The sequence below is a fragment of the Exiguobacterium sp. s57 genome (assembly GCF_018617685.1).
Classification (GTDB): domain Bacteria; phylum Bacillota; class Bacilli; order Exiguobacteriales; family Exiguobacteriaceae; genus Exiguobacterium; species Exiguobacterium marinum.
Window position 1 is genome coordinate 288,358 of the sequence record NZ_JACSKR010000002.1, and the last position, 54,905, is coordinate 343,262.

The following is a 54,905-nucleotide window of genomic DNA, read 5'->3' on the forward strand; positions in this document are numbered from 1 at the left end:
TTCGTCCCCTTTTTTACGGAACACGTTTTTGGCAGCTGTCCCCAAACCGACGTCACTTGCCGAGACGGTGTTCGCATCAGCATTGTCCGCAACGCGTTTGCTTCGGTCATCGTCATGTGTAATGACGTAGATGTTGGATTCATCCACCCCATTTGATTTCATCGATTGAATGGCGGTAACGACTTCTTCATCGTTTGTAAATTCTTTGTACAAAACTGACATGTCCATTCTCCTCCTTCAATTCTACTACATTACTAGTGATTGCCTTCCTTACCGTTCTTCACACATTAAAAAACGATGACGTTTGTCATCGTTTTGTTAAACGGCAGGTTCCTGCCCTTTTCGCTTTTTCAATTCTTCTAATAAAATATCTGATTCGTTGAAAGGAATCGACTGGCGACCGATTCGTTCGATGTGATCATGCCCTTTACCGACGACAACGACGCGCTTCCCTTCTAACGCTTGCATCACTGCGTGACGAAGTGCATCTTTCCTCGCTTCAAACGTCACATAGTTCGCATTCGGCTGAATCCCTTTGACTAAATCGCGAATGATGTGTTTTGGATTTTCCATACGAACATCATGCACGGTGACAATCACTTCGTTTGAATACTGACTTGCGATGCGTCCCATATCTTGGCGCTTCGTCGGGTCCCGATCTCCTGCTGCACTTAAGACGACGACGAGATCACGGTTGTCTAGTTGCAATGTAGACAAACATTTCTCTAGACCGTCTGGTGTATGGGCATAGTCAATATAAATCTCAGCATCCTCTGTAGCTAAACGTTCCAAACGCCCTTTTGGCAAGGTAAGTCCTGGGACATTTGAAACAATGGTCCGCAGCGCCATATCAGAAGTCGAAACGAGTCCAATGGCCGCTGCTAAGTTCGCTGCATTGAACGCCCCCATGAATCGAACGGGCACTTCGAGTTTGAAATCCTTCATACTGACGAGTACCGTCTCTTCACGCCAAATGACTTGAATGTCGGCATCTATCTCCTCTTTTGTACTATACATAATGGCTTGACGTGTCGGCGCAAACTCAGCCATGACATGACTAGCCGAGTCTTCTGCGTTTAACACGATTGCCTCACCGTTCGTCACTTCTACCTGTTCAAACAACCGCGCTTTCGCCCGGGCATACTCATCCATCGAACGATGATAATCTAAATGATCATGCGTCAAATTCGTAAACGCGGCCGCATGAAAATGAATTCCAGCCACGCGACCTTCCATCAATGCATGCGATGATACTTCGAGTACACAATCCGTGACGCCCGCATCAACCATATCCGCTAAAATGCGATGCAAGACGACAGCTTCTGGGGTCGTATTGGCCGTTTCAATCGTCTGGTGATGAAAGTGCGCACCTATCGTACTAACGATTCCGGCACGTTGTCCTGAGAGACGCAATAAATCATATGTCAACGTCGCTGTTGTTGTTTTTCCATTCGTTCCCGTCACACCATATATGCGCATTCGATGAGAGGGGTGGTCATAAAAAGCACTCGCAACCGCTCCTGCCGTCTGCTTCGTATCAGCAACAACCACATTCGGTACGTCGAGATCGAGTGGATATTCTGAGATGACCGCACTCGCACCATTGACCACGGCGTCTTCTGCAAACTTGTGTCCGTCAACCGTGTAGCCGCGAATGCAAATAAAGACGTTCCCTGAACTGACCTTTCTGGAATCCGTTTCGACTCCGGTCACCCATGGATCAAAAATGTCATCCATCTCATTTATTAAAATGGCGGATAAACGTTTCGTTCTCATGCTGTGTACGTCCTTTCTCATGGGTGTCGCTAGGTTGATTAACCTTATCGTCATGGTACTAGATTTAAACGGCAATTGAGATGACAAATATATTACTTCCCTTTTTCAATGAAAAACAATCACTTCACGAAAAAAACCTAGACACTTCATTCAAGTGCTAGGCTCTTCCTTTTTATGTTCACAAGCTGTTCGTTCGAGCAAGTTTCTATTATGATAAAAGAAATGAAACAAGAGAGGAACAAAGACAATGAGCTATGTATTGTTACTGATTTTAGCGGTCTTTTTATTCGGTGCAATGATTTTTGCCGCACTCGCACTACCGAACCTTCGCAACATCCTATTCAATCGTGGCAGTTTATTCAATCAACAGAGCGAGAGGGTCACTTGCCCAAAATGTAAAACGTCATTTAAACGTGCTCCAGGTGATGCGCAGACTTGCCCGCATTGTTATCACACGTTTTAAGTCATTGCATATTCAACTGCTATTTTCCCTGTTCTTTTGTTTGAATGACCTCAAATTAGTGAAAGAAGAGAAAGGGTACTTTATCAAAGTAAAGTCCTTTTATCGTTTACAGTTGAGACACTCATTCTATATGAAAGGAATTGCATATGCTTCCTACACTTGATGAACGCCTAGTCAATCAAATTCGTCTAAAAAATCGACTAGCCTTAGAACATTTGTATTCACGCTATGAAAACCTACTCTATCGCTATGCGCTTCATCTTAGCAACCATCCGGCAACGGCGGAAGAAACTTTGACTGAGTTATTTTGCCACATCTGGCAACAACGCCTCGATTTCAATACACGTGCGGAAGCGATTCGTTCAACTCTCACTCGTTCCTTAGAACAAATCATTCATCAAATGAAAGATGAAACATTGGATTCTAACACTTCTAAAATGCCATCAGCATAAGTTTTTTTTGTCACTTTAGAATAAGCTTGTTTTGCTTGTGCTGTTGCATTTTTCAACAAATATCCATTCCCTACATGTGCTAACATGCCAAGGTCATTTCCACTGTCACCGAAAGCATAAGCATCTTCTCGTACGAAGGAAGAAGTTGTGCATACATATTCAATACTCGATTCTTTCCCGGCATATATCGGATAAAAATCAATATCAAACGCATCCGCCGGGTCACCTGCATTCGGATTGCATTGACTGATATTGACGGCAATTTCCTCTTCATCGGCTAGCATACGAAGCGACTCTCTCCAGGATCCGATTTGGTCACGGACGTAATAACTACGAATCCAAGGACTCGTTCCATTACCCGGTTGCTCTTCTAATTCAATTCGCATCTGTACAATTTTTGACACGATGCGCTCGACACGAGAAGCAAAATCATTCGGGAATGAGTTTTGATATGTCTGCTCTATTGAAAACGTTCCGTCCGCATCAATCCGATACAATTCCGTCCCGAGACTCGAGGCGATGCGATGTGGCCAAAAACGAAGGTTCGCCTGCTTCGTTTTTTCCTGTATCGATTCGAGAGAACTTCCCGTTACCCACATCGTCGACAGTTGGGTCGAATACCGTTCCAAAAAGTCTTCGAGCTGACGAACAGATGTCAATTGAGCAGATGAACACGCGTGCGGGAAATAGGTCTCGTCAAAATCAAAGCAAACGAGAATATGTCCTTCATTCGTAAATCGTTTCATTCTATCGTCTCCTTATCGTTTCCTCTTTCCTGTATAGTACAATGAAACAGAGGAGGTATCTTATGATTCAACGCATTTTACAATTATATTGCCAAGTGAGTAGCATGATTACAGGATTGATTATCGTCTTCGCTTTCCTCTTCGGTATTCGATCTTATTTTTTTTGGACAACCATAACCTCTCCCCCAGTTGCCATCGGATTGATGCTGATGACAGCAATCTTGTTGAGTATCATCACCTATATCATCTCAGAGAAATTACGTTTGTTCATTTATAAAAAACTTCCGACCCAATCATCTACATGTTCAATAAATAGTCACATAAAATAGGCATCTATTTTTTCGTTTTATACGTTAGATCAATACAAGGGACATCCCTTCTGCGCAAAGGAGTATGTTATGACTGACTTAGAATTATATGAGCGTGTCAGGCAAAAGGACAAAGAAGCGCTCGAAATATTGTACGATCGATATGAACGAATTTTATACGCTTTTGTCTTACAGCTGACAAAGGACCGTGATTTGGCCGAAGAAGCCATGCAGGAAGTGTTTATCAAACTTTGGCGTGGCGGCGGAGTCTATGATGAATCAAAAGGAAAGTTTCGTTCTTGGCTCTTCACGATGAGTCGTCACGTGGCAATTGATTTGATTCGTAAGCGTAAACCCGATTTACAGCTCGACGAATCATATGCTGAGGCCATCCCTTCTGAGTCACCATCCGTTGAGAAAGAAGCAGAGTGGCAAGAAGAACGTGCCCAAATCGAGACGGCCATGGCGACATTACCGACCGAACAGCAGCAAGTCGTTCGACTCATGTACTTCCAAGGGCTAAGTCAGCAAAAAATCGCTGATGCGTGCGGCATCCCGCTTGGTACAGTGAAAGGAAGGGTTCGACTGGCACTGAAGCAACTGAGGAAACAGTTATCCCATGAATTCATCGGAAAGGAGGTAGAACAATGAACGCATGCGACCAATTGATTGACTATTTCAACCAACATCTATCGGAAGATGAACGAGCAAAATTTGAACAACACCTTGCATCTTGTAAAGACTGTCAAGAAGAGCTCGAACAACTCGAAGCACTTGTCGGTGGTGTCGCGTTCTTGTCTACTCCGATTGAACCACCGCGAGGTATGAAAGCGCGCGTCCTCGATCGTGTATTCGAAGAAGACAATGAACCTATAACATCAACCGTGTCAACTGCTGCTGTTCCACCTGTGACATCTTTTAAACAGAGACGTGAACGGAAAAAAGCGCCTGTTTGGGGAATGGTCGCTTTGGCAGCGGCACTGATTCTCTCTTTGATCGGAAACGGATATCTGCTCACCAATCAACTCGATTCACCTGGCATCGCATTGACCGAAACGATTCCACTTGAAGGTGAATCCGAAGGGACTGCTTATCTTGCAGAGCAAGATGGTACAACTCAATTGATTGTCCAAACGAACGGCTTATCCTCACTCGACGACAATGAGGTATATCAGGTATGGCTGTTAAAAGATAATGCCCCGATTCCAACAGGCGCTTTCGTCACAGACGACAAGGGCAATGGAACCGTCATCTATACGCTCGACTCAAGCGAAGTCGACGTCGATTGGGACACCGTCGCCGTCACGAAAGAACCGAACCGTGGCAACGAGACCCCGCAAGGTGAAATCGTCTTAATCGCCAGCCTATAATTCATCAACCGGGCACATGAGTTGTCCGGTTTTTGTTATGATGTACCAAAGGAGTGATCGTGATGCGAAAACCTAAAGTCGGCATTGTCGGACTCGGAAACATCGCTCAAAAAGCGTATTTACCGATCCTTGCGAACCATCCACTGATTGACCTAGTTGGAGCCTTTTCTCCAAACACATCCAAGCGGGAAAGAATTTGCCAAACATTTCGGATGGCTCCGTTCGAGACGTTGAGTGACCTCGCCTCGTCCATCGATGCGGCATTCGTACATAGTTCGACTGAAACCCATTATGAAGTCGTGTCGTTTTTACTAAATCACGGCGTTGATGTATACGTCGATAAACCGCTCGCGTCAACCTTAGAAGAGGGGGAACGTCTCGTCGAACAAGCCGAACGTCTCGAGCGCAAGTTGATGGTCGGGTTCAATCGACGCTTTGCCCCGATGTATATACGCCTACAACAGGAATGTCAGCCCCACATGATTGATGTAGTGAAACATCGGGAGAGTGGAATCGGACCTCAAGATGTGACCTTCACCTTGCTTGACGATTATTTACACGTCGTAGATACGTTACGTTTCCTTGCCGGCAACGAATTACGACTCGTCTCGGGTCAAATCGAAGTAAACGACAAGCTTGAGCTCCATTTCGCGCGCCACGTCTGGCAAGATGAGCACGGGGTGCATACGACGTCCATGCATCGCTCTGCAGGTGCGAATCACGAGCATGTCTCCATCATTCGCGATGGAGAACGATTGTCCGTTGATGCGATGGTCACACTGCACCGCTTCAAGGAAGGACGGCATGAAATCGAGACGTCTGGCTCATGGGATTCAACGCTCACCCAGCGAGGTTTTCAAGGCGCGATTGATCATTTCGTTTCTGCACTTATCGATGATACAGAGATTTTAACAGACGGTCGTGTCGCCCTTGAGACGCAACGTCTTGTCACGAACTTATTCACGTAAAAAGGAGGATTACACATGGATTTCTTTTTTTATATTATGGTCATGGTGATTGTCGTTTCGTCGGTCGGTGCCAATACGATCATTAAAACGAAAGAAGCACGTGTCGAAGAACGTCGCCTGAAGCTTGAAGAAGAAAAACTTGCCATCCAGCGTCTCGAACTCGAAATGAAGCGCGAACAAGACAAGCTCGACCATCATGGATTTTAATCAAAAGCGGTCACCCTTTAAAATGAGGGCGACCGCTTTATCGTTACAGATGACGTTCTGAAATCTTCAGTTGTTGCCGTCGTTCCGTAAGCGGCGACCACGTCACAGCGGCTAGAACGAGTACGAAAATGTCCCTTTCCCTTCCCAACCGACGATAATGAGAACACCTACCGTTGCCAATCCGAGCGCTCCAATTTTGACAGGAGTCAGTCGTTCCTTCAACAGGATTCGGGCAAATAAGACCACGAAATCGGGAGTCGCTGCGGTTACAAACGACCCGGTATGTGCATTCGATAGCTTCGTTCCGATAAATTGAAATGAAATCGAAGCAACGTATCCAATGACATCGACGAGTCCGTTCCATTTCCAATCCGTCCGTCGAACCGAATCCCGCCCCATATACTCACCGCAAGGGTCAAACTGAGTGCTCCTAGCCATTCTTTCCTCATTTCCTCGCATCCTCAATGACGCCTATATGAGACGTCATCGTTTCAATTTCTTCCACTTACATTGTCAGCCATATGAAAAACGCTTACAATCAAGGTATAGATTGAATGGAAAGGAGGGAGAAAGGTGAAATTTGTCGGCCGTACGTATTGGACAACTGAACATTTGTACATTTTGCGTGCGATTTTTCACGATGTCGCTTAATCAAGGGACCCGTCTGTCCTTTTTAGACATTGCTGAATATACGACAATGCGCCTCTCTCTCTAAATCGAGCGCTTCTTTGCGCTCGGTTTTTTTGATAGGCCCTAACCTTAGGAGGAACCTATTATGTTAATCGATCTTCAACACATTCAAAAACAATACGGTGGGCACCCCGTTCTCACAGATACGAATTTATTTATGAATGAAAACGAACGAGTCGGACTCATCGGTCGAAACGGAAGCGGCAAAACGACACTGTTACGCATCATTGTAGGCTCTGAAGAACATGACGCCGGGACGATTTACCGTCGGCAACGACTCTCCATCGGCTATTTGGTCCAGCTTCCTGACTATCCCGAACGCAGTGGCCGTGACGTCCTGTACACTGCTTTTGAGGAAGTGATTCGCTTAAGCGAAAAGATGGCTCGTCTCGAGCAAGAGATGGCAACGTCCGAACAGCTCGAACGCCTTCTCGAATCATACGGTGCCACCCAAGCACAATTCGAGCATGCGGGTGGATATGTCTACGAGTCAAAAATCAGCGCAATGATTGATGGACTAAAATTGACCTCATTTGTGGATCAACCGTTCGATACGCTTAGCGGTGGTGAACGAACAAAAATCGGACTCGCCTTAGCTCTCCTACAAGAACCAGAGTTACTCATCTTAGATGAACCGACGAACCATTTGGATTTAGAGGCGATGACGTGGCTCGAGTCCTATTTACAGGATTACGCCTCAGCGCTCCTCATCGTTTCCCATGATCGGGTTTTCTTGGATGCGATTGCCACGCGCATCGTCGAGTGTGAAGACGGTGAATTGACGAGTTATCCCGGAAACTATACCGATTTTGTCGCACAAAAAGAAAAACAGCTGCTCGATCAGTTCCATGCCTATACCGAGCAGCAAAAGAAGATTAAAAAGATGAAAGAAACGATTCGGCAGTTACGGCAATGGGCCAACGAAGGCAATCCACCGAATGAAAAGTTTTATCGTCGCGCCAAATCGATGGAAAAGGCATTCGAACGAATTGAACGAATCAAGAAACCACAACTCGAAGCCGATCAACCGAACATCCATTTCACGACGAACGGACGAACCGGACGCGACGTCTTTGAGGTGACGGATGCGACACTCCGTTACGACCGACCGCTTTTCGAAGGTGTGAATTTTTACACAGGCCACGGGGAGCGTGTCGCCATCGTCGGACCGAACGGAAGCGGAAAGTCTTCTCTTTTAAAGCTGTTGCTCGGTCAAGTCGCACCGCAAATCGGTACCGTCCGTCGAGCCGACCAAGCGAAAATCGGTTATCTATCACAACACATCACGTTCGATGAATCCCATCGATTAATGGAGGCGTTCCGGGATCGGATCGCTGTCGATGAAGGAAAAGCGCGTCACCTTCTCGCCCAATTCTTATTTTACGGGGCGAGTGTGTTTAAACCCGTGTCGAACTTGAGCGGCGGTGAGAAGATGCGACTCATGCTCGCCATCCTCGTCCATGAAGAAATCAATGTCCTCGTCTTAGATGAACCGACGAACCATTTGGATATCGAATCGAGAGAAGCACTTGAAGAGGCGTTAGAACGTTTTCCTGGAACGGTCGTCACCGTATCACACGATCGCTACTTTCTGAATAAATTATTTCCGGTGACGTATTGGCTTGACGGGACGATGACACGTTTTGAAGGCAGCGTCGCCTATGCCCTCGAAAAACGCGAACACGACTCAAGCGAGCAGCCTAAAACGGAGCACGCAAAACCATCGAAATCGATAAAGCAGACAAAAACCGCTTCGTCTACGATGGATGAGGAAGCCCATTTGACACAATTAGAAGCAGAACATCAAGCATTGCTTCAACAGATGAATGAATTGGATGACCTCGATGAGTTAATGGCACTCCAACGTCAAGTCGATGCGTTGCAGCAAGAAATCGATGACGTGATGACACGTTTACTCGAATCCTTTTAAAAAGAAGCGGCACCCGATCAAGGGCGCCGCTTCTTTTGCTCGAATCGAGTCTGTATGAAATAGCCGATGACCGCGATAGCCATCAATCCAATCGGTAACAGACGGTAAAGACCTTCCATCGTTCCCGTGGTCAAAAGAATCATGCCACTAAAGAACGTCCCGAACCAATATAACTTTGGCATGAGATCCCTCCATCACTGCATTCACTCAATAGAATACCACAAGAAAAGCGCCCATACTCGGCGCTTTTCTCGATTCTCTAGTCCCCGGACTTTCATCCAACCAAGTTTCTACTCGATTGACCGTCCCATCTATGATTTGGTTCGACTAGAGATGTCCAAGTCAGCGTGACGCATCATTCGAATCGATGCATTGTCCATTGGTTCACCAGTTGTTTTCACATCCTAAAGAATGAAATCGAACAAGTGACTCGTAGACGCTTTGATTGAATGGGCACAACAGGACTTGGGACCTATGTTGTCCACCTATGACGCGGATCTTGTGGGATTCCTTATACAAACAGTATGTCTGGTATGTTTGCTTCGATAGCAAACAGAGGCCGACGCATCATCGTTTGGAATACACGATTCACGTTTACATGGACTTTCCCACCCTCTTTCTGCCATCAGCTACAGGTGACAAATATGCCCCCTGTTCCCCGACTCATTTCAGAAAGTGAATGGTTACATGTATACAATATCCGTTTTTAGCATCCTTCAATCCTCGTTCACGATTTCTCCATAATCATTTTATACATAATGTGTCAGCGCGTAGGCGACCCCATCTTCTTCCACGTCCTTTGTGATATGCGTACTCAAATCTTTTAACGGGTCTACCGCATTTCCCATCGCAATTCTTGTTTCGGCTACTTCAAACATCGATACATCGTTCAAATTATCTCCGATAGCGACGACATCACGCATCGAAACCTGATAATGATCAGCTAATTGTTTTAGCGCCTCACCCTTACTCGCATGAGGATGACCAATCTCAATCTTCGTCCATCCTGCTGTCGTAATCAAAATATCATCCCGTGGCTCATAGATTTTACGCAAGCGATGTAACTTTTGGCGATCGAACGAATAGACAAACACCTTATACACTTCATCTTGCGCAAAGTCGATGTCTTCCATCGAATCCATATACGTCAGACCGAATTGCTCATTTTGGATTTCAATCTCACGCTCCGCCCATTCGCGCGTGAACGATTGATCGTGAGGTAATACATCATCAAGTTCTCGTTTTAACAAGTCACTGCCTGACTGAAGGACTTTCACACCCGCATTCGTATAAAATTCGACGTACGCGTCATGCTCCTTGGCAATCTCCCACAGTCCGTTAACGACGAATTGGTCCATGGCGTGATAATAAATTCGCTTGTCCTCATAAAAGCCGATTGCTCCGTTTCCAGACAGAATTGGACAGACGAGATCACTACGCTTCAATAACTCTTCGATATCATGAATCGAGCGCCCTGAACAAATCGCTACGATGTCACCGTCCTCTTGTCGACGACGAATCGTGTCCCGGTTTGCATTTGTTATCACACCCGTACGCGATAGCAACGTTCCATCTAAGTCAATCGCAATCAATTTCATCATATTCCCTCCTCTTTATTTCTTTTCCCGAATCAAGTATTCAAAACACGATGGATTATATATCCTGTTTGCAATGTAGATAATAGGGAATCGATTACTAGTCCTAAATAATAATTATACCGAAAGGAGACAACATGAAGGATTCTACACAAAAACCACGTTTGAACCGGGTGTTTTATATTTCAGCAAGTTTAATCGCCTTACTCGTTTTATTCGGAGCCATTGCGCCAACCGTATTTTCCTCGATTGCAGGATCTATTTTCAACTTTACGACTCGCTCGTTCGGTTGGTTCTACTTACTTGCTGTTTTCTTGTTTGTGCTCTTTTTAATCTTTTTGGCCTTTAGTAAATACGGAAAAATCCGTCTCGGTAAAGATGACGACCGCCCTCAATATCCTTTCTTCACCTGGATTGGCATGCTATTTTCTGCCGGATTTGGAGTTGGTCTCGTCTTTTGGGGTGTTGCCGAACCGATGAGTCACTTTTTCACGCCGCCGTACGCGGATACAGAGGCATTGACTGTTGAAGGCGCCCGCCTCGCGATGGCGTATTCGTTTTTCCATTGGGGTGTCAGCCAATGGTCTGTGTTCGCAATTGTCGGGCTAATTATCGCTTATTTCCAGTTCCGACGAAATGCAGATGGACTCATCTCCACCAGCCTCTCTCCCCTTATTAAAGAGCGTCCGTATAAACAACCTTTAAATCAGACAATCGATATTTTAGCGGTCATCGCTACCGTCATGGGAGTCGCAACATCACTTGGTTTAGGTGTTCTTCAAATCAATGGTGGACTGAACAGTGTGTTCGGACTCCCAAATACCGCTTGGATGCAAGTCACAATCATCGTCGTCTTGACCGCCCTCTTTTTAACCTCGACGACGACCGGTCTCGATCGCGGCATCAAATGGCTGAGTAACATTAACTTAGGTACAGCGCTTGTGTTGATGGTCTTCGTCTTTTTTGCCGGTCCGACCATCTTCATTCTAGAGACACTTACGCTCGGTCTAGGTGATTACTTACAAAACTTCATTCGCTATAGCCTTCGTCTGCAACCGTATCAGCAAGGAACGTGGGTCCGAGATTGGACCATCTTTTACTGGGCATGGGCCATCGCTTGGTCACCATTTGTCGGGGCGTTCGTGGCACGTGTTTCTCGGGGACGAACGATTCGCGAATTCGTGGTCGGTGTCCTAATCGTTCCGCCTTTCATCGCGCTCCTTTGGATTGCCGTGTTTGGGGGTACCGCTTTACATCTAGATTTGTTTGAAGGTACTTCAATCGCACAAGCCGTCGATGCGGATGTGACGAGCGCATTGTTTGTGACGTTTGCCGAGCTCCCGTTCAGCCTCATCCTGTCGGTGTTATCCATCCTGCTAATTTTGACTTTTTTAATCACATCGGCAGACTCTGCCACATATATCATTAGCAGTATGACGACGAACGGAAGTTTGAACCCTCCCCTTCCGGTCCGAATCGCCTGGGGTGTTTTGTTAGGAGGAATCGCGGCGGTCCTATTGATTGCGAGCGGCCTTGAAGGACTGCAAACCGCTTCCTTAATTTCCGCCTTACCCTTCACCATCATCCTTTTATTGATGGTCTTCACACTATTCAAGCTACTCCGACAAGAGAATATACGAAAAATAAAATAAGTTACACTCCTAAACGCTCAAGATCACGCTTGAGCGTTTTTTAGTTTGACTCGCCGACACCTCGTTGTTTGTTGACTTCCTCATGACCGATTGCTACGATTTTGACAACGTACAAGCTTTAAAGGGGGAATATGGGGAGATGAACGATTTCACACGTACTTACGCACAACAACTAGACAAACAAGACCCGCTCGCATCGTACCGGGAAGAGTTTTATTTACCGGAAGACGGGATTTATATGGATGGGAATTCACTCGGTCTCTTATCAAAACGAGCCGAGCGAACACTTCTTGAGTCGCTTGCGGATTGGAAAGAGCTCGGGATTGACGGTTGGATGTCTGGTCGTCATCCTTGGTTCAACTTGTCCGAAGAGTTGGCCGCACTGAACGCGCCGCTCATCGGTGGAAAGTCGGAAGAAGTGATGGTGACCGGTTCGACGACGGTGAACTTGCATCAACTCGTCGCTTCTTTCTTCAAACCAGAAGGCAAACGAACGAAGATTTTAGCAGACGCCCTCACGTTCCCGTCTGATATTTACGCTCTGAAGAGTCAGCTCGAATTGCGTGGACTCGATCCTGTGGAGCACCTCGTTCAAGTCGACAGTCCGGATGGGCGATTCTTAGTCGAAGACGATTTGATTGCCGCGATGACCGACGAAATCGCCCTCATCGTATTGCCGACTGTCCTCTACCGGAGTGGTCAAATTTTAGATATGCCTCGTCTAACGAAGGCGGCACACGAGCGTGGGATTTTAATCGGCTTCGATGCCTGTCACTCCGTCGGTGCCATCCCTCATGACTTCCATGAATGGGGTGTCGATTTCGCTTACTGGTGCAACTATAAGCATTTGAACGGAGGTCCGGGAACGGTCGGTGGCTTGTTCGTTCATGAACGTCACTTCGGCACGACACCGGGACTGGCTGGATGGTTCGGTTCGCGCAAAGATAAGCAATTCGATATGAATCACACGATGACACCAGCCGAACATGCCGGTGCATTCCAAATCGGAACACCACACGTTATGAGTCTCGCTCCGCAGCTTGGTGCGCTCGAGATGTTTAACGAAGTCGGGATGGAAGCGATTCGCCAAAAATCACTCGCGCTCACGACGTATATGATGAATTTGATCGAAGAGATGCTCGCACCACACGGATTCTTCATCGGTAGCCCGACGGACACACGACAGCGCGGCGCCCATTTGAGCCTCGAACACCCGGAGGCGGCACGCATCTGTAAAGCGTTGAAAGAGCATCGCATCATCCCAGATTTCCGGGCACCGAACATCATTCGTCTCGCACCGGTCGCGCTGTACAACACGTTCACCGATGTGTATGACGTGATTGTGACGTTGAAAAAAATCATGGATGACAAAGAATATGAGGCGTTTGAGAACGTCCGTGAAGTGGTCGCATAAGGGGGAACTGTCATGAGTGAACGCACGGAACATAAAGTGGAAAAATCGATTCAAACCGACTTTTCGAAAGACATGTCGTACGGAGACTATTTGCAGCTCGACCCGATTTTATCGAGTCAGCACCGCCTTTCCGATCATCACGATGAAATGCTATTCATCATCATCCATCAAACGAGCGAATTGTGGATGAAACTCATCTTGCATGAATTGACGGCGGCCACGACAGCCATCACGAACGGCGAGCTCGAACGCTCATTCAAGATGCTTGCCCGTGTTTCGAAGATTCAGCAGCAACTCATCCAGTCATGGGGTGTCCTCGCGACGTTGACGCCGGCTGAGTATTTAGAGTTCCGGGACGAGCTCGGCTCCTCATCCGGTTTTCAATCTTACCAAAACCGACAAATCGAATTCGCGCTCGGCTTTAAAAATGCACGGACACTAAGCGTCTATGCGCATGATGAAACACTGTATCCACTGCTCGAAGGGGCGCTTCAAGCACCAAGCATTTATGACGTGACTGTCCGTGAGATGCATCGTAGGGGGCTTCCGATTGATGCGAGTGTGCTCGAACGAGATGTCACACAGGACTGGGAATGGAATGAAAGTGTTGAGAAGGCATGGGTCGAAATTTACCGGGACGTCGACACGTATTGGGACTTATACGAACTTGGTGAAAAGTTACTCGATATCGGCAGTCAGCAACAGATGTGGCGCTTCAACCATATGAGTACTGTGGAACGAATTATCGGGCAGAAGATGGGAACGGGTGGCTCGTCTGGCGTGAACTATTTACGACGTGTGCTCGACCACCGTTTCTTCCCTGAGCTTTGGACGGTCCGGACATCATTATAAGAGGAGCTGAACGAAATGACATGGATTGATGTATCACAGCCGCTTCACGCCGGTGTGACGACATGGCCGGGAGATACGAAGTTTTCGTACGAGATTGCTTGGCCAATGACACAGAGCGGTTCGGTCAATGTCGGGAAAGTGACGATGAGTTTACACGTCGGGACCCACATCGATGCGCCGTTTCATTTTGATGATCACGGACAGCGCGTCATCGACCTCGATCCTTCTATTTATATTGGCCCTGCCCGTGTCATTCATATGCCGCATAAGTCTAAAATTGAAGCGTCTGACTTGGACGGTCATGACTTGACCGGGGTCGAACGTCTCATTTTGAAGACAGATGGTTGGCCAGATAAACGCGTCTTTCCCGAGACGATTCCTGAACTGACGCCGTCTCTTGCCGATCGCCTCGGGGAACTCGGAATCTTCTTGATTGGACTCGATTTGCCATCCGTTGATGCGATTGACAGCAAAGAGATGAGCGCCCATCATGCGTTAGCACGAAATGGTGTGCACATCTTAGAAGGACTCGTCCTAGACAATATCTTGCCGGGGGATTATGACTTGAACGCTGTCCCCCTCCCGATTGTTGAAGGGGATGGAAGTCCAGTTCGCGCACTGCTTCGTCCTATATTATAAAGAGATAGCCGGAATCGGCTGTCTCTTTTTTGATTAGACAGGGATAGTTCAACGTTTGGCGAAATAGATGACATACGTTATGAAAGGAGGCAGATCGGGTTTGCAACGCATCTTATCCACTCTACGAAACGGTCTGCATACGTACCGTTACGACCTCATCGCCTTGACGATTATGCTGTCATGCATCTTCGTCTATGCGTACCCGCTCTTCTCCCCAGGAATGTTCGTCTTTAGCGATATCGCTTTTGGACTATCGTCCGACCGTTATATCGAGGAAATCTTCGGTGCCTGGAATGAACGATGGAGCACGACGACGTTGTTGAATATTCCTCGACTCGTCTTCATCGCACCACTTTATGGACTGAGTCTGTTGTTTGACGCGTCCGGACCATTCCTTATCAAATCATTCATCTTAACGTTGCTCATCGTTTCGGCGCTCAGTATGTACGCACTCGTCAAACGACTTCATTCGATTTATATCACGAAACAATTCCACCTGATGACACTCATGACGTTCACGCTCGCCGGGTTGTTTTATGCGTTAAACCCATGGATCATCACGCGCATTCAACACATTTATCTCCTGTGCGGCTATGCGTTGTTCCCGTTCGCACTCCTACTCTTCTTCAACTTGTTCGACCCGAAATTCCGATGTCAGCTAGACCCGGACTTTGCGTTCGATAAACGACTCTCACCGAGAATGTGGATGGATGCCATCGGGTTGTCTGTCACGTTCATGTTCATGTCGGCCGGGATTCATTACTTTTTCTTCTCGGCGATTTATATGGGAATCATGCTCAGTCTGATCGTTGCCAAAACCCTTTGGACCGAACGAAAGACGTTGCCGTTCAAATCGTTTTTCTTCTACTACGTCCGGCTTATCACTGCAGTCGGATTCGTATTCATCTTGTTCAATGGCTACTGGTTCTTTATGTATGTCGGTTCCATCTTGTTCGGGGCTCAGGCGTCCCAACACAACATCAACGTCACCGAGACGTTGATGTTGTTCAGTCGCAACTCTTCCATTGAGAACGTGTTGTATACCATCAGTTACTGGTGGCCAATGTTCGACTTGCATACACTTCCGCTGACGTTTTGGGTGGCAGGAGGCGTCTTGCTCTTCTTCATCGGAATTGGCTTTCTCGGTAGCTACAAACGACCGATTCACTTGTTCTTTGGTTTACTCGGCATCGGTTTGATCATTTTCGCGACCGGGACATACGAATGGGTCGCGACCGCGTTCGTCGCGCTCGTCACGTATACACCTTTAATTGGTCCGATGTTCCGCGACCCGAACAAGCTCGTCGGTCTATTGATTGTCAGCTACAGTCTACTGCTCTCGCTCGGAATTGGAATTGTCGATGCCAGACAGTCCAAGGCAATTCCCCGGCCGCTCTATCGCGGCATCCTTTTCATCGGTAGTTTTGTCGCCTTGATTCTTTTTATAAATCCGTATCGCACCGTCTATATGGAAGGGTTTTATAAGCCAGTCGATGTACCTGAAGAATACGTGACCATACAGGAAGAAATTGACGGGAAGTGGCTTCAGTTCCCGATTGCCGATGAGATGACCCAACCCATAACCGGGGTTGCGACACCGAGATGGAACCAAAATCCGATGCTCGGCGAGACGGTCAAACCGACAGGGGACTTCCATGTGTACAGTTCGCTTGAAAATACGGTGTTTCATCACGAAGGATCAACTCCTGCGATTCGTTATTTGTTCTCGCTCCTACAGTACCTGCTCGATACAGGACGGTCAGACGAAGCGAGTAACTTGATCAAAGTGTTCGGTGTCGACCAGTTCGCGTATCGGGATGAATATTTAGGGATGGAAGAACGACAGCAGTTCAACTTGGAGGTCCTCGCCTCGCAACGTGACTTACTCCGGACGAAACAAGTCGGGCTATTCACATTGTTTGATGTCATCGCCCCGCTCACCGACCGGACCGTCCCACAGCTCATCGTGACGCCTTACGGAATTGACCGTTCCATCACATATGGGACGCTTCCTGGGTATGAACAAGGGAAACAGTCGATTTTATTCACGACACAGCGACATAGCGACGACTTTGATTGGATTCGTCCGGGTGACGCAATCGAGATGATCGAACAAAAAGATATGCTCCTCAGTCAGGTACCAGACAACTATTACTGGAAGCCGTTTGAGGCGATCGATTCCGCCAATCCATTTCTCACGTGGGGCAAGACCCTTTTTGCGAACAGTGACTGGCGTTGGTATCAACAGACACAAGGCGTGAAAGATCCTGCGTTCGACTTTGATTTCGGAGACGGTGTCGGACTTTCGTTCGCCTCTGCCCGAATCGATGCCCCACCTTACGAGCTCGACGACTTACCGACAAAGCGCGTCGCTTCGTTCAACTCGATGCTCGAAGATGAAACGTTCTTCAAATCGGACAACCCAGACGTTGTCGACCTGTCACCTAACCCATTGTCTTCGACGAACGACGTACCGCTTCTTCAAGCCGAGGTCGCTAAAGGAGACCCGAACTATATTTGGCAAGTTGCGAAGTCTGGATTGTTGCCGGCGCTTCCGAATAACGCGTATCGATTCGATATCGTTGCATCAGGTCGAGGCGTCGACCGCTTGCATGTCAAAGTCCGTTTCTTCGATGCATCCGGGAAAGAAATTGATCAGACCTACGTCGTCGCCCCAAGAGATTCCGGGAATTTAGACGGGATTCACCTTCGCGGGGAATACGTGACACCACGGGCGGCTGAGACGATGCGCATCGATTTATTGAGTTATCAAAAACCAGAACGAAAAACGTACTGGTGGATTCATGATGTTCAAATCGAGAGCTTCGAGTCACACATGGTGCCGAACACATTCTCGATTACGAAAGAGACACCACCGGGGCGCTACATCGGATTTTCTCGTGTCTTATTAAATCAGAGTGGCGGACAGCTTGACGTCACCATCAACGATGACAAACAAATCCTCGAAACGACCCGACAAACGGGGGCACGGCTTGAGTGGGTACCACTCGGAATACATGATGTCGGGACAAAAGAGACGACCATCACCGTTGAGAATACAGTCGGTTTTAACGCGATTCAAAATATCGTCTTCTTGCCGGAAGATGAATGGACGTCCTTACAGCAATCACTTGAACAAGTGCTCAAGCCGACGAATACGTTCATGGTTCTCGAAGGTGAACAAGACTTTGATTACAGCGGGACGATTCAGTCCGAGCGTAACTACCCGTCGCTCAGTTTCGGGAAAGGCGTCTCGCTCACGTCCGGCGCGTTGTCACGGACGATTGACGTAGCAGAACCTGGCGATTACCGTTTCCATATCAATCTGACACCGCCTGTTTCAACAGACGGCACGATACGATTGCGTATCCTACAGGACGAAGAAGTCGTCCAAGAAGAAACGATTGATGTCACAGCGATGCGACAACTGCCTGATGTGAAAACAAATATCGGAACGCAGACGGTCACATATGATTCCCTACGTCGTGACTTCCCATACAAACTTCAGTCACTCAATGATATCCATCCGACTTTAAAACGTTGGACTCCGAATACATTTGAGATGGAACCGGGATCGTACACGCTCGAATTGGCTGTGGAAAGTCGCGTACCGTCACGAATCGAACTGGAAGATTTACGAAAGTTTGACCCGAACGAGATCGTCGTGACCGAACCACTCGCGACACCTGAAGCCGCCGCCACGTGTGCGACCTGTGTGTCCATTACAGATGATATGTTCGAATCAACAATCGAAGACGACACGTTTATCGCTTCTTATGAACCGACCTGTTCTTGTGACTGGTACATCTTCGCATCAGAACAAATCAAGGCACTCCCTGACCGAGAATATTTGGTCGCCTTCGATGCGCGGAGCGAACAGATTCGAAATCGACATGTGAAGATGTATTATCTCGATGAGGAACGTCGTGTAATCGGGACCGACTTCATCAGTGAAGTGGAAGAAGACCGTAAACCGACATGGAATCACTATGAACAGATTTTGATTCCACCAGAAGATACCGCCTCGATGCAGCTCCACATTTGGGCACGAGGAAATGTTGAAAATGAAGGACGACTGGAGATGAAAAACTTGAACGTCGTCCGCTACGATCACCTTCTGCTGACCGATCAAGTGACAGTCGAGGAAGTGACCGAACGTCCGTTGCTCGCTACAACAGAAGCCGAATCACTCGACGTGACGCGAAGTGTCATGAAACGGACGGTCTCTCACGAAGATTCACTCGGTCGCTTCACGTTGAACGACTCTCCGTCCCCATTATTCGAACTCTCGACAAATGAGGGCGAGCAGCGCGGTGAAGTCGCCTTGAATGGCGTGACACAACTGTACATGTCTTCTGAGAGCGATGTACAGGTGAATGCGATCTTACGTCTCGTCTACTTCGCGGGCATGATCCTTCTTCTATTCGCAACACCAATCTCGTTCTTCTTTTATTGGAACGCACGGCAGGATGGACCGTTCCTTCGCCGGATCCGTCATCGATTCAACAAAGCGTAGACCACATTTCAATGAGCGCCCATACGAAAGCCCACGTTCAATAAGAGACGTGGGCTTTGTGCGTGATGCAATTTTATCGTCTTGCCCGACTGACGGCCCGCTGTCGTCGTAGAAGAAGGACCATCGTCTTTAGGAATGCAATGGAATCTTTCACGAGGTCGACGTGAGACCCTTCACGTTCGATACAAGTCACCGGTTGTTGATAGACACGCAGACGCTCTTTTTTAGCGGCATACATCATCTCCAAATCGATGGCGAACCCGCTCGTTGCACTCAAATATGGGAGCAACCGCGGGATTGCCCGACGATTGATGATTTTCAGACCTGTCTGTGAATCCGAGACGCCTTCTGGTAAGAACGGTTTTGTGACAGTTCGTTTCGCGAAACTGACGAATTTCCGAACGAGACTCCGGTCTTCAATCGTCAAATCTTTCGTACCGATGACGATATCATAGTAATCATTTTCCGCAATGCTCAGTAGTTGAGCGATGTCATCAACTTTAAAGGAATTGTCTGCATCGACGAACACATAGTATTCGCTTGAGATATGCGTCATCCCCTCGATGAAGAGACCTGCTTTTTTCGTATTCTGTTTCAACTCATACATCTTTAAATAATCAATTTTGAACAACGTATCCGTCGCGTTCATGACGATGTCTCGATACTCCTGTAAGAGATGCTTCGATTGATCGGAAGAGGCATCATCTACAAAATAGATTGAACTGTGTAAATAGTTTCGTTCAATCATCTTGGTAAGAGATGTCAAAAAAGCATGAATGTGTGAAAACCGTTTCTCTTCGTTAAAAATTGGTAATATAAAGGCTACAGTCCCTTTTTTCACAGCGTATTCTGGATGATGGAGTCGCACCGGTGAAGTATTTGAGCAATGGTTGAACCAAAAGCTTGGAATCTTGATTCAGGAAGGGAGAACATCACGATTGGAATCGCGATGTCTACGTATTTTAACGAGACAATCATTCGAGACACGATTCAGTCCATCCAACAACAAACAGCCGAGTTTGTCTGTGTGATTGCGGATGACGGATCGACGGATCAAACGGTCGAGGTCATGCGAGAGCTGACCGCAGATGATGAACGATTCATCATCCTGTCACTTCCACACGGTGAGCGCGGGGTCGCCCGTAAAGAAGCGATCGGCCGTCTCCAAGAGCTCAATGTGGACATGCTGTACATCATTGACTCGGACATGGTATTGACCGAGGGACTGTTGACGAGTTGTTCACTTTACCTGAAACATCACGAAGATGTCGGCGCGCTCGTCATTCCAGAAGAGGCCTATAGCACGTACACGAACTTTTTCTCCAAAGTGAAGGTGTTTGAGCGTAACCTATTCCAAATTCCTGAAGAACGGATCGATGACCGCTCCATCGAGGCGGCACGCTTTTGGCGAATGGAGGCGTACGAAGCATCAGGTGGCATCACCCCCGCTCAAATCAGTTTTGAAGAAACGCAACCGACGATTCGTTACATCCAACAAGGCGGCATCATCCGACGCGCCACGTTCACTTCAGTGAAACATAACGAGAAGAAAGTGACACTTCAGAACTTGCTCGAGAAGAAGCGCTATTACTTCCAAGTGATGCCACAGACGCTCGAGACAGAGGAAGGTGGCTTTCGAAAGGCGCTGGCGCGTTGGTATTTCTTCAGACCGGTGCTATATCACCCATCAAACCTCAAAAAATATAGACGGCACCCGGTGTTAACACTAGGAATCGCCTACATGTACCTTCGCTTGACGATAATCGGGGTATCGCAACTCGTTACCCATAAGTTTGGGAAGAGCGATCCCGTGGCTGATACAAAATAAAATCTCCGTATTGGGTCGGGATGACGAAACGTTTCAATTCGTCCGTTTCCCCGGACCCGAACGGTACAACGAGATTTTCCGAGCTGACCAAATCACCGTTCTCATAAAACAGACAATACGTATGCCCAAGATCATCTAAAAACTCTGTCAGCACATCTGCGACTCGATACTTGTTCGTTTTCATATTGATGGCTTGTTGACCGACATCCTTTATGATGCGGATCACATACTCATCGATTTTCATTGGCTTCGTCATGATGCGCTTGATGTTTCCGTAATTGACGGCCGCAATCAACGTATGGGTATGCGTATAGTCGGTCAATACGATTTGATGAATGAGCGGAAAGTTTTTCTTCACGTAGGATAACAGTTCGACTCCATCTGTATGCGGAAGCCGTAATTCCGTGATGACGACGTCGATATCACTTGATTCTAGAATCTCAATCGCATCCGTCGCTTCTGTCGCTTCAAAAATGATCTCTCCTTCTTTCGTCAACAGACGAGCCAACGTTTTGCGCGTATGCTCGTGCGGTTCGACGAGTAAGTAATTTGCCATATTGTCTACCTCCATTTTCATTCAGAAAGGGTGTCACAAAGTGAAACTACTCCTGTTATCAGGTGGGTCTGGAAAGCGTCTATGGCCACTTTCAAACGATATTAATTCTAAACAGTTCATTCGATTGCTCGATGACGGAAAAGGTTCTAAACAATCCATGATTGAACGTGTCTTTTCCCAGTTAAGTGATATGCAATTAGATCGGGATGCCTTTATTTTAACAAATGCGCTCCAACGTGATGCCATTGTCTATCAAATCGGAACCGATGCCAATATCATTACCGAACCGAGCCGTCGCGATACGTTCCCCGCCATCATGCTCGGTGCCAGTTATTTGAACGAACAACGTGTCGACCCGGATGAGACGGTACTCGTGATGCCGGTCGATGCTTATGTCGACCTTCGCTTTTTTGAATATTTCCCTCAAGTTGAGCAAGTTGTACAAGCCAGTGATGATGCTTTGCATTTGATTGGTGTCACGCCTCTTCATCCAACATCGAAGTATGGATATATCGTGCCAAATGAGACGGCTCAAGTTTCTTCCGTCCGCTTATTCCAGGAAAAACCGTCCGTGAATGTAGCAGAGCAATTAATTGAGCAAGACGCGCTTTGGAACTGCGGAATTTTCGCTTGTAAACTTCATCTGTTACTCGATGAACTGACGGAACGAAACTTACCGACATTCTATTCAGACCTCACATCACGCTATGATGAGTTAGCAAAAACTTCGTTTGACTACGCTGTCGTTGAACATGCAAAATCCGTATTCGTTCATCGCTACGATGGAGATTGGAAAGACTTAGGGACATGGAATACGCTAACTGAAGAGATGACAGCGACATCGCACGGTCAAGTCGACTTGTTTCAGTCAACAAACACGCATATAATCAACGAATTGAACCTTCCGTTAATTGGAATTGGACTCGAAGACCTCGTGGTCGCCGTCAACGCGGATGGTATTCTCGTATCAGCAAAAGAGGCGACCCCACAGTTGAAAGATTATCTCGCATCTTCTGACGACTATCCGAAATTCAAATGGAAGCGCTGGGGACAATCGGAAGTGATCCATCACGAGACGCTTGCGGATGGGAATCATAGTGTGACGCGACGAATGCTCGTTCAAGCAGGGAAAGAACTCAGTTACCATTACCATGAAGAAACCGATACGATTTGGACGATGTTACAAGGTACAGCGACCGTGACGATTGATGGGCAATCCTTTGAGTCGAAGCCGACCGACGTCATCTCGATTCAACGCGGCGTGGCCCACACGCTCAAAGCACACGAAGAGGTTGTGTTGATCGAAGTTCAGTATTCAAACGACTGGACACTTGACGATGCATGTCCTGTACCGTCTCCACTTGATAAACAATATTGACGTGATGCTTCGTTGAAACAGCAACTTCACTTGTAACGATTCCCATCTTTCCTGTGAATAAGTGAGGTTTATTCCCATCTAAATATACCCTTAAAAAGGGATTTCATATCCAATTTATGAAGAGTGATGTGTGAACTCAAAAAACCTCACGATGCCTTACCCGAAATCGAGGCACCATGAGGTTTTAACACATTATTTGATTAATTCGAGCTCTACTGGGATGTTCTCTTCCACCGTTTCTCCGCTCAAGTGGTTGATTGCAGCTTCTACGCCCAACTTTCCAATCTCAGTCGGTTTTTGTGCGACGGTCGCTGCCATTGTTCCCTCTTCGACTGCATTGACTGCATCGTCTGTCGCATCGAATCCGATGACTTTGACATCACTCATACCAGCCGCATCAAGCGCTTGTACGGCACCGAGTGCCATCTCGTCGTTATGTGCGAATACAGCGACGATATCTTTGTTGTCTTGTAAAATATTCTCCATGACCGTCAATCCTTCTGCACGGTCAAAGTTCGCAGATTGTTTCGCGACTACCTCGAGTTTCCCATCGATTGCTTCGTTGAACCCTTGACCACGGTCACGTGTCGCAGATGCCCCAGGAATCCCTTCGAGCTCGACGACTTTTTGACCTTCACCTACGAGTTCAACCATGTAGTCTCCTGCCAATTGGCCGCCTGCAACGTTATCTGATGCCACGTGTGCGACGACGTCACCTGTTTCAGCGTTACGGTCTACCGTGATGACGGGAATGCCTGCATCGTTCGCTGCCTGTACTGCCGCACCGACCGCTTCTGAATCCGTCGGGTTGATGAGGATCAAGTCCATTCCCTTTTGAATCATGTCTTCAACGTCATTCACTTGCTTCGCAGCATCGTTTTGTGCGTCCGCTACAGTCAAAGTCGCATCCATCTCTTTTGCCTGCTCTTCTGCCCCTTCTTTCAATGCGACGAAGAACGGGTTGTTCAATGTCGAGATGGATAAGCCGATTTCATAATCCCCATCTTTCGTTTCCGTCTCAGAGTTTGATCCTGGTTGTTCAGTCGAGCAAGCTGCCATTAGTACCATTGTCAGTGCGAGTAGCCAAGCTGTCCATTTTTTCATGTTCCGTTTCCCCTTTCGCGTGTTACGCGTTTTGTCGACGATCAAGTAATACTGCAAACAATATAACTGCACCTTTTACGACGAGTTGGAAGAAAGATGACACGCCGAGAAGGTTCAATCCGTTGTTTAACGTTCCGATGATGAGTGCCCCAATCAACGTTCCGACAATCCAGCCTCGCCCACCCGCAAGACTCGTTCCCCCGAGAACGACAGCCGCGATGGCATCGAGTTCATACGACGTCCCAGCCGTCGGTTGTGCGGAGTTGAGGCGCGATGTCAAAATGATACCGGCGAGTGCTGCAAGCATCCCGGATAGCGAGTAAATCATGATTTTGACTTTATTGACGCCAATTCCCATCAATTTAGCTGCTTCTTCATTTCCACCAATCGCATACGTATGACGACCGAATGTCGTTTTTTTCAAGATAAAATAAAGGACACCAAATGCGAGGAGCATCGTCAATGCCGGCACTGGAATAATCCAGAAATAGCCGCGCCCGAGCATCTCGAACCAACCGGAATCTCCGAGACCCGTGATTGGTCGACCGTCCGTATAGACGAGCGTCAATCCACGGTAAATCGTCATCGTGGCTAATGTCGCGATAAACGGCGCCACTTTCCCGTACGTGATGACCGTACCGTTAAAGGCACCGAGAAGAGCACCTGCAATCAAACCGAGCGCAACGGCCATAACGGCATGTTGACCATCCACCATCATACCCGCTACCAATGCAGACGAGAGAGCTAAAATCGATCCGACCGATAAGTCAATTCCACCTGTCAAGATGACAAACGTCATCCCGAAGGCAATCAAGGCATTGATGGACACTTGTCGAAGTACGTTAAAGATGTTATTTAATGATAAAAATCCTGGTTCGAGCGCCGTCACGACGACGACGATGACGAGTAGACCAAACAATGGGCCTAACTTTTGTCCCCATCCGAGTCGACCCGGGCGCTTCAGTGCGGTCGTTGCTTTCAATTCCATGTCATTGCCCTCCTGTCGCATACGTCATAACTTTTTCTTGCGTCGCCTCTTGTTTCGTGAGCGTACCAGTGATGACACCTTCCCTCATGACGACGATGCGGTCACTCATCCCGAGCACTTCCGGTAAATCAGAAGAGACCATGATGATGGCAACACCTGATTCCGCGAGATCGCTCATGATGTTATAAATTTCTTTCTTGGCGCCGACATCGACGCCACGGGTTGGTTCATCCAAAATCAAGACGTCCGGCTCGACACCTAACCATTTACCGAGCACAATCTTCTGTTGGTTCCCACCGGACAGCGATTTCACTTTTTGTTCCATCGAATGGTGCTTGACCCGCAGTTTTTGCAAGTACGTCTCCGCGAACGTCGCTTCTTGATGTTTCGAGATGACGGACCCTTTCGTCCGCTTGTCGAGTGTCGGGAGTGACAGATTTTCTCGGAGCGAGAAGTCGAGTAGCAACCCCTCTCCTTTTCGGTCCTCTGTCAAAAATGCGATGCCGTGCTTGATGGCGTCTGCTGGAGTTTTGATGCGAATCGGTTTCCCGTTCAGTTTAATGACTCCTCCTTTATGAGTGTCCGCCCCGAACAGGGCACGCATCACCTCGGTCCGTCCCGCTCCCATCAACCCTGAGAATCCGATGATTTCTCCTGCGCGAACGTTAAACGATACATTGTGGAACCGGTTACCTATTAAATCATTTACTTCGAGCACGATGTCCCCGAGCGTCGCAGTGCGTGTCGGATACCGTTCACCGATTTCACGTCCGACCATGTCGCGTACGGTTTCCTCAAAGGAAGTGTCTTGAATCATACGTGTTGAGATGGACTGTCCGTCCCGAAGTACGGTAATACGGTCACACAAGTCAAAAATTTCTTCCATCCGGTGGGAGATGTAGATGATAGATACTCCCTGGTCCCGTAATGCCCGTGATACGGCGAAGAGTGCCTGAATTTCGCGGTCCGTCAAGGCAGCTGTCGGTTCATCCATGACGATGACTTTCGCGTCCGTCATGAGCGCCTTCGCAATCTCAATCATCTGTTGCTGACCGACAGATAAATTGCGTGCCACTTCATTGACGTCCATGAAGACATTCAATTCTGCTAAATACTCCCGAGCCCGCCTCGCCATCTCTTGCTGTTTGATTGTCCCAAACGACCCCGTCAGTTCTCGACCGAGAAACAGGTTCTCCGTCACCGTCATCTCAGGTAAGATATTGAGTTCTTGATGAATGAAGGCGATGCCTTCTTGCTCCGCTTCTTTTGGGTGCTTGAATTGCCGTCTCTTCTCATCGATCAGGATCTCTCCTTCATCTTGAGCGTGAAGACCGGTCATCACTTTCATCAACGTCGATTTCCCGGCACCGTTCTCACCCATGAGCGCATGAATCTCTCCAGGTAACAGTTCAAAATTGACTCCTTTTAAGACGGAGACTGGCCCGAACGACTTATGGATGCCTTTCAACTGAATATGCATCGAATCCCCCCTTAAAAAATGACCCCGGCGTGTAAGATAACGTTGGCGTAAGGTGTCGCTTCCCCAGTTCGAATGACCACTTTTGCTTTTGCGACTTCTCGTTTAAAGTCTTCATGCGAACACATGTCGATGCTCGTGTACCGTTCTTTCAGTGAATCCGCAATCGTCGGGTTGTGTGTGAGAATTTCCTCGGCAATTGTAATGCGCTCCACGACCATATCAGAGTCAACGGCATCTAGTACGTCTAAAAAAGAAGGTTCCCCGATGCGAAGACTGAGATCGACACGCTTCACACCGTCCGGAATCGGCAACCCGCAATCCGCGATGACGACTCGATCCGTATGTCCGAGGTCAGCAAAGATTTTAGCTAAATGACTATTCAAAATTCCTTGTTTTTTCATCACACGCGCTCCAATCGTTGTTGTACATCTTGCCGTGTCGGCATACCACCTTGTGCACCAAAACCTTCGACACTCATTCCTGACGCGACCACAGCAAATCGAACAGCTGCCTCTAGGTCACCCTGTTCACCAAGTGCGACAGCAAGTGCCCCGTTGAACGTATCCCCGGCTCCTGTCGTATCGACGACGTTCGCTCGAATGGCGGGTACGTGTCGCACCTGTTTCCCATCGTGGAATCGAACGCCATGGACGCCTTCCGTGACAAGTAGCTTGTTCGGATAGCGTTCGAGAACGTCATCTACGGACATTCCGTTAAATAAGTCACGGCACTCATGTTCGTTCGGTGTCAGATAGGTGACTTGTTCAACCACTTCTGGCGGAAGCGGTTGAGACGGTGCCGGATTGAGTAACACTGGTATCCCTTTTGACTGACAATAAGACGTCACTTGTTTGACCGTTTCAATCGGAATCTCGAGCTGTAAAAGTACGAACGACTGCTCATCGAGAAGTTGATTCAGTTCATCCTCCGTGAAGACGACCTTCTTGTTCGCCGATTGGACGACGACAATCGAATTATCCTCTTCTGCCAATACGATGTGAGCTGTACCGGTCACTTCATCTGGTATAATGCGAACGTGCGTGACATCGACGTTGTGCTGTTTGAAGTTTTCGACAACCTGTTGTCCGAACGGATCACTTCCGACACAGCCGACCATCTTTACAGCGCCGCCTAGCTTGGAGGCAGCGACTGCCTGGTTCGCACCTTTCCCCCCTGGAACGGTACGGAACGACTCACCGATGACCGTTTCCCCTGCTCTTGGACGTTTGTCGGACGTGACGACGAGGTCCATCGATATACTGCCAATGACAACAATGCGTTTCATTCTTTATCTCTCCTTCCGCTTTGTCGTTTGTCTTTCAAGTAACGTGACCGGTAATAGCATCTCTTTCGGTCGCGTGTCTTTCTTCTCAATCAAGTCCAGTAATCGTTCGGTCGCGACTCGTCCCATCTCATAGATGGGTTGCACGATGGTCGTCAGTGGTGGAGACGTCATCTCACCTAGCTCGATTCCGTCATACCCGATGACCTGCAGTTCTTCCGGGACACGAATGTTCCGACGGACGGCTTCCTGCAACACAGCGGCCGCAATCACATCGTTCGCTGCGAAGATCCCATCGAACGGCCAGGAATGGTCGAATAGTTGTTGGGATGCTTTCAAAGCATCTTTAAACGTGAAAGTCGATTCGGTCATTCCGACAAGCTTGTCTCCTGCCGCTTCGACGAATCCTTCCGTCCGACGTTTGACTGTCTTTAAATGATCCGGACCCGCAATATGTGCCAGTCTTGTCGCACCACGTTCTAGCAACGTGTCGGCCGCCAACTTCCCACCCTCATATCCGTCAGATATAACCGCATCGATGCCCGCTTTCACGATTCGGTCAAGTGCGACCATGGGTAAATCTAACGTCTCGTAATTCGGATTGTGTGAATGGTTCGTCGTGATAATCAAGCCATCGACGTGCATCGTCTGCAGGGCAATCAAATACGTCTGTTCTTTTTCAAGTTGTTCGTCCGTGTTACATAAGACGACTTGATACCCGTGCTGATTTGCAACGTCCTCAATCGCCCGAGCCAACTGTGGAAAGAACGGGTTCGTGATGTCTGGCATGATGAGCCCAATCAAATTAGACGATTTTTTATAGAGTGAACGCGCGACTCGATTTGGTGCGTAGTTCAATTCCGCAATCGCCTTTTCAACCGCTTCTTTCGCCTCTTCGCTCACATATCCGCTTTTGTTCATGACGCGTGACACTGTCGCCACCGAGACGTTTGCGTGTTTTGCCACTTGCTTGATGGTCGCCATTTGACATCCTCCGTTCTGGAAACGCTTACAAAACCATCTTAATGTGTAACCGGTTACATATCAAGGGTTTTTTTGTGATTTCATGAAAAAACACACTGAACTCATTCTCAGTGTGTGATTGAAACAGGGTTTAGTTGTACATAGACGAGGCAATCTACCGTTCGCCCATCGAGTCGGGTCAGTTCCTGTGTCTTCGTGAAGGCATAGGTAAAGCCTGACTTTTCCACGACGCGTCGCGATTGATCATTGAAGCTGAAATAGCCGCACCAAATCCGCTCTAGCTTTAACTCTTCGAATCCGAATCGAATCATCGCCTGAACGGCTTCCGGCACGTAACTATTCCCCCAATGATCTGGACTGAGCACATAGCCGATCTCACGTTGTGCATCATGTTGAATCGACGGATCCGGTCTTCGATCATGTAGTCCGATGCTGCCGATCACTTGCCCGGTCTCTTTCAAGACGATGGCCCATACATCGGCTTCCTCGATAAACAGTTGAATGACGTCCCTCGTTTCGTCAATCGATTCATGGGGTGCCCAACCCGCCATCGGTCCGACACGCTCATCTTTTGCGTAATGATACATATCTTCTGTGTCTTCTAACGTAAATGCTCGTAACATCAATCGTTCTGTCTCTAGAGTGATCATATCAACCCGTCCTTTTACTTTGAGTTGTTTCCTCCACCGACCTAATGGGAAACGTTAGGCGAGGAGGAATGAACATGCCATTTGATTATGATTTAAACTTCGATGAAATCGACTTCCGACAACAACCCGAACTGTACCGGGTCGGCCGTGGCGAACAAGGTGTGCTACTCATCGAACCGTATAAAAGTGAAATTTTGCCGCATTGGCGATTCAAGACACCTGAAATTGCCCAGCAATCCGCTGAAGAAATCATGGAGCTGTTTGAAACATATCGCGCGAACGATGATTTCGTCGGGATGGATATGGCCCGAAAGTTCATCCAAATGGGCTATACACGGGCCCGGCGCTATGCCAATTATAAAGGCGGTCGTAAATATAAAGAAGACGGTGACATTCATGAGCGTCAAATCGATGAGGAGAAGGCAGAGTCCGCTCGTATCTTCAAAACGTATTGGGATCAGCTCCGTGCCGATGACGATTATTTACGACGTAAAAAGGCACATCAAAAACAGTACGGGTGAACTACTCGCCACAAGCGGAACAAATTTGTGTTGATGCGTACCATTGATTTGCCTTGATGAGTGTCCGTCCATAATCGCCTGATACGTCATCAACTCGGTGATTCCCTCTTCAGAATGCGGTTGATTATAAAAGTCATAAGGAGCTCCGTAGGTCCATTCTTGAATTTGACCTGCCCATTCACGCGTCATCGGTCGGTGATGCATTCGTCTTCCCCCCATGCTCTTTTTCGCCATTTCTATGTAAAAAAGATGAGGTTTCCCCCATCTTTATTTTCGAACCCATTCTGCCGTCATCGCGACATCCGCCGTATGCATGAGATTGTGGATTGGACATCGTGCTTCGACGCCTTTCCGTAATTCCGCAATCCGCTCATCCGATTCGGTCGTGTCGAGTACGATTTTCATATGAACCGACTCGAAGTAAGTGCGCACACCTTCCATCCCTTGGAACCCTCGTGGATCGAGTGTCCCTTCCGTCACGAACTCGACCCCTTCATACTCAAAGCTCATGTCCTGGGCGACATAAGCAATCATGACGGTCGTACAAGACGATAATGCTCCGAGAAGATATTCGAGTGGGTTCGGCCCCATATTCGTTCCACCGAGTCGCTCCGGCTCATCTACGATAAAAGGGGTGTGTTCTCCTACACGCACAGTCGTCTTGACGCCTCCAGCCTCTCCTTCGGCGCGCATCGTCACTAACGGTCTTTCTGACATGTTCCATCCTCCTCTCAATGATTAACCATTTCTATGTTCCCGTTATGTTGGACCATGTAACGCCTCATCATAAACCGCATAATCATTTTTGCCGTCTTGTTTGATTTGGTACATCGCCTGGTCTGCTTTATGAATCAATGTATCTAAATCAGTTCCTTGATCCGGGGCATGACTGACTCCGATACTCGCCCGGATTGGAATCGTCACATCCGACGTTTGGTACGGGTTCTGATTTAACGTCAGCTGAAGTTCGTGAATGAATGCAAGCACTTCAGAATCTGTTAAATCGACTAAATAAATATAGAACTCATCTCCTCCGACACGGGATGCCAAGCCGACGTCTCGTGCCGAAGCTTCCAACAGTCCACCTAAATGTGTTAAGAAATGATCACCGATTTGATGGCCATACGTATCGTTGACCGCTTTGAAACCGTCCAAATCGATGACCAGCAAAGATAGTCGCGAGGCACTCAGGAGCGCATGGTCTGCTTGTTCATAAAACGCACGGCGATTAGCCAATTTCGTAAGTGGATCATGGTAGGCGAAAAAGCGGATCGTCTGCTCGGCCTCTTTGAACGAATGGACGTCCCGAATGATGATCATCCCATGAATCGTTCGATCGATATCGACAAAGTCCCCATCGATAACGACGTACCGTTCTTGTCCAGACTTCGTCATAATTTTCGTTTCGAACTCTATAAACTTTTTACGTGTCCGAAAGTGTTTGGTGTAGTGTTCCATCCACTCTGCTTTTTTCTTTTCTGGCAACAAATCGACAAACCGTTCATTCACAACGCGGACCGTATGAAACAATGTTCGCGCAGCCGGATTCGCACTTTCCACCCTACCATCCGGGTCAATCAACAAGATAGCGGATGGATTTAAATTATAGAGTGTCCCATATCGTTTAACATAAGAGGTTAAGAAGTCTAAACGATTCATCGCGATGACGAGCGCCACCGCCCAAACGAGCCCTCCATACATATAAGAGTACGGTGGAATAAATCCACGGAATTGAAAATAACCGAACACGATGTCCCACACCAATATGACTAATGCTGTCCAAAATAACATCCGTAATACCCGCTGATGTTCCCTACGTTCTGTTCGTCGTAACGCATAAAAAATAAGAAAGATAATCAGGGTGTGAAAAATATTCCCGACAGTTAAGGTAACCAAATAGGATGAATTGAACTCAGGATAAATCCAAATTCCGACCTGTTCGAACCGTTGACTGTTCGTAATGTTTTCTCTTCGAACGTACGTCAACAAGATTGGAATCAACGGCAAGTAGACAACCCATGGATACAGCCAACGTGGCGCCTTCGCACCGACACCCGTAATGTTCAATATGAAATGAATGGAGAAGATAAAAATCAAGATGCCGGCATTCCCAAACCAATATGTAATGAGTGCGGGACTATATTCAATCGGTGAAAGATGCCGGACAAACTCTGCCAAGAAAAGCATCGAATAGCCGAACACAAACAGGCTCAGCAAACGATGCTCGACTTTATTCGGATTTCGTTGAAAGACATCGAGCGCTAAAAAACCGAGTAAAAATGACGGCAACAAATAGACCGCCAGATAAATAAACATCTCGGTCATGCCGAACCTCCTCACCTGTTCATATTCTTCATTTCGCTATTCTGCTGACTTTCCCCTCTTTAACGTGACAAAAAACGGGATGGTTTACATCCCGTTCTTGTTTCGACCTACTTATAGCGTTTCTTCGATTGGGGTATCTCCTTTAATCAAATCAATCGCTTTGTTCTGAGCGTTCGAATGGTTATGAAGGACATGCACCAAGAACGATGCCACGTCTTCACGTGGAATCTCACCACTACCTTCGAAATTCGTGTTCACTTTGCCCGTTCCCGCGTCATCTGTCAACGCACCCGGACGCACAATCGTATACGTGAGCCCACTTTGTTCTAGTAAACGATCGGCATGATGTTTCGCCACATAGTATGGTTTCATCGAATCAGGCCAAGCTGAACGATCCTCTGCTTTTAAGGCGCTGAGCATAACGAAGTGTTTGATGTTCCCATTCGCTTGTGCCGCCTCGATACTCTTCGCCGCACCGTCTAGGTCAATCAAGAGTGTCTTGTCTGCTCCAGTACTTCCACCAGAACCAGCCGCGAACACGATGGCATCCATTCCATCAATCGCCTTTTGTAAGTCTGCCACTGAACCTTCGAGGTCGCCAAGTACCGCGTTATATCCTTTTGACTTGAAGTCCTCGAGTTGTTCTTCTTTACGCACCATCGCCGTGACTTGATGTTTTCCTTCTTTGTGTAACTTTTCGACCAACTGGTGGCCAATCTGACCGTTTGCACCGATAACAAATACGTTCATCTGTCTTCCTCCTCAAAAATTGAATTCAGAGACAAGCGAAACGCCGGGTAGCTTCTGCTACATCCGGTGCAGAAGCGATGGCGGAGATGACGGCAACACCGTCTGCCCCGTCATCAATAATAGCAGGGACATGATCGGGACGAATGCCCCCAATCCCCACAATCGGCAGCAGTGGATAGTGTCGACGAACTTGTTGAATCAGTTCCGTGCCACGCACAATCCCTGCATCCAGTTTACTTCGCGTCTCATGAATCGGACCGATGCCGACATAATCTGCGAACGGAAGAGCTGCACTGACTTCCTCCATCGTATGGACCGACACCCCTAACCATTTATCAGGTCCTAGCCGTTCTCGAACTTGTTTGGCAGGTAAGTCATCTTGTCCGACGTGGATGCCATCCGCGTCAATCGCGAGCGCCAATTCAACATCGTCGTTGATGATGAACGGGACCTTTGCTTCTCGACATTCATGTTGGAGCGTCCTTGCCATCGCTTCTTTTTCATCTCCATACAATGCATCTTTACCTTTTTCGCGAAATTGAAAACATGTCACACCACATCGAAGTGCCGTTTTGACGGTCGTCACCAAATCGGATGCGTCCGTCGTTCCACACACAAAGTAAAGGCGAAGCTGCTTAGCGAGTACTTGTTTCGTACATGACGTCAATGGTAATCTGTTCTCCTTTCGCTAGGCGATGTCCCCAGTGATTAGTCGGTCCATGACCTTGCCCAATCGATAATCCATGTGCAATCGCCTGATGAATGAATCGTTTTGCGTCAACGACCGCTTGACGTAGTGTCTTCCCATACGCTAGTTCAGCTGTCAATGCGGCAGAGAACGTACATCCCGTCCCGTGCGTATCTTTCGTTTGGATTCGAGGTGCTTTTACGCGGAACGCTTCAGACTCGGTCACGATTAAGTCAACGGCTTCTACATCATTCGAATGTCCGCCTTTGATAATCACGATATCGACGCCAAGGGCTCGAATCACCTGCGCTGCCTTCATCCGGTCTGCCTCGGTCCGAATCTCCATCCCCGCCAACACTTCTGCCTCTGGAATGTTCGGGGTCACGATGGTCGCCTGTGGCAACAGCTTCGTGCGAAGTGCTTCGACCGCGCTAACTTGCAACAAAGAGGCGCCCCCTTTCGCTACCATGACAGGATCGACGACAACATGTTCGAAACGATATCGTTCGAGCGCCTTCGCCACCGCTTCAATTCGTTCAGCGTCCACCAACATCCCGGTTTTACAAGCGGTGATGCTAAAATCATCAGCTACCGCATCGATTTGTCGGGTAATCATTTCCGTGGAAATAGCCTCAATTCCATGGACCCCTAGTGTGTTCTGGGCTGTGATTGCAGTCAGCACGCTCGTCCCGAATACGCCGAGCTCTTGAAACGTTTTGAGATCGGCTTGAATGCCGGCTCCTCCGCCTGAATCAGATCCTGCAATCGTCAAAACTTGAGGTTTCATCATGTCGACACCTCGATTCGATTCGTCGGAATTGTATGTTGCGTCAATTGATGGAGGGCATTTAAAAAGTGAATCGGAAAGTCTCCCGGTCCTTCTGCTCGCTCACTCGCTAGCTCACCGGAATAAGCATAGCCTGACATGGCGGTCACCGTCGCTTTAAGGGCGTTCTTTTCGACTGCTAGACAAGCTCCGACCACTGCACTGAGTAAACATCCCGTACCGGTCGTCTCAGTCATGCGTTTCGTCCCGCCGTGTATTTCCATGACGACGTTCCCGTCGCTGACCATATCTTCTTTTCCAGTCACGGCCACGACACATCCGTATCGTTTCGCTGCTTCAAGCGCCAATTGTCGCGGTTCGCATGCACCGTCTCCAGCATCGACACCACGAGCTGCCCAATCGACACCAATCAACGTCGCGATTTCTCCTGCATTTCCTCGAATGGCCGTGACACGCACGTGACGCAAAATACGTTCGACCACATCTCGTCGGAATGACGTCGCCCCGACTCCGACCGGATCGAGTACAATGGGGCATCCTGCCTCGTTCGCCGCCTGCCCTGCACGAATCATCGTGGCTTCGGTCATCGTACCAAGTGTCCCGATATTTAACACGAGCGCATCACTTATAAATGTCATCTCTGCCACTTCTTCGATTGCATCCGCCATGACGGGAGAGGCACCGATGGCGAGCAGTCCATTCGCCGAAAAATTCGCCACGACTGTGTTCGTGATGTTGTGAATGAGCGGTGCCTGCTTCCGAATCTCACTCCAAATCTCATGTCTCATTGGTTGACCTCCTGTGACAATGTCCACGACTCAAGTGTCCAAGCCATTTCCCAAAAAGCGACTTCGTAATAGCAACTCTTCAAGAACAGTTTCGTATAACGCACACGCTCTTCTTCTGTCGCTTGCCCTGCGAGCTCATCTAATCGATCGATTTGTTCTTCCACCAATTCACGGAACCACTCTGAGCCATACGTCGCAATCCAGGCCGAATAAATCGGATGATCAGGACGCTTGTCTTTAAGACGTTCGCCAATCTCGTAATACACCCAGTAGCACGGAAGGATCGACGCGAGCACGTCCCCGAGTGTCGGTCCTGCCTGTTGCATATGGAGCGCATACGCATAAGCGGTCGGAGCCGGCTCGAATGTCGCCAATTCGACATCCGTCACGTCGAGCATCGTAAAGAACTCTCGATGAAGTGAGAGTTCCGCCTCAATCGTGTGTAAGGCATGTGTTAAAAAACGGCTTGATAGTTCCATCGTCGGTGCGAGCGTCGCCCCCTTCGCCTGCACTTTCGAAAACTGATTCAAATAATAAGAGTCTTGCATGACGTAATGTCTGAACTTCTTCTCATCGAGCGTTCCTTCTCCGAGTGAACGGACAAACGGGTGATGAAAGCTTGCTTCAAACAATCCATCTGCTTCCTGACGTAAGTGATCTGTAAATTTCATATGAACTCCCCCTTATAACAGATAAAAGACGCCGCCTCCCATAACGGAAGCGGCGTCTCGAACAGTCATATCTAGGTGAAGCCATATGAGTCGTTTCGCCCACTTCCCTACGCTAGCGTGAACTAGATCAGGTTCAAAGGGTCTGGACCATGTCCATCTCAGCCGCGTAACGCGACTCCCCTAGTGGCAAACATTATGAAATTCAGTCGTCTTCGACCACATTCTATCAATTTTTTCATCAATTGCAAACCTTTTCCGATCCCGTTTTTCATTCTTCGCTTCGGGAATGGATAAGGAAGCACATTGATAAGAAAAGGATGTGGACAGAATGAATACGATTTTATTGACGATTGCATTACTCTTCATCAGCTTGAACGTGTTTTGGTTTTTCAAACGTTAAACGTATAAACAGACAGGATTTGATGGGAGGTTGTTCGCTCAGTTATTCGTCAGCCTATTTGGTGTCATGTTAGGGTTCACGTTGATTTATTATGCGCTATCTCGCGATTCAGTCATTCTTGTGACCTCACTCGAATCCATGAATGCTGTCGAACCGACTTGGGAAAACCTCCTGTACTTCAGCGGGGTCACCCTACTATCGATTGGCTTTGGTGATTTGTTGCCAATCGGATTGACCCGATTATTCGCTATCATCGAAGGCGCAATCGGTATTTTATTACCGAGTGCCTTCTTCATCAAATCGATGTATCAGAAAGACGAGTGAAGATTTTCTAGCGTCCGGTGATGAGCAAAAACATATTGAACGCGACGAGACCAAGAGGAAGCATCGCAACCAAAATGATTGGCCATTTCTTTAAACGAATGCCGACAAAGAGGACGAGACTTCCGACTAAAAGGGCAATAAATGTCGTATATGGATTCATGAAAAAACGCTCCTTTCTCTATAAGGAGCGTTTCCCGGCTCTCGCCGTCATTAATCGTTCGAATGTCGAAGTGTTGCACATGCAGCACGGACGCGTCTCGCTTCTTCCTCCTGAAATACGAAATGGCCTTGTTCGGCGACGCGTTGCGCGCAAAAGAAAAAGAGTGATTGTAATCGGTCATGCGTGTCCTCAATGGCGCTCAGTTCAGCCGAGGCATACGTCGCCCCGAGCATCTCCCATAACTCTTCCGGTAAATGGTCGCGCATCCCGTCCCCTGACTTCCCAAGATTCACCGAGAAATCTGTCGCATAACCGATGTTCCATTCCATCATCTGACGGAGCATATTCCGCATGATGTCGAGGTGGTCGAGCGCATATAGCACTTGATGCCGCTTGATTCCTTTGACGACATAGAGCGACACCCACCAAAACTCATTCCAACAAGCCGCATACTCGTCAGCAGACGGATGTTTCACACGATACGATGTGTCTGACGGCGTCACATCTGGATGATCATCTCGGTCAAAGATGATTTGACTGAGCGAGTCGGATTCGAGCATCGCTTCAAGTTGATCAACACGCCGAATCGTCAAATCAAGACGGTGTCCGTCTACATATTGCACTAAAAACGTCACATGTCGTTCGGGATCAGACGTCTCAGGTGTCTGCATAATCAAGACCTCTCCAAACATGTCGATCCATGAGCGATCGGTCGCAACCGCTTGAACGTCTTCTACGTAAAAGGCAAGATCGACATCCTGATACGGGTCTGGTCGGATGTTCGGATTGACGAGCGAGCCGTTCAAGACGACCGTTCGGATGTATTCACGTTCTGTTGCGAACGCAACCAGCTGTTCAATGATTTGTTCCGGCTTCATTCTACAATCGCCCCCAATGAGCGCGCGACTTGGATCGCCTGCATCGCGTCTAATTTTGTTTGCTGTAACGTCACGTTCGAAAAATCAACCCCATCGACGAGTGCTCCTCTGAAGTCGGCACTACGGCACACCGCATGTTGAAGTGTCGCCCGGGACAAGTCCGCCTGATACCAAACCGTCTCGGTCAAGTCAGTTCCGTACAGGTCCGCCTCAATTAAACGTACATGGGACCAATCCATCTTTTTGAGCGACACGTGACGAAGATTGACGAACGACCAGTCCCCCTCTTTTACAAGAACGCCTTCAAACTGACTTTCTTCAAAAGATGACCCGGTCATTTTACATTGTTCAAACTCACTCGTGAACAAGTTGGCACCATGAAACTGACAGTTCAAAAACGAACTGCCGACATGACGGGACGCGTTCCATTTCGAATCCGTGAAGTCACAATTGATGAACTGACAGCGCTCCGTTTGTAGTTCTGTTGCATCGACGTATGTGAAACGACAGTTCTCGAACGTGACGTGTGACAGTTCTTCGTCTCGGAGTGTCACGTCACGGAAATCTTCGTCTCGATATTGCGTATGTGGTTGAAACATATGATCTCTCCTTCAGGTATACTAGAACAGATTACAAAGATTGGAAGTGATATAGATGGACATCGTATTTCCGACTGAACACGGCGTCTTCAATTACCGCGTTGCCGGTATTTTTGTAAAAGACGACCATTTATTGATTCACCGAAACGTCCGGGATGACTTTTGGGCATTACCCGGAGGTCGCGTGACGCTCGGTGAAGAAGCCGCAACCGCGCTCGCACGCGAGCTTCATGAAGAGTTGAACATGCATGTGACCGATACCTCGTTCGCTTTCGTGCACGAGAATTTATTTACGTACAACGACCAACCGTTTCATGAGATTGGACTGTACTTTTATGTAGATGGTGACCTCCCGCTCCAAGACGGCGATTTTTACGGACCTGAAGGAGATCACCTGATTTATCGTTGGCAAAAGCTTGACCGTCTCCAAGACGTCACGCTCTATCCAGAAGTATTGGGTCAACTCCCGAACCGTTTGCCAGTTCATTCACTAAACCCGTCTTGAACTTAGAGAAGCGATTTTAACTCATGTAAATGTCGAATCTCATACGTCGTCTCCATCGTCGCGGCCACTTCTTTCGGATTGAACCAGCACGTATCTAGACCATACATCCGCCCACCGGCGATATCTGCCGTGACTGAGTCACCGATAATCAAACCCTTCTCTGGTGCGACATTCGGAATTCGGTCGAAGACATAGTCAAAGAACGGCTTCATCGGTTTTTGCGAGCCGGTCGCATCCGATACGAAGACATCTTGGAAGTACGGCAATAGTCCCGATGACTCTAACCGTTTGAATTGAGTCTCCGTCACACCGTTTGTGACGATATAGAGCGGATAGTCAACGCTCAGCGTTTGTACAATTTCTAACGCACCATCGACCATGTGCACGCCCGCATGTAAATAGTCACGATACCGCTGTTCGACATGTGGCCCATCAACCGTGAGACCGAGCGAATCAAACAGTTTTGTGTGCCGCCCGACGAGTACTTCTTCCCGGTCTACTTCCCCACGTTCGAATGCACGCCATAGACCTGTGTTGATGTCGACATAGCGTGCCTTCACCTCATCCGTCATCCGGACGTTGTAGGATGCAAGTAACTGTTCCAAGGCGACATGTTCACTTTGTTTAAAATCTAGTAGTGTGTCATCAATATCAAATAAAATCGCTTCATATCGTTTCATGGTTCTTTCTAACCCCTCTCTTCGTCTAACTGTACAGGAAGTAGAAACGAACATCAAAAAAGGGAGATAAGCGTAATCTCCCTTTATCTTTTCTTGACGATGAACCGAATGGCTGAAACATCAAACCTCGTCCTCTTTGTTCTTCTTAGACCAAACAAGAAAGAAAATTGCCATTCCGACAAATAAAATCAACATCGAAAAAATCGATTGTTGCTCAAATGGTAAACTTGTGCGGGAAAATGCATACTGAGGTCCGTACAAAAGAATCGGGATGATTAAATTAATCCATGTCTTTGTCCATACAGAGGTTATAAGTAATATGATCACAGCAACTACGAATAATACAAGTTGACCGCTCGAATCGAATGTAACCGTTGGCGTCTCAATGAAAAGATCAAGCACCATCAAGCCGAGAAAAGATAACATTGGCAATGTAGCAAGTAAGGCATAAATTAGTATATTTTTAAATTTGCTTTCTTTTGTGCGAATCGACATCGCTCGGAATGCTTGTGAGGCAGCCAACAAGAAGAGTAAGGCTACTAGTGGAAACCCAACCATTTGAATCGTCGAGAACGTCATCTCACCTTGAATGAAGTTTCCGATGATGATATAAGCGAATAAGTTGAGGATGATCATTGCGATGATTTTCATAAATCCTTTCTTATCGAATGCCATCTCGCGACCAATATATTGCATATAGGATTTCGGACTTTGTCCAATGACATCGTTCACATCCTTCCCTGCTTGCTCCGCTTCTAGCAAGTGATCCTCTAATTCAAAAACAATATCTTTTACCTCAGTCTCAGATTTCCCGCTTGATATCAGGTATACCGACAAATCATCTAAAAAATCACGACTTTTCTTTGAAAGTTCCATGCTTATTCATCCTCCTCAAGTACACGGTTCACACCATTCGATACTTCAGCCCATCGCTGTTTAAAGGCGAGTAATTCCTGTTGCCCAGCTTCTGTCAGAATATAGTACTTCCGCTTTGGACCTCCTGACGGTAAAGTCTTTTGAATCGTTTCGACCCACCCTTCTTTTTTCATACGCAATAATACTGGGTATATACTTCCTTCGCTCACCATTGCGAAGCCATAATTCTGTAGTTTTTCAGACATTTCATATCCATATGTCTCACCTTTACTAATAATGGCTAACAGACACCCTTCAAGCAGACCTTTTAACATTTGACTCATTGCCATGGCGTAACCTCACTTTCAATCAACTATCTTGTTATACATAATAGTAATGGAAACTAACCCCATTTACAACTACTTTGTAAAACAAGTTAGTTACACTTTTGGATGTTTATTTTTCTAAAACAAGTGAATACTTCTTATGGTGAAGAAAAAATAAAGGAGTGTTCAAATATGCACACAGATTTTACGAAAATGTACATCAATGGTGAGTGGATAAGCGGGTCGAGCGAGAAGTCGATTGACAACGTCAATCCGTTCTCGAACGAGACTCTCTTCTCGATTCGTTCAGCGGATGAAGATGACTTGAATCGCGCTTATGAAGCAGCGAAAGCGTCTCAAACGGACTGGGCTGACATGCTTCCGCAAGCACGCCGTGAGTTGATTGAGAAGTTTGCCCAGCTGACGATGGACAATAAAGACCTAATCGTTGACTGGCTCGTGAAAGAGTCTGGGAGTACACGTATCAAAGCGGAAAGTGAATTCGCCGCATCGATGGCCATCATCAAAGAGGCCGCGACGTTCCCATTCCGTATGGACGGGCTCATCAAACCTTCAATCGTCCCGAATAAAGAAAACCGAGTATATCGTAAACCACTCGGGGTCATCGGCATCATCAGCCCGTGGAACTTCCCGCTCCATTTGGCTGTCCGCTCGATTGTGACGGCTCTTGCGACCGGAAATACGGTCGTCGTCAAACCGGCAACAGCGACACCGGTCACAGGTGGGCTTCTTTTCGCATCCCTCTTTGAAGAAGCCGGTCTCCCGAAAGGTGTGCTCAATGTCGTCGTCGGACGAGGATCTGAAATCGGCGATGCGATTGTCGAACATCCGATCCCACGTCTCATCTCGTTCACAGGTTCGACCGAGGTCGGGCAAGGAATTGCGGAGAAGGCAGGTCGTCTGCTGAAGAAAACAGCACTTGAGCTCGGTGGAAATAACGTGTTCGTCGTACTCGACGATGCCGACCTCGACCGCGCCGTCGAATCAGCAGTCTACAGCAAGTTCTTCCACCAAGGACAAATCTGTATGTCGACGAACCGAATCCTCGTCGCTGAATCGATTCACGATGAGTTCGTGGATCGTTACGTTGAGCGCGTTAAACAGTTGAAAGCGGGTGACCCGAACGAAAAAGACACGCAAGTCGGTCCGCTCATCGATCATGACCAAATCGATCGCATTTTAGAACAGATTGAAAAAACGGTCGATGCCGGTGCGAACGTCCATACTGGCGGGACAGCGGACGGCAACGTCCTCGAACCGACCGTCCTCAGTGGTGTAACGAATGACATGCCGCTCGCGAAAAATGAAATCTTCGGTCCGGTCGCGGTCATCCTTTCGTTTAAAGATGACGAAGAGGCGTTACGTCTCTCGAACGAATTACCGTATGGATTGAGCGGTGCCGTCCACGGCTCGGTTTACCGTGCGACCAATTTTGCACGAAAAGTCGAAACCGGTATGATTCACGTCAACGACCAGTCGGTCAACGATGAACCGCACATGCCGTTCGGGGGCGAGAAAAACTCTGGTCTCGGACGCTTCAACGGCGAATGGGTACTCGAAGAGTTCACGACGCTTCAATGGGTGTCCATCATGCATGAACGTCGCGAGTATAAACCGTTCTTTTCTTAATACAGTCAATACGAAAAAACCAGGCTTGTCGGCCTGGTTTTTGTGTTGATTCTTCATTCAATGATTTCACGAAGTCGATTGGGGCTTTTCAATTACGACTTTTCCATGTTCATCTAGGAGAGGTGTCATCCCACTCAATCCTAATCCACTAGTCATTATGTAATGAACGCCCGTATAGCGATCCATGACAATCTTAATGATCCCACCACTCATATGCTGTTTCGACTTCAATACAAATCGTTGTCCCACGACATACCTTCTTCCTCTTTTTCAATTTAGAATGCCTTCACAATCATCTCATATCCCCACGGAACATATACCATTTTTAACCATTTGAATCATTCTAAGAGCTCATTTACACCCTTGATGTGTTCTTCATCAACTTTGAAATACTCACTACTTTCCATACCTTTTGAAAAAATGAACTCGTCGCTGTCAGTTATCCAAAAGTTCACCATCAATTCCATTGTCGATTCAGCCGGATTATTGATGGTCACTACATATTGAGGAAGCCCTTCTGGACGTTCATCGGTGATTGAACTCGTTTCAATAAACATTTTAAATTCCTCAATTTCATCGTCATCCGTCATCCTATTTTCAGAGTACACAATCGTTTGTTCATCAGTATAATTTCCAACAACTAGCTCTCGATCTTGTTGACCACATCCCATTAAAATAAATAACGGGATCACACTGAAGAAGGTAATCATTTTCTTCAAAGACATGTTCTCCCTCCTCCATATTTTAAATACGCTTACATATTATCATAAGCCATACTTTACAAAAAAGACGAACCAGGTCGCATTTCACGCCCTAATTCGTCGACAGTCTAAATCTTTAAGTTAGATTTTCTTCACGAACTCCGACTTCAGTTTCATCGCGCCCAGTCCCTCGATTTTACAGTCGATATCATGGTCACCTTCTACGAGTCGAATCCCCTTCACTTTCGTCCCTTGTTTGACGACAAGCGAGGTCCCTTTCACTTTCAAATCCTTGATCACGGTGACGGTGTCTCCGTCTTGAAGCGGGTTTCCGTTCGCATCTTTGATTTGGGACGCCGCTTCTGCTTCTGCCGCCTCGCTCGGTGACCATTCATAGGCACATTCCGGGCATACGAGCAATGGACCATCCTCGTACACATAAGATGATTGGCATTTTGGGCAACTTGGGTACTCAGTCATAATGTTTCCTCCATTCGATTCACTCGTTCCAGTATATCGTATGGTGGCTAAGTCTTTCTAGACCGTTCATTCTTCTGTAGGCGATGCAGGGCCTTCTAAATCAAGTTGATAAAACGATAAATCAAGCCATTTTCCGAACTTATATCCGGCCTTTCGAATCGTACCGGAATGAACAAATCCAACTTTTTCATGAGCACGAATACTCGTCACGTTCGACGCGTCAATTCCCCCAATGACCGTCTTCATCCCTCTCGTTTCGGCGATACGGATGATTTCTTTTAAGAGCTTGTTACCGATTCCTTTCCCGCGATAACCGGGATGCACATACACGGAATGTTCGACCGTGTAATGGTATGCCGGCCATGGACGGAACGGTCCGAACGTCGCAAATCCCATGACGACATCATCCTCTACCCATACGATGACCGGACAGTCTTGCACTTTCTTTTCCTCATACCAGGCCACTCGATTCTCGAGCGTCACCGGTTCATAATGATAGACGGCTGTACTGTTCACAATTGCGTCATTATAAATATGTAAAATCATTTGAAGATCATCTCGGCGACAGTTGCGAATCATCCCCACACCTCCTCTTCGTTTTTTTCATTATACGAATCTCATCTTCAAAAGACACGAAAAAAGTGACCGGTTAATCAAACCGGTCACTTCGGTCATGCGGCCAAGCGGTCACACATCGAGGCACATTCTGTACAGACTCGCGCGCATTCCTGACAATGTGCATGCTTATGTTTCTCGCACTCTTGTGCACATGCTTTACAGATGATTGCACAAGCTCGAGCAAGTTCCGGAACAAATGCCGAATCACGCGTCATCGCCTCAGCAAGAAACGAACAGGCAGCAGCACATTCTCGGTCGAGTCGAATACAATCGACCATCATCTGTACATCTTTTTCCTCTAAACAAGATTCTAGACAATAGTTGCATGTCTCCACACATTCATGGAGCATTTCGAGTTCATTCGCATAAATTCGATGAGCCATACATCATTCCCCTTTCTCTTCTCCTTAAGCTCTTGACACGTTACTCTTCTTCCCTAATCGACAAAAGAAAAACGACCCGCTTCAAGAATCCGGATCGTTCACGAACTTGCGATATAAGCACGCAATTCGATTGAGAAACGTCGCATCATATTGTTTCGGCATGAAACGAAAGCGATAAAGACGATACATCCGTTTCAAATCTTCCCACTGATGATCGATTTGCTGGCCTTGTCTGAATCGTGCCAAATCGATTAAAAAAATTTGTCCGTTCGGGGTCAAAATAATATTTCTCAAATGAACGTCCGATGGGGTCAATCCGAGTAGCCTCGCTTGACGAAGTGATTCGTCCACTGCACTGATGTAAGTCGAATCAATCCAAATCCCCTCCGTCAGACACTCAAATAGCGTCTTTCCTTCGATGTAATCCATCACTATATATGACGCACCGGACTCATAGCACTTCGGAAAGTAAGGAAGTCCCTTTAGTTTTTCATAGATGGCCGCTTCTTCGGTTGCGATTTGTTCGTAACCTGGGAAGAACACTTTAATGACACGATCCTTTTCCTTTAAACGAAACACGGCCGCACTTCTTCCAATCCCATGTAAATGAAGCTCTGGGTGCATCGCCATCACCTGAAACGAGTCGCCTATCCGATCGAAGGTGACGTCCGCATATTGTTCATAGTTACTCATCTGTCACGCCTCTTTTCTGTTTCTCATTATTATCATAGCTTATTCAAGCTCATTTGACTCTAAAATCCGCTTGGATGATCGCCAAGTGACGTTCTTTCTCTAAAGACGTATAATGAATGGCGAGTGAAAACTAAGGAGGAGTTATTATGCAACGCATCGCTTTAACAGAGGAACTATCATTTTCACGTGTCGTTCACGGAATGTGGCGTCTCGCTGATTGGGATATGACCCCGCAGGAACGCCTTACATTCATCGAACAATGTATCGAACTCGGCATCACAACTTTTGACCATGCTGACATTTATGGGGGTTATACATGCGAAGGGTTGTTTGGGGAAGCGTTAAAACTCAAACCTGAACTCCGTGACCAAATGGAGATTGTTACAAAAACGGGCATCAAATTGACAGGATCATTCAATCCGGGTCAAACGCTCAACTATTACGATACGACTAAAGAACATATCATCGCGCAAGCGGAACGGTCGTTGAAAGAACTCGCCATTGATTATATCGATACGCTACTCATCCACCGTCCAGACCCGTTGATGAATCCGGATGAAGTCGCTGAGGCGTTCATCACGTTACGCGATAGCGGTAAAGTACGCGAGTTTGGTGTATCCAACCATGTACCAGCCACACAGAACTTGCTCCAATCACGTTTGCCGTTCCAACTCGTGACAAATCAACTTGAACTGTCTCCGATGCAATTGAAGCACTTCGAGGATGGATCCGTTGACCTTTGTCATGAAAAACGGATGCCACTCATGGCCTGGAGTCCACTAGCCGGAGGTCAGCTCTTCAAAGATGAACAGTATGCGCCACTTCGTGAAAAACTTGAAGACATTCGTTCACGTCATAACGCGAGCGGGATTGACTCAATCGTGTATGCATGGCTTATCAAACATCCGGCGAACATCATGCCGATCATCGGATCAGGAAAAATCGAGCGTGTTCAGACAGGTGTCGATGCTCTTCAAATCGACCTCACACGTGAAGAATGGTTTGAAATTTTGAAGGCGGCACGCGGTCGAGATGTTGATTGAAGGAAACTTCATCAAATAAATTCCACACAATTAGAAAGTGATCATTTAGATGAAATATCGACTTTTTTCAATATCTCATGATATCAACGTTTTTTCGTCAAAAACCGACATGAGAAAAAAGTGAAAAAGTAAAATTAAGACATAATTGGTTTTATCCCCCGTCCAGTTCAAGTTGGACGGGTTTTTTGTTTTTTTTTCGAAATAACACTTTAATTTTCCTAAGACTAAAGTCACAAAAAAATGGTGCTAGAATGGTGAAAGTGATTCATTGAAGGAGAGTACCGATGTGAAAAAGTACCTGATTTTCAGTACCCTCGTTATCCTGATTTTTTTATTCGGATGCGAGGAAGAACGCGCACTCCGTCTCCAACCCGCTCCTGAATATTATCAAGGACGTGCCTTGTTACCAAATGGACAACAAATCGAAATTCCAGAATCCGATCGCGCAACCATTATCGAATTGTGTCAACCAGACAACGCGACGCCAACGATTCCAAGTGGCAAAAGACATTGGCTCGGGACGGTCACATTAACCCAACCATTGACTGATGTCACTTCCTTATCCGCTTTTCCGACAGCTACTTTTTTCACTGTCGAAAATAAATCATATGTTCAATGTCAATTAGACGCCCTCACGTATGTTACAAAAATTGATAAGATGCCTGAGAGTTTAAATGATGTTCAATATGCAGCTGATGCTTATCCTGATGTTGCTAAAATTCGGTTTGCCGAACCTCACGAATATGCGCATTTTGCACAAGAGATGAAAAATCCGATAGGTAATGAGCCCTATCCAGAGCGAAAAGGCATCGAACACACCCTTTTCCACCTCACCATGCCATTCAATGGTGAGTTCGAACTGACGTTTGAATCTTCAGATGGCGAAGAACACCTGACAATTCCAATTCAATCATCACGTCAACCTTATTTGTCATTCGGACTCGGGACCGAAAAATCTGACGATACGTTACAATATGCGATTTATACAAGTCATGACCAAAATGACTATCAGGAAGTATTACGACCGAAACAAGCTCATATGTCACAGATGTTTGGTGCGAAGATGGCCTCACAACTTCCCACAGTTCTTGTACCCGGCCACCGCTATCCACTCTATAGCTTTACATTTATGAATGAAGGAACAGCTCAGCGCCAAAACGTTTCACTTACGTATCATGAACCTAAATTACTATATGGAAAAGAATTGGACGAAAAGATTCATAATAAATTAAGTAGTCAACGTCATGTCGTTTTCCATGATTTGGCACTTATCGGAACTGAATCAAAAGACGCCCCATTCCTCCAGCATGTCGGTCAAGATGAAATGAAATTTATTTTCCGCGCAATCAAACGGGCCAATGCGACTGCCTATGCAGGCAAACCTGCTCCTACACCTTACGTGACATTATTTAAAGGGGTATGCGCCCAAACGTTTGACGTCAGTTATGAAGGTACGAATGTGTACTTGACCAATTCAAAGACTGGATCTCACTTCAAACTGTTACGTGAAGACGCAATCAAATGGCATAACCTATTTGGAGAAAACAGGTGAATCAAAAATCAATTCGGGAAGAGGAGATTCGCCAAACCTTCCGTAATTATCATAGCGGATTATTCCGTCCCCAGCAGTCAAATAAGCAAAGGGAGCTTCTCGACTTGAGAGCTCCCTTTGCTTATTACGATTGATCCGGTTGTAAAACCGTTTGTTGTGTCGGAACATTTCCGATTGGTACAGTACGCTCGACGAGAACGTAACGCTTGCCTTCCACCTCAAACTTACGGTCGCCAAGATAGTGAGCGGCCTTTCCATCTTCGTATAGTTTCGACAAGATAGCAGGTACGTACTCTTCTAGCTTTGTATAGTGTTCATCAAGGGTCATGACGATATTGCCACCCTTATATCCGAGCCAGTAACTATAAAAGAACCAACCTAACGACAGTACTCCGAGAATTCCTAATCCAATTGTAAGTAGCTCCATCATGTTATTCCTCCAATTTTTTCATGACAATCTGACGTTTCGGGACGAATCCAAGTTCGTCATAAAAAGAAGCGGCAGTAGAATTGATTATCCAGTAGTCCAGTTCAATCGATTTGAATTGGTGGTCAAGCGCCCATTGCTCCATCCGTTCCATCACACGTCGACCATAACCATTCCGTTGATACGTTGTGTCGATACTGATGTGATGAACATACACGGTTCGGACAGCTTGACGAAAAGCATTCGCTTCACTCACTTTCTCCTCGAACCATATGTAACCGATTGGAGTTGCTTCAAGCTGCATCACCATATAGTGATGGCCGGGTCTTCCAATCAGTGTTAAAAAGGCTTCATACATCTTCTCTTCCTCATACTCCGCAAAGAATTCTGGGTTCATCCGGAAATGATGCTCATGAATGGAACGATTCAACCGTGCGATGAGACGTGCATCGGTCGTAGGGATAAATGTGATCTCCATCATCCGGTATAGTTTGAAGAATTTCGATCTTCGTTCACACCGTGCGGTTTTTCAATTCCTCGCAACGTATTGTCATTCGAAGCTTGAGTCCCTTTCCCTCCTAGGCGACGTTGAAGCGGACGTGCCAAAAAGTAACCCACGAGGAGCGAAATAGGTAACACGATAAAAAATGTACCGAGTAGCGTCATCATATACCCTTTGTCTGTATCTCCGGCAATCATGCGGAGAAGAATGAACAGCCCTGTGAATATAAGTGCAGCCAAAGAGTATTCCACACATTTCCCGAGAAATCTTTTCATACGACATCTCCCCCTTTAAGGTTTGATGTATTATACGACCATTCCCATAAAAAGGTTTCAAACCCCATGATTTTCTTTATACCACTGTGTCGCTAGCCGTTCCGTCTCGATAATCCAATTATGCTTCCCTTGAATGTACCCCTCCATATCTTCTGGGTGCTGCGCTGCGAGTTGAAGTTTCAATGCACCATAGTCATCTCGCACGTCAGGGAAGGTACGTAAGTAATCTCGAAAGGCGAGGTGTCTGATGACATCCGGATTCCCCTCTTCAAACACATGCACGTGAACCGTTCTCTCTTCTTCCCCTTTACGGAAATAACGCCGCTTCGGAATACCGTATTCACCGAGTCCTCGATAACCGAGCGCTTCCATCCGCTCCATATACGCATCGACTCGTTCAATGTCCCGTACGACCGGCATCATGTCAATGATTGGTTTCGCTGCTAACCCTTCGACCGATGTGCTTCCGATATGATGAATCGCAACGAGTTCCTCTTCGAATAGTCGACGCAACTTTCCCGCCTCTTCTTCAAATTTCCGCTTCCATTCCGGACTGTACTTCACCACTTCGACTTTTCTCATGATTCGTTCCTCCTCACTAAAATCAATACTCTCTATTGTCATCATACCCTTTCTAAACATCGCTCGACACGACGGATTCCACTTCAAAAGGTTTGTACACAAATAAAATGGGAAACCCTATATTAATGACTTGAGAACTGGAGAGTGAATGGATATGTTGACCGAAGAACAAATCGAAACGTTTAAAAAACGACTGTTGAAAGAAAAAGCAAAGACAGAAGGATATATGGATAACCGGGAAGAGACATATGATGAAGGAGAGCTCTCCCATTACGATAATCATCCTGCTGACTCGGGCGAAGAACTCTTTTTGCGTGAACGCGACCAAGCACTCAACGAACTTGATGAGGAGTTCTTAAGCGATGTCGACAAGGCTTTACTCGCCATTCAAAATGGAACGTATGGAAAATGTGAAGTATGCGGGAAAGACATTGAACTAGACCGTCTTGAAGTCATCCCGGAAGCTACGCTATGTATCGAGCACGCTCGTGCACAGGAAGAAGAAGAGCACGAACATGAACTTGATCGACCAGTCGAAGAAGACGTGTTGAACCCGAATGAGACGGCCCGTCGTAAGGAACTAGACGGAACAGATGAACCCGGTCAAAAAACGGATGCCTTCTCACAAGTTGAAGATTATGGAAGCTCGGATACGATTGCCGATAGTGAAGGCAATCACGATCCGACACGCGAACAATAAAAGATGCCCTGACCTCAATCGAGAGGTTCAGGGCATCTGTCTGCTTAAAACGTTGCTTTCACTGGAGAGGCACCACCAAGGCGTTCTGCCACTTTCATCGGATTGACGGCATTTCCAGCTGAAGTGGCCGAGAAATTGTAGTCCCCTTTATGAATTTCAAAATGTAAGTGTGAACCTGACGAGTTGCCCGTGTTTCCGAGTTGACCAATCGGTTCACCTTGGCGCACCGTCTGCCCCTTTTTCACATCGACTTTATGCATATGGGCATAGACCGTCGTCCATTTTTGACCGTCTACGTTATGCTCAATTTGAATATGGTTTCCATAAGGTCCACTTGAGCTAACTTTTGTGACTGTTCCAGCTTCTGCGGCGTAAATCGGTGTGCCTGTTTTAGCGGCAATATCGAGACCGTTGTGGAATGTGTATCCGAACTGTCCGCTCGCCGCACCGAATCCTTGAGAGAGGCGTCCTTCTGCGGGCATTAAGAACCGATCAGGAGCCATCGCTTCGTACTGCTTCTTCAAATTGCTTAACTGATTCGTTTGCTGCTTATATTGTTTTGACTTCTCGTCATATGATGTCTTCACATCTTGACGGGTCGCTTCCATCTGTAGTTGTTCTTCTTTTAACTGTTTCAACGTTTCGTTTACTTGCTCTTTCTTTTCAACGAGTACATGATGCGCTTCCTCTGCATCGGCGGCTTCCGCTTTCGCACTCGGTAGGACAGAAGAAACGACTTTTGAAAAGAGTGATCGTTTTGTCGGAACAAGGTCTTCTTCCACTTTTTCTAACTCTATAGAAGTGCCTTCAATCTCGTCTCGCAACGCTTCCGCTTTATGGTCGACTTGCTTCAATTTTGTTTGAATGGCTTGAATGGATTGTTTCGTATCTTTTACTTGCTGTTTCGTTTGTTGCAAGGATTCTTCCGTATGAACAAGGTCTTGCGGGGATATGTCGTTAGCGGATACGGTTTGTCCTTGGAATAAGAGAACACCGGCACCTGCCGTCATGATGAGTTGTTTCCACATATATATAATAAACCCTCCAAATTGATACATTCATAAATTTTAAAAAAGCTACATGTGCGAATATACCACTAGGAGGTTAAAAATTTCAATATATGAAGTTTTTCATTTTCGTTTCATAGATGACAGAATGATGTGAAAACCATAACGACCGCTTCACAATCGTTTCACCCACGTTTCCTCGTATAATATTTTGTAAGGACGACCCCAACGATTGAAAGAACGGTGACACCCATGCCACCCAACATGAAGAGCTGTGACATATGTTTGGGGATGTTCGTGGTCAACGCAATTAAAGTTAATGTGTTCCCACCGATCAACCCAATGATGCAAATCACTATTAGTCGCTTCATAAGGCATTCTTCACCATTTCAAATTGTGCTATCTCGTCTTGAACAAATCGTAATCGTTGTGCTGCTTCAATCCATTCAGGACGGTCCGACGTCAAGGTGATATGAAGTGGCGATCGGCTCGCAGCCGCCCGCAACAACCATTCCGCATCCTCGGCGTGACCAAAAACATCGAGCAATACATGATTGCGGTATAACAAAAAACCTTCTTGTTGATCTTCTACCACTTTCACAAGTTCCGCCTCCTGTTGGGTCACACGCACATCGCATTGCCAAATCGGAACATGCTGAGCTGTCGGATATAGTCGGCCGAACAGCGTTTGAATCGGTTCCGAAGTCATCTGAGCGGTCGTTACAAGTGGTACCGCTTGAAAGTAATAAATTTCACGTGTCGTCTTGTATCCAAGTTGATGATAAAGCGACAACGCCGCATCGTTCCCTTGAATCACTTCAAGTAAGCGAGTACCTTTGGCGCCCTTTTCAAATCGTTGCATCAACTCGGTCGCAACGCCTAATTTCCGGACGTGTGGGGCGATCGCAAGACCGCCACAACGCGTCTGCCATCCTGAATCAAGATGTGCAATCCCACTCAATACGACGCCAACCGGCTCTTCCCCGTCATAAGCGACGATTGAACGAGACGGCTGATTTTGGTCTCTTACGAGAAAGACGTCTTCAAACGTCTGCTCGTCGAATTGGAACGGAATGATATAATCAGAAAAACCAGTCATAAACGCGCGATATATATCTTGCAGTGGCGGATTTTGGCGATATGTAAATTGTGTAGACATATAACTCCTCTTTTCTGAAAGAAATGAATAACGACCGAAGGAGACTTCTCATGAAAATCACACTCGAACACCGAAATGAGTCGCACCAATCAATCCTTGATACATTTGATTTACCAACGGACCAAGAGAAGTACACGACTCTTCCAAAAGACATGGATCATTCATTACCTGATGGCGTTCATCCAATTATCGTCGTCGAGTCGAAGCCGATCGGTATGTTTTTATTACATGACAATGAACGCGTCGCTTCCTACACGAACGAACCAAACGCCTTACTGTTCTCCGCTTTTTCCATCAATTATGAGGAGCAAGGCAAAGGTTACGCTAAAGCGGCGCTCCGAGAACTCCCGACATTCGTGCAACAACACTTCCCACATGTTCGTGAAGTCGTCTTGTCGGTCAACTTGAAAAACGAGGCCGCTTTTTCACTCTATACGACAAACGGATGGATTGATACCGGACGTCGAATCGGTGGGCCGATCGGCGAACAACGTATTCTTTCCTTAACGATTTAAGGCATCCATTCGTGTCAAACTCTCAAATACGTTTTGCCAGTAAGTCAGACGATGCGGGGCTAAATCGGTTTGCGTGATTTGAACAAGATGATTTGTCATTAGGGAGTTCCCTTCAATCGTCCGCAATCTTCCTTCTGTAAGCGCCAAAAGCTCGTTCCTATGTACAGCTACGATATCCATCACTTCCCCGTCGTCAAAATGAATCGGCTCACCTTGATAGAGATAGCAATACGTATGTGTAAATTCGCGATCGACAAACCCGTCTAGTTCAATCGTGTCTTCAAAAACTCCCATAAAAGCAAGCTGTTCAAACGTCAACGACAGTCCAAGCTCTTCTTCAATTTCACGAACGCCATCTACAATCGTCTCGTCTGTAGTGAGATGTCCCGCCGCAGTGATATCATATTTCCCGGGAAAATCCTGTTTCTCCATGCTTCTTCGCTGAAGGTAGATGAGGTCTTGTTTCTAAAACCAACAGTGGAACGTCTCATGCCAATCCCTATCAAGATGAACCTGTCCTCGCTCCTTCTCCCCTATTTCCCGGTGATTCTCGTCAAAAATGGTGAGGTGCTCCTTCATTCAGACACCCCATCTTCTAAAAATCGAATCGTTCCATTCGTCGCATCCAACTCGGCCTGAATGCCGATTGGGAAAACGTGAGACGGAAACGTGTGTCCGATATCAACATTCGTCAGAATCGGAAAATCTTTTTCTCCGATGACTTCAAGCAACAAGTCGTTGAATGAGAAGGGGGCCGATTGATCTTGAAAATGCTCATGCTTCCCGATGATCAATCCCGAAATTTCATCAAATACGCCAGCCAGCTTTAGCATGCTGAGCAAACGTTCTTCTTCAGCCATGGTCTTGAACGAGTCTTCTAGGAATAGAATCGCTCCTTTCAAATCAGGAAAGTAATCCGATTTGAAGAACCCGGACATCGTGTTCAAATTCCCGCCAATCAACGTCCCCTGTGCCTTCCCATCCCTAAGTGATATCCATCCTTCATTCGGTTGGAACGTCTTGACGCGTTGTTGCGTCGACCAATCGAGCATCTCTTCGGTCCATTTATCAGGGATATGTAACTGAAACGGAGCGTTTCGTTCTAAGCAGAGAATATCTTTGACATATTGCTCCCCCGCCTCGAACATCCCACCGTATTCACCGAAAGAAGGGACGATTGCCGGACCGTAGAATGTGACGACTTCCGTTTTGGCATAACACGCCATCAAGATTGCCGTCACATCACTATAGCCCATGATGATTTTAGGTTGACGTCGCAATTGCTCATAATCGATATACGGTAGCAATGAGTTTGAATTCGTTCCTCCAATCGTACTGATAATCGCCTTCACTTCAGGGTCATGTAACAATGCATTCAGTTCGTCCGCGCGACTCCGAATGGACGATGACCGATATCCTTCTGTTCTATATGTACACGTGCCCTCTTTCACCTTGAATCCCATCCGCTTGAGCTGTTCGACGCCACGTTGATAGCGCTCCTCAAATTGAACAGGTGCCGGAAAAGAAGGCGTA

At 47.1% G+C, this 54,905-nt stretch carries 66 protein-coding genes and 1 riboswitch (2 of these 67 only partly in view); of the genes, 22 read left to right on the forward strand and 44 right to left on the reverse strand.

Annotated features, from left to right (window positions below; genetic code table 11):
* A protein-coding gene (locus tag KNO98_RS07835) for a YflT domain-containing protein (protein WP_214700369.1) crosses the window boundary here: on the reverse strand, positions 1-222 show its 5' portion. Its footprint begins 123 nt before the window's first position; only the first 222 of its 345 coding nucleotides appear in the window; its start codon is at positions 220-222; its stop codon lies off the left edge, out of view.
* 96 nt (positions 223-318) lie between these two features.
* The gene (locus KNO98_RS07840; protein WP_214700371.1) at positions 319-1,776 is read right to left on the reverse strand and encodes a UDP-N-acetylmuramoyl-L-alanyl-D-glutamate--2,6-diaminopimelate ligase; all 1,458 of its coding nucleotides are present in this window, start codon (positions 1,774-1,776) and stop codon (positions 319-321) included.
* Positions 1,777-2,023: 247 nt separating this feature from the next.
* Between KNO98_RS07840 and KNO98_RS07845 the strand changes: the two genes are divergently transcribed.
* Both KNO98_RS07845 and KNO98_RS14830 read left to right on the forward strand, forming a co-directional pair.
* Positions 2,024-2,239 (forward strand): zinc ribbon domain-containing protein, encoded by a 216-nt coding sequence (locus KNO98_RS07845; protein WP_084483559.1) that lies wholly within the window; start codon positions 2,024-2,026, stop codon positions 2,237-2,239.
* 146 nt (positions 2,240-2,385) lie between these two features.
* A complete protein-coding gene (locus tag KNO98_RS14830; protein ID WP_214700373.1) occupies positions 2,386-2,691 on the forward strand; it encodes an RNA polymerase sigma factor in 306 nt (101 codons plus the stop codon).
* Here KNO98_RS14830 and KNO98_RS07855 read toward each other — a convergent pair.
* Positions 2,637-3,437 carry an HAD family hydrolase gene (locus KNO98_RS07855; protein WP_214700375.1) on the reverse strand — a complete coding sequence of 267 codons (801 nt, stop codon included), beginning with the start codon at positions 3,435-3,437 and terminating at the stop codon, positions 2,637-2,639. The genes KNO98_RS14830 and KNO98_RS07855 overlap by 55 nt on opposite strands.
* Before the next feature lie 398 nt (positions 3,438-3,835).
* Here KNO98_RS07855 and KNO98_RS07860 point away from each other — a divergent pair, with 398 nt between their 5' ends.
* The 4 genes from KNO98_RS07860 to KNO98_RS07875 all read left to right on the forward strand — a co-directional run bounded on the left by KNO98_RS07860 (position 3,836) and on the right by KNO98_RS07875 (position 6,290).
* A complete protein-coding gene (locus tag KNO98_RS07860; protein WP_026824938.1) occupies positions 3,836-4,396 on the forward strand; it encodes an RNA polymerase sigma factor in 561 nt (186 codons plus the stop codon).
* Entirely contained in the window at positions 4,393-5,115 is a 723-nt protein-coding gene (locus KNO98_RS07865) for an anti-sigma factor (protein WP_214700377.1), read from the forward strand. Before KNO98_RS07860 ends, KNO98_RS07865 begins: the two co-directional genes overlap by 4 nt.
* Positions 5,116-5,177: 62 nt before the next feature.
* Positions 5,178-6,083: a Gfo/Idh/MocA family protein gene (locus KNO98_RS07870; RefSeq protein ID WP_214700379.1), complete on the forward strand. Its 906-nt coding sequence runs from the start codon at positions 5,178-5,180 to the stop codon at positions 6,081-6,083.
* Between the two features lie 15 nt (positions 6,084-6,098).
* The gene (locus KNO98_RS07875; RefSeq protein WP_026824935.1) at positions 6,099-6,290 is read left to right on the forward strand and encodes a hypothetical protein; all 192 of its coding nucleotides are present in this window, start codon (positions 6,099-6,101) and stop codon (positions 6,288-6,290) included.
* Positions 6,291-6,401: 111 nt separating this feature from the next.
* Here the strand turns inward: KNO98_RS07875 and KNO98_RS07880 are convergent, their stop codons facing one another.
* A complete protein-coding gene (locus KNO98_RS07880) occupies positions 6,402-6,728 on the reverse strand; it encodes a DMT family transporter (RefSeq protein ID WP_251129529.1) in 327 nt (108 codons plus the stop codon).
* Between the two features lie 337 nt (positions 6,729-7,065).
* Here KNO98_RS07880 and abc-f point away from each other — a divergent pair, with 337 nt between their 5' ends.
* Positions 7,066-8,910, forward strand: a complete 1,845-nt coding sequence (gene abc-f, locus KNO98_RS07885; RefSeq protein ID WP_214700381.1) for a ribosomal protection-like ABC-F family protein — start codon at positions 7,066-7,068, stop codon at positions 8,908-8,910.
* Between the two features lie 17 nt (positions 8,911-8,927).
* Here the strand turns inward: abc-f and KNO98_RS07890 are convergent, their stop codons facing one another.
* Both KNO98_RS07890 and KNO98_RS07895 read right to left on the reverse strand, forming a co-directional pair.
* Entirely contained in the window at positions 8,928-9,092 is a 165-nt protein-coding gene (locus tag KNO98_RS07890; RefSeq protein ID WP_026824932.1) for a hypothetical protein, read from the reverse strand.
* A gap of 567 nt (positions 9,093-9,659) precedes the next feature.
* A complete protein-coding gene (locus KNO98_RS07895) occupies positions 9,660-10,508 on the reverse strand; it encodes a Cof-type HAD-IIB family hydrolase (RefSeq protein WP_214700383.1) in 849 nt (282 codons plus the stop codon).
* Between the two features lie 134 nt (positions 10,509-10,642).
* Between KNO98_RS07895 and KNO98_RS07900 the strand changes: the two genes are divergently transcribed.
* From KNO98_RS07900 to KNO98_RS07920, 5 genes are all read left to right on the forward strand, one after another.
* A complete protein-coding gene (locus tag KNO98_RS07900; protein ID WP_214700384.1) occupies positions 10,643-12,157 on the forward strand; it encodes a BCCT family transporter in 1,515 nt (504 codons plus the stop codon).
* 139 nt (positions 12,158-12,296) lie between these two features.
* Complete coding sequence (gene kynU / locus KNO98_RS07905; protein ID WP_214700385.1) at positions 12,297-13,571, forward strand: kynureninase; 1,275 nt, start codon at positions 12,297-12,299, stop codon at positions 13,569-13,571.
* Between the two features lie 12 nt (positions 13,572-13,583).
* Positions 13,584-14,423, forward strand: a complete 840-nt coding sequence (gene kynA / locus KNO98_RS07910) for a tryptophan 2,3-dioxygenase (protein ID WP_214700386.1) — start codon at positions 13,584-13,586, stop codon at positions 14,421-14,423.
* Between the two features lie 15 nt (positions 14,424-14,438).
* Complete coding sequence (gene kynB / locus KNO98_RS07915) at positions 14,439-15,062, forward strand: arylformamidase (RefSeq protein WP_214700387.1); 624 nt, start codon at positions 14,439-14,441, stop codon at positions 15,060-15,062.
* A gap of 100 nt (positions 15,063-15,162) precedes the next feature.
* Positions 15,163-19,578, forward strand: coding sequence for an ABC-2 family transporter permease (locus KNO98_RS07920; protein ID WP_214700388.1), 4,416 nt, complete (start codon positions 15,163-15,165; stop codon positions 19,576-19,578).
* Positions 19,579-19,651: 73 nt separating this feature from the next.
* Here the strand turns inward: KNO98_RS07920 and KNO98_RS07925 are convergent, their stop codons facing one another.
* Entirely contained in the window at positions 19,652-20,446 is a 795-nt protein-coding gene (locus tag KNO98_RS07925) for a glycosyltransferase (protein ID WP_353047757.1), read from the reverse strand.
* Between the two features lie 18 nt (positions 20,447-20,464).
* Between KNO98_RS07925 and KNO98_RS07930 the strand changes: the two genes are divergently transcribed.
* On the forward strand, positions 20,465-21,406 hold the full coding sequence (locus tag KNO98_RS07930) for a glycosyltransferase family A protein (RefSeq protein ID WP_214700390.1): 942 nt from the start codon (positions 20,465-20,467) through the stop codon (positions 21,404-21,406).
* On the opposite strand, the gene KNO98_RS07935 is transcribed toward KNO98_RS07930, so the two are convergent.
* On the reverse strand, positions 21,360-21,962 hold the full coding sequence (locus KNO98_RS07935; protein ID WP_214700391.1) for a response regulator: 603 nt from the start codon (positions 21,960-21,962) through the stop codon (positions 21,360-21,362). The two genes, KNO98_RS07930 and KNO98_RS07935, sit on opposite strands and share 47 nt — an antisense overlap.
* Before the next feature lie 40 nt (positions 21,963-22,002).
* Here KNO98_RS07935 and KNO98_RS07940 point away from each other — a divergent pair, with 40 nt between their 5' ends.
* The gene (locus KNO98_RS07940; RefSeq protein ID WP_214700392.1) at positions 22,003-23,340 is read left to right on the forward strand and encodes a sugar phosphate nucleotidyltransferase; all 1,338 of its coding nucleotides are present in this window, start codon (positions 22,003-22,005) and stop codon (positions 23,338-23,340) included.
* A 192-nt stretch (positions 23,341-23,532) separates the two neighbouring features.
* Here KNO98_RS07940 and rbsB read toward each other — a convergent pair whose 3' ends face one another.
* From rbsB to KNO98_RS07975, 7 genes are all read right to left on the reverse strand, one after another.
* Positions 23,533-24,444 (reverse strand): ribose ABC transporter substrate-binding protein RbsB, encoded by a 912-nt coding sequence (gene rbsB, locus KNO98_RS07945; RefSeq protein WP_026824922.1) that lies wholly within the window; start codon positions 24,442-24,444, stop codon positions 23,533-23,535.
* A 22-nt stretch (positions 24,445-24,466) separates the two neighbouring features.
* Positions 24,467-25,432, reverse strand: a complete 966-nt coding sequence (locus KNO98_RS07950) for an ABC transporter permease subunit (protein WP_084483555.1) — start codon at positions 25,430-25,432, stop codon at positions 24,467-24,469.
* A 1-nt stretch (position 25,433) separates the two neighbouring features.
* Positions 25,434-26,912 (reverse strand): sugar ABC transporter ATP-binding protein, encoded by a 1,479-nt coding sequence (locus tag KNO98_RS07955; protein WP_214700393.1) that lies wholly within the window; start codon positions 26,910-26,912, stop codon positions 25,434-25,436.
* Positions 26,913-26,923: 11 nt separating this feature from the next.
* Positions 26,924-27,313, reverse strand: a complete 390-nt coding sequence (gene rbsD, locus KNO98_RS07960; protein WP_026824919.1) for a D-ribose pyranase — start codon at positions 27,311-27,313, stop codon at positions 26,924-26,926.
* The gene (gene rbsK / locus KNO98_RS07965; RefSeq protein ID WP_026824918.1) at positions 27,313-28,197 is read right to left on the reverse strand and encodes a ribokinase; all 885 of its coding nucleotides are present in this window, start codon (positions 28,195-28,197) and stop codon (positions 27,313-27,315) included. The genes rbsD and rbsK overlap by 1 nt, the downstream gene beginning before the upstream one ends.
* Before the next feature lie 3 nt (positions 28,198-28,200).
* Positions 28,201-29,178: a LacI family DNA-binding transcriptional regulator gene (locus KNO98_RS07970; RefSeq protein ID WP_026824917.1), complete on the reverse strand. Its 978-nt coding sequence runs from the start codon at positions 29,176-29,178 to the stop codon at positions 28,201-28,203.
* Between the two features lie 107 nt (positions 29,179-29,285).
* Positions 29,286-29,828 carry a GNAT family N-acetyltransferase gene (locus KNO98_RS07975; RefSeq protein ID WP_214700394.1) on the reverse strand — a complete coding sequence of 181 codons (543 nt, stop codon included), beginning with the start codon at positions 29,826-29,828 and terminating at the stop codon, positions 29,286-29,288.
* Positions 29,829-29,902: 74 nt separating this feature from the next.
* On the opposite strand from KNO98_RS07975, the gene KNO98_RS07980 reads away from it, so the two are divergent.
* Positions 29,903-30,349, forward strand: coding sequence for a DUF4385 domain-containing protein (locus KNO98_RS07980; protein ID WP_026824915.1), 447 nt, complete (start codon positions 29,903-29,905; stop codon positions 30,347-30,349).
* Here KNO98_RS07980 and KNO98_RS07985 read toward each other — a convergent pair.
* The 8 genes from KNO98_RS07985 to tenA form a co-directional block, all read right to left on the reverse strand.
* Complete coding sequence (locus tag KNO98_RS07985) at positions 30,311-30,553, reverse strand: hypothetical protein (protein ID WP_214700395.1); 243 nt, start codon at positions 30,551-30,553, stop codon at positions 30,311-30,313. The two genes, KNO98_RS07980 and KNO98_RS07985, sit on opposite strands and share 39 nt — an antisense overlap.
* Positions 30,554-30,616: 63 nt before the next feature.
* The gene (locus tag KNO98_RS07990; protein WP_026824913.1) at positions 30,617-31,066 is read right to left on the reverse strand and encodes an OsmC family protein; all 450 of its coding nucleotides are present in this window, start codon (positions 31,064-31,066) and stop codon (positions 30,617-30,619) included.
* 42 nt (positions 31,067-31,108) lie between these two features.
* Positions 31,109-32,674: a diguanylate cyclase domain-containing protein gene (locus tag KNO98_RS07995; protein WP_214700396.1), complete on the reverse strand. Its 1,566-nt coding sequence runs from the start codon at positions 32,672-32,674 to the stop codon at positions 31,109-31,111.
* Positions 32,675-32,785: 111 nt separating this feature from the next.
* Positions 32,786-33,424, reverse strand: a complete 639-nt coding sequence (locus tag KNO98_RS08000; RefSeq protein WP_026824911.1) for an SDR family oxidoreductase — start codon at positions 33,422-33,424, stop codon at positions 32,786-32,788.
* Between the two features lie 25 nt (positions 33,425-33,449).
* The gene (thiE, locus tag KNO98_RS08005) at positions 33,450-34,091 is read right to left on the reverse strand and encodes a thiamine phosphate synthase (RefSeq protein WP_214700398.1); all 642 of its coding nucleotides are present in this window, start codon (positions 34,089-34,091) and stop codon (positions 33,450-33,452) included.
* A complete protein-coding gene (thiD, locus tag KNO98_RS08010) occupies positions 34,060-34,899 on the reverse strand; it encodes a bifunctional hydroxymethylpyrimidine kinase/phosphomethylpyrimidine kinase (protein WP_214700400.1) in 840 nt (279 codons plus the stop codon). The genes thiE and thiD overlap by 32 nt, the downstream gene beginning before the upstream one ends.
* Positions 34,899-35,687 (reverse strand): hydroxyethylthiazole kinase, encoded by a 789-nt coding sequence (gene thiM, locus KNO98_RS08015; protein WP_214700401.1) that lies wholly within the window; start codon positions 35,685-35,687, stop codon positions 34,899-34,901. The genes thiD and thiM overlap by 1 nt, the downstream gene beginning before the upstream one ends.
* Complete coding sequence (gene tenA / locus KNO98_RS08020; protein ID WP_026824908.1) at positions 35,684-36,358, reverse strand: thiaminase II; 675 nt, start codon at positions 36,356-36,358, stop codon at positions 35,684-35,686. The genes thiM and tenA overlap by 4 nt, the downstream gene beginning before the upstream one ends.
* Before the next feature lie 87 nt (positions 36,359-36,445).
* A riboswitch (TPP riboswitch) is annotated at positions 36,446-36,550 on the reverse strand.
* Positions 36,551-36,788: 238 nt separating this feature from the next.
* Here tenA and KNO98_RS08025 point away from each other — a divergent pair.
* A complete protein-coding gene (locus tag KNO98_RS08025; RefSeq protein ID WP_251129531.1) occupies positions 36,789-37,082 on the forward strand; it encodes an ion channel in 294 nt (97 codons plus the stop codon).
* 7 nt (positions 37,083-37,089) lie between these two features.
* Here the strand turns inward: KNO98_RS08025 and KNO98_RS08030 are convergent, their stop codons facing one another.
* The 3 genes from KNO98_RS08030 to KNO98_RS08040 are packed head-to-tail and all read right to left on the reverse strand — an operon-like array spanning position 37,090 to position 38,719.
* Positions 37,090-37,242, reverse strand: coding sequence for a hypothetical protein (locus KNO98_RS08030; protein WP_012727577.1), 153 nt, complete (start codon positions 37,240-37,242; stop codon positions 37,090-37,092).
* A gap of 50 nt (positions 37,243-37,292) precedes the next feature.
* Positions 37,293-38,120 carry an aminoglycoside 6-adenylyltransferase gene (locus tag KNO98_RS08035; RefSeq protein ID WP_214700402.1) on the reverse strand — a complete coding sequence of 276 codons (828 nt, stop codon included), beginning with the start codon at positions 38,118-38,120 and terminating at the stop codon, positions 37,293-37,295.
* Positions 38,117-38,719, reverse strand: coding sequence for a pentapeptide repeat-containing protein (locus tag KNO98_RS08040; protein ID WP_214700403.1), 603 nt, complete (start codon positions 38,717-38,719; stop codon positions 38,117-38,119). The genes KNO98_RS08035 and KNO98_RS08040 overlap by 4 nt, the downstream gene beginning before the upstream one ends.
* Positions 38,720-38,774: 55 nt before the next feature.
* Between KNO98_RS08040 and KNO98_RS08045 the strand changes: the two genes are divergently transcribed.
* Positions 38,775-39,224 carry an NUDIX hydrolase gene (locus KNO98_RS08045; protein ID WP_214700404.1) on the forward strand — a complete coding sequence of 150 codons (450 nt, stop codon included), beginning with the start codon at positions 38,775-38,777 and terminating at the stop codon, positions 39,222-39,224.
* Positions 39,225-39,226: 2 nt separating this feature from the next.
* Here the strand turns inward: KNO98_RS08045 and KNO98_RS08050 are convergent, their stop codons facing one another.
* The 3 genes from KNO98_RS08050 to KNO98_RS08060 form a co-directional block, all read right to left on the reverse strand.
* Complete coding sequence (locus tag KNO98_RS08050) at positions 39,227-39,904, reverse strand: YjjG family noncanonical pyrimidine nucleotidase (RefSeq protein ID WP_214700405.1); 678 nt, start codon at positions 39,902-39,904, stop codon at positions 39,227-39,229.
* Between the two features lie 120 nt (positions 39,905-40,024).
* Positions 40,025-40,780 carry an HAAS domain-containing protein gene (locus KNO98_RS08055; RefSeq protein ID WP_214700407.1) on the reverse strand — a complete coding sequence of 252 codons (756 nt, stop codon included), beginning with the start codon at positions 40,778-40,780 and terminating at the stop codon, positions 40,025-40,027.
* 2 nt (positions 40,781-40,782) lie between these two features.
* Positions 40,783-41,109 carry a PadR family transcriptional regulator gene (locus KNO98_RS08060; protein WP_214700408.1) on the reverse strand — a complete coding sequence of 109 codons (327 nt, stop codon included), beginning with the start codon at positions 41,107-41,109 and terminating at the stop codon, positions 40,783-40,785.
* 168 nt (positions 41,110-41,277) lie between these two features.
* Here KNO98_RS08060 and KNO98_RS08065 point away from each other — a divergent pair, with 168 nt between their 5' ends.
* Positions 41,278-42,735: an aldehyde dehydrogenase family protein gene (locus tag KNO98_RS08065; protein ID WP_214700409.1), complete on the forward strand. Its 1,458-nt coding sequence runs from the start codon at positions 41,278-41,280 to the stop codon at positions 42,733-42,735.
* A 66-nt stretch (positions 42,736-42,801) separates the two neighbouring features.
* On the opposite strand, the gene KNO98_RS08070 is transcribed toward KNO98_RS08065, so the two are convergent.
* The 6 genes from KNO98_RS08070 to KNO98_RS08095 all read right to left on the reverse strand — a co-directional run bounded on the left by KNO98_RS08070 (position 42,802) and on the right by KNO98_RS08095 (position 45,610).
* On the reverse strand, positions 42,802-42,984 hold the full coding sequence (locus tag KNO98_RS08070) for a DUF6440 family protein (RefSeq protein ID WP_026824899.1): 183 nt from the start codon (positions 42,982-42,984) through the stop codon (positions 42,802-42,804).
* 89 nt (positions 42,985-43,073) lie between these two features.
* Positions 43,074-43,460 (reverse strand): hypothetical protein, encoded by a 387-nt coding sequence (locus KNO98_RS08075; RefSeq protein WP_214700410.1) that lies wholly within the window; start codon positions 43,458-43,460, stop codon positions 43,074-43,076.
* 117 nt (positions 43,461-43,577) lie between these two features.
* Positions 43,578-43,916 carry a zinc ribbon domain-containing protein YjdM gene (locus KNO98_RS08080; RefSeq protein WP_026824897.1) on the reverse strand — a complete coding sequence of 113 codons (339 nt, stop codon included), beginning with the start codon at positions 43,914-43,916 and terminating at the stop codon, positions 43,578-43,580.
* Positions 43,917-43,982: 66 nt separating this feature from the next.
* Positions 43,983-44,495 (reverse strand): GNAT family N-acetyltransferase, encoded by a 513-nt coding sequence (locus KNO98_RS08085; protein ID WP_026824896.1) that lies wholly within the window; start codon positions 44,493-44,495, stop codon positions 43,983-43,985.
* Positions 44,496-44,587: 92 nt separating this feature from the next.
* Positions 44,588-44,917: a four-helix bundle copper-binding protein gene (locus tag KNO98_RS08090; protein ID WP_026824895.1), complete on the reverse strand. Its 330-nt coding sequence runs from the start codon at positions 44,915-44,917 to the stop codon at positions 44,588-44,590.
* Between the two features lie 81 nt (positions 44,918-44,998).
* Positions 44,999-45,610 (reverse strand): serine/threonine protein kinase, encoded by a 612-nt coding sequence (locus KNO98_RS08095; protein WP_026824894.1) that lies wholly within the window; start codon positions 45,608-45,610, stop codon positions 44,999-45,001.
* Positions 45,611-45,756: 146 nt separating this feature from the next.
* Here KNO98_RS08095 and KNO98_RS08100 point away from each other — a divergent pair, with 146 nt between their 5' ends.
* Both KNO98_RS08100 and KNO98_RS08105 read left to right on the forward strand, forming a co-directional pair.
* Positions 45,757-46,653 carry an aldo/keto reductase gene (locus KNO98_RS08100; protein ID WP_026824893.1) on the forward strand — a complete coding sequence of 299 codons (897 nt, stop codon included), beginning with the start codon at positions 45,757-45,759 and terminating at the stop codon, positions 46,651-46,653.
* Between the two features lie 286 nt (positions 46,654-46,939).
* On the forward strand, positions 46,940-48,205 hold the full coding sequence (locus tag KNO98_RS08105) for a hypothetical protein (protein WP_026824892.1): 1,266 nt from the start codon (positions 46,940-46,942) through the stop codon (positions 48,203-48,205).
* A gap of 124 nt (positions 48,206-48,329) precedes the next feature.
* Here KNO98_RS08105 and KNO98_RS08110 read toward each other — a convergent pair whose 3' ends face one another.
* Genes KNO98_RS08110 through KNO98_RS08125 form a run of 4 tightly spaced genes read right to left on the reverse strand, consistent with a single transcriptional unit; the run spans position 48,330 to position 49,991 of the window.
* Complete coding sequence (locus KNO98_RS08110; RefSeq protein WP_026824891.1) at positions 48,330-48,632, reverse strand: hypothetical protein; 303 nt, start codon at positions 48,630-48,632, stop codon at positions 48,330-48,332.
* A 4-nt stretch (positions 48,633-48,636) separates the two neighbouring features.
* A complete protein-coding gene (locus tag KNO98_RS08115; protein WP_214700411.1) occupies positions 48,637-49,110 on the reverse strand; it encodes a GNAT family N-acetyltransferase in 474 nt (157 codons plus the stop codon).
* Positions 49,110-49,409, reverse strand: a complete 300-nt coding sequence (locus KNO98_RS08120) for a hypothetical protein (protein ID WP_214700412.1) — start codon at positions 49,407-49,409, stop codon at positions 49,110-49,112. Before KNO98_RS08120 ends, KNO98_RS08115 begins: the two co-directional genes overlap by 1 nt.
* 57 nt (positions 49,410-49,466) lie before the next feature.
* Complete coding sequence (locus KNO98_RS08125; RefSeq protein ID WP_026824888.1) at positions 49,467-49,991, reverse strand: GrpB family protein; 525 nt, start codon at positions 49,989-49,991, stop codon at positions 49,467-49,469.
* Positions 49,992-50,145: 154 nt separating this feature from the next.
* On the opposite strand from KNO98_RS08125, the gene KNO98_RS08130 reads away from it, so the two are divergent.
* Positions 50,146-50,691, forward strand: a complete 546-nt coding sequence (locus KNO98_RS08130) for a TraR/DksA C4-type zinc finger protein (protein WP_026824887.1) — start codon at positions 50,146-50,148, stop codon at positions 50,689-50,691.
* A 44-nt stretch (positions 50,692-50,735) separates the two neighbouring features.
* Here the strand turns inward: KNO98_RS08130 and KNO98_RS08135 are convergent, their stop codons facing one another.
* The 3 genes from KNO98_RS08135 to KNO98_RS08145 form a co-directional block, all read right to left on the reverse strand.
* A complete protein-coding gene (locus tag KNO98_RS08135; RefSeq protein ID WP_214700414.1) occupies positions 50,736-51,719 on the reverse strand; it encodes a M23 family metallopeptidase in 984 nt (327 codons plus the stop codon).
* A gap of 164 nt (positions 51,720-51,883) precedes the next feature.
* Positions 51,884-52,069, reverse strand: a complete 186-nt coding sequence (locus tag KNO98_RS08140) for a hypothetical protein (protein WP_152538865.1) — start codon at positions 52,067-52,069, stop codon at positions 51,884-51,886.
* Positions 52,066-52,857 (reverse strand): GNAT family N-acetyltransferase, encoded by a 792-nt coding sequence (locus KNO98_RS08145; RefSeq protein WP_214700416.1) that lies wholly within the window; start codon positions 52,855-52,857, stop codon positions 52,066-52,068. The genes KNO98_RS08140 and KNO98_RS08145 overlap by 4 nt, the downstream gene beginning before the upstream one ends.
* A gap of 50 nt (positions 52,858-52,907) precedes the next feature.
* Here KNO98_RS08145 and KNO98_RS08150 point away from each other — a divergent pair, with 50 nt between their 5' ends.
* On the forward strand, positions 52,908-53,372 hold the full coding sequence (locus KNO98_RS08150) for a GNAT family N-acetyltransferase (RefSeq protein ID WP_214700418.1): 465 nt from the start codon (positions 52,908-52,910) through the stop codon (positions 53,370-53,372).
* Here KNO98_RS08150 and KNO98_RS08155 read toward each other — a convergent pair.
* Both KNO98_RS08155 and KNO98_RS08160 read right to left on the reverse strand, forming a co-directional pair.
* Entirely contained in the window at positions 53,361-53,825 is a 465-nt protein-coding gene (locus KNO98_RS08155; RefSeq protein ID WP_353047761.1) for an NUDIX hydrolase, read from the reverse strand. The genes KNO98_RS08150 and KNO98_RS08155 overlap by 12 nt on opposite strands.
* Before the next feature lie 122 nt (positions 53,826-53,947).
* On the reverse strand, positions 53,948-54,905 hold the 3' portion of the coding sequence (locus KNO98_RS08160; protein WP_214700422.1) for a S66 family peptidase. It continues 47 nt past the right edge of the window; only the last 958 of its 1,005 coding nucleotides appear in the window; its start codon lies off the right edge, out of view — the gene reads right to left on this strand; the stop codon is at positions 53,948-53,950.

Excerpts from the sequence above, each read along its gene's own strand:
- KNO98_RS07840 (WP_214700371.1), bottom strand. The coding sequence starts at position 1,776 with ATGAGAACGAAACGTTTATCCGCCATTTTAATAAATGAGATGGATGAC.
- KNO98_RS07845 (WP_084483559.1), top strand. The coding sequence starts at position 2,024 with ATGAGCTATGTATTGTTACTGATTTTAGCGGTCTTTTTATTCGGTGCA.
- KNO98_RS14830 (WP_214700373.1), top strand. The coding sequence starts at position 2,386 with ATGCTTCCTACACTTGATGAACGCCTAGTCAATCAAATTCGTCTAAAA.
- KNO98_RS07855 (WP_214700375.1), bottom strand. The coding sequence starts at position 3,437 with ATGAAACGATTTACGAATGAAGGACATATTCTCGTTTGCTTTGATTTT.
- KNO98_RS07860 (WP_026824938.1), top strand. The coding sequence starts at position 3,836 with ATGACTGACTTAGAATTATATGAGCGTGTCAGGCAAAAGGACAAAGAA.
- KNO98_RS07865 (WP_214700377.1), top strand. The coding sequence starts at position 4,393 with ATGAACGCATGCGACCAATTGATTGACTATTTCAACCAACATCTATCG.
- KNO98_RS07870 (WP_214700379.1), top strand. The coding sequence starts at position 5,178 with ATGCGAAAACCTAAAGTCGGCATTGTCGGACTCGGAAACATCGCTCAA.
- KNO98_RS07875 (WP_026824935.1), top strand. The coding sequence starts at position 6,099 with ATGGATTTCTTTTTTTATATTATGGTCATGGTGATTGTCGTTTCGTCG.
- KNO98_RS07880 (WP_251129529.1), bottom strand. The coding sequence starts at position 6,728 with ATGGCTAGGAGCACTCAGTTTGACCCTTGCGGTGAGTATATGGGGCGG.
- abc-f (WP_214700381.1), top strand. The coding sequence starts at position 7,066 with ATGTTAATCGATCTTCAACACATTCAAAAACAATACGGTGGGCACCCC.
- KNO98_RS07890 (WP_026824932.1), bottom strand. The coding sequence starts at position 9,092 with ATGCCAAAGTTATATTGGTTCGGGACGTTCTTTAGTGGCATGATTCTT.
- KNO98_RS07895 (WP_214700383.1), bottom strand. The coding sequence starts at position 10,508 with ATGAAATTGATTGCGATTGACTTAGATGGAACGTTGCTATCGCGTACG.
- KNO98_RS07900 (WP_214700384.1), top strand. The coding sequence starts at position 10,643 with ATGAAGGATTCTACACAAAAACCACGTTTGAACCGGGTGTTTTATATT.
- kynU (WP_214700385.1), top strand. The coding sequence starts at position 12,297 with ATGAACGATTTCACACGTACTTACGCACAACAACTAGACAAACAAGAC.
- kynA (WP_214700386.1), top strand. The coding sequence starts at position 13,584 with ATGAGTGAACGCACGGAACATAAAGTGGAAAAATCGATTCAAACCGAC.
- kynB (WP_214700387.1), top strand. The coding sequence starts at position 14,439 with ATGACATGGATTGATGTATCACAGCCGCTTCACGCCGGTGTGACGACA.
- KNO98_RS07930 (WP_214700390.1), top strand. The coding sequence starts at position 20,465 with ATGGTTGAACCAAAAGCTTGGAATCTTGATTCAGGAAGGGAGAACATC.
- KNO98_RS07935 (WP_214700391.1), bottom strand. The coding sequence starts at position 21,962 with ATGGCAAATTACTTACTCGTCGAACCGCACGAGCATACGCGCAAAACG.
- rbsB (WP_026824922.1), bottom strand. The coding sequence starts at position 24,444 with ATGAAAAAATGGACAGCTTGGCTACTCGCACTGACAATGGTACTAATG.
- KNO98_RS07950 (WP_084483555.1), bottom strand. The coding sequence starts at position 25,432 with ATGGAATTGAAAGCAACGACCGCACTGAAGCGCCCGGGTCGACTCGGA.
- KNO98_RS07955 (WP_214700393.1), bottom strand. The coding sequence starts at position 26,912 with ATGCATATTCAGTTGAAAGGCATCCATAAGTCGTTCGGGCCAGTCTCC.
- rbsD (WP_026824919.1), bottom strand. The coding sequence starts at position 27,313 with ATGAAAAAACAAGGAATTTTGAATAGTCATTTAGCTAAAATCTTTGCT.
- rbsK (WP_026824918.1), bottom strand. The coding sequence starts at position 28,197 with ATGAAACGCATTGTTGTCATTGGCAGTATATCGATGGACCTCGTCGTC.
- KNO98_RS07970 (WP_026824917.1), bottom strand. The coding sequence starts at position 29,178 with ATGGCGACCATCAAGCAAGTGGCAAAACACGCAAACGTCTCGGTGGCG.
- KNO98_RS07975 (WP_214700394.1), bottom strand. The coding sequence starts at position 29,828 with ATGATCACTCTAGAGACAGAACGATTGATGTTACGAGCATTTACGTTA.
- KNO98_RS07980 (WP_026824915.1), top strand. The coding sequence starts at position 29,903 with ATGCCATTTGATTATGATTTAAACTTCGATGAAATCGACTTCCGACAA.
- KNO98_RS07985 (WP_214700395.1), bottom strand. The coding sequence starts at position 30,553 with ATGCATCACCGACCGATGACGCGTGAATGGGCAGGTCAAATTCAAGAA.
- KNO98_RS07990 (WP_026824913.1), bottom strand. The coding sequence starts at position 31,066 with ATGTCAGAAAGACCGTTAGTGACGATGCGCGCCGAAGGAGAGGCTGGA.
- KNO98_RS07995 (WP_214700396.1), bottom strand. The coding sequence starts at position 32,674 with ATGACCGAGATGTTTATTTATCTGGCGGTCTATTTGTTGCCGTCATTT.
- KNO98_RS08000 (WP_026824911.1), bottom strand. The coding sequence starts at position 33,424 with ATGAACGTATTTGTTATCGGTGCAAACGGTCAGATTGGCCACCAGTTG.
- thiD (WP_214700400.1), bottom strand. The coding sequence starts at position 34,899 with ATGAAACCTCAAGTTTTGACGATTGCAGGATCTGATTCAGGCGGAGGA.
- thiM (WP_214700401.1), bottom strand. The coding sequence starts at position 35,687 with ATGAGACATGAGATTTGGAGTGAGATTCGGAAGCAGGCACCGCTCATT.
- tenA (WP_026824908.1), bottom strand. The coding sequence starts at position 36,358 with ATGAAATTTACAGATCACTTACGTCAGGAAGCAGATGGATTGTTTGAA.
- KNO98_RS08030 (WP_012727577.1), bottom strand. The coding sequence starts at position 37,242 with ATGAATCCATATACGACATTTATTGCCCTTTTAGTCGGAAGTCTCGTC.
- KNO98_RS08035 (WP_214700402.1), bottom strand. The coding sequence starts at position 38,120 with ATGAAGCCGGAACAAATCATTGAACAGCTGGTTGCGTTCGCAACAGAA.
- KNO98_RS08040 (WP_214700403.1), bottom strand. The coding sequence starts at position 38,719 with ATGTTTCAACCACATACGCAATATCGAGACGAAGATTTCCGTGACGTG.
- KNO98_RS08045 (WP_214700404.1), top strand. The coding sequence starts at position 38,775 with ATGGACATCGTATTTCCGACTGAACACGGCGTCTTCAATTACCGCGTT.
- KNO98_RS08050 (WP_214700405.1), bottom strand. The coding sequence starts at position 39,904 with ATGAAACGATATGAAGCGATTTTATTTGATATTGATGACACACTACTA.
- KNO98_RS08055 (WP_214700407.1), bottom strand. The coding sequence starts at position 40,780 with ATGGAACTTTCAAAGAAAAGTCGTGATTTTTTAGATGATTTGTCGGTA.
- KNO98_RS08060 (WP_214700408.1), bottom strand. The coding sequence starts at position 41,109 with ATGGCAATGAGTCAAATGTTAAAAGGTCTGCTTGAAGGGTGTCTGTTA.
- KNO98_RS08065 (WP_214700409.1), top strand. The coding sequence starts at position 41,278 with ATGCACACAGATTTTACGAAAATGTACATCAATGGTGAGTGGATAAGC.
- KNO98_RS08075 (WP_214700410.1), bottom strand. The coding sequence starts at position 43,460 with ATGTCTTTGAAGAAAATGATTACCTTCTTCAGTGTGATCCCGTTATTT.
- KNO98_RS08080 (WP_026824897.1), bottom strand. The coding sequence starts at position 43,916 with ATGACTGAGTACCCAAGTTGCCCAAAATGCCAATCATCTTATGTGTAC.
- KNO98_RS08085 (WP_026824896.1), bottom strand. The coding sequence starts at position 44,495 with ATGATTCGCAACTGTCGCCGAGATGATCTTCAAATGATTTTACATATT.
- KNO98_RS08090 (WP_026824895.1), bottom strand. The coding sequence starts at position 44,917 with ATGGCTCATCGAATTTATGCGAATGAACTCGAAATGCTCCATGAATGT.
- KNO98_RS08095 (WP_026824894.1), bottom strand. The coding sequence starts at position 45,610 with ATGAGTAACTATGAACAATATGCGGACGTCACCTTCGATCGGATAGGC.
- KNO98_RS08100 (WP_026824893.1), top strand. The coding sequence starts at position 45,757 with ATGCAACGCATCGCTTTAACAGAGGAACTATCATTTTCACGTGTCGTT.
- KNO98_RS08110 (WP_026824891.1), bottom strand. The coding sequence starts at position 48,632 with ATGGAGCTACTTACAATTGGATTAGGAATTCTCGGAGTACTGTCGTTA.
- KNO98_RS08115 (WP_214700411.1), bottom strand. The coding sequence starts at position 49,110 with ATGGAGATCACATTTATCCCTACGACCGATGCACGTCTCATCGCACGG.
- KNO98_RS08120 (WP_214700412.1), bottom strand. The coding sequence starts at position 49,409 with ATGAAAAGATTTCTCGGGAAATGTGTGGAATACTCTTTGGCTGCACTT.
- KNO98_RS08125 (WP_026824888.1), bottom strand. The coding sequence starts at position 49,991 with ATGAGAAAAGTCGAAGTGGTGAAGTACAGTCCGGAATGGAAGCGGAAA.
- KNO98_RS08130 (WP_026824887.1), top strand. The coding sequence starts at position 50,146 with ATGTTGACCGAAGAACAAATCGAAACGTTTAAAAAACGACTGTTGAAA.
- KNO98_RS08135 (WP_214700414.1), bottom strand. The coding sequence starts at position 51,719 with ATGTGGAAACAACTCATCATGACGGCAGGTGCCGGTGTTCTCTTATTC.
- KNO98_RS08140 (WP_152538865.1), bottom strand. The coding sequence starts at position 52,069 with ATGAAGCGACTAATAGTGATTTGCATCATTGGGTTGATCGGTGGGAAC.
- KNO98_RS08145 (WP_214700416.1), bottom strand. The coding sequence starts at position 52,857 with ATGTCTACACAATTTACATATCGCCAAAATCCGCCACTGCAAGATATA.
- KNO98_RS08150 (WP_214700418.1), top strand. The coding sequence starts at position 52,908 with ATGAAAATCACACTCGAACACCGAAATGAGTCGCACCAATCAATCCTT.